General features: G+C 63.5%; 47 protein-coding genes and 3 pseudogenes (1 of these 50 only partly in view). 24 read left to right on the forward strand and 26 right to left on the reverse strand.

Features of this window, described 5'->3' with window-relative positions:
• Nucleotides 1-822: 822 nt before the first annotated feature.
• Nucleotides 823-1,164, forward strand: coding sequence for a hypothetical protein (locus E4J89_RS19590; RefSeq protein ID WP_205754527.1), 342 nt, complete (start codon nucleotides 823-825; stop codon nucleotides 1,162-1,164).
• 227 nt (nucleotides 1,165-1,391) lie between these two features.
• Here the strand turns inward: E4J89_RS19590 and E4J89_RS17355 are convergent, their stop codons facing one another.
• The 4 genes from E4J89_RS17355 to E4J89_RS17370 all read right to left on the reverse strand — a co-directional run bounded on the left by E4J89_RS17355 (nucleotide 1,392) and on the right by E4J89_RS17370 (nucleotide 5,667).
• The gene (locus tag E4J89_RS17355) at nucleotides 1,392-2,063 is read right to left on the reverse strand and encodes a uracil-DNA glycosylase (RefSeq protein WP_136787472.1); all 672 of its coding nucleotides are present in this window, start codon (nucleotides 2,061-2,063) and stop codon (nucleotides 1,392-1,394) included.
• Nucleotides 2,064-2,108: 45 nt separating this feature from the next.
• Nucleotides 2,109-2,687, reverse strand: coding sequence for a recombinase family protein (locus E4J89_RS17360; RefSeq protein WP_136787473.1), 579 nt, complete (start codon nucleotides 2,685-2,687; stop codon nucleotides 2,109-2,111).
• 364 nt (nucleotides 2,688-3,051) lie between these two features.
• Complete coding sequence (locus E4J89_RS17365) at nucleotides 3,052-4,245, reverse strand: MBL fold metallo-hydrolase (protein ID WP_136787474.1); 1,194 nt, start codon at nucleotides 4,243-4,245, stop codon at nucleotides 3,052-3,054.
• A 417-nt stretch (nucleotides 4,246-4,662) separates the two neighbouring features.
• Complete coding sequence (locus E4J89_RS17370) at nucleotides 4,663-5,667, reverse strand: right-handed parallel beta-helix repeat-containing protein (protein WP_136787475.1); 1,005 nt, start codon at nucleotides 5,665-5,667, stop codon at nucleotides 4,663-4,665.
• Between the two features lie 560 nt (nucleotides 5,668-6,227).
• On the opposite strand from E4J89_RS17370, the pseudogene E4J89_RS17375 reads away from it, so the two are divergent.
• Nucleotides 6,228-6,948, forward strand: a pseudogene (locus E4J89_RS17375) (AAA family ATPase).
• Between the two features lie 87 nt (nucleotides 6,949-7,035).
• Here E4J89_RS17375 and dmpG read toward each other — a convergent pair.
• From dmpG to E4J89_RS17410, 7 genes are all read right to left on the reverse strand, one after another.
• Nucleotides 7,036-8,082: a 4-hydroxy-2-oxovalerate aldolase gene (dmpG, locus tag E4J89_RS17380; RefSeq protein ID WP_136787476.1), complete on the reverse strand. Its 1,047-nt coding sequence runs from the start codon at nucleotides 8,080-8,082 to the stop codon at nucleotides 7,036-7,038.
• Nucleotides 8,079-9,023: an acetaldehyde dehydrogenase (acetylating) gene (locus tag E4J89_RS17385; protein ID WP_136787477.1), complete on the reverse strand. Its 945-nt coding sequence runs from the start codon at nucleotides 9,021-9,023 to the stop codon at nucleotides 8,079-8,081. Before E4J89_RS17385 ends, dmpG begins: the two co-directional genes overlap by 4 nt.
• A 62-nt stretch (nucleotides 9,024-9,085) precedes the next feature.
• Nucleotides 9,086-9,880: a fumarylacetoacetate hydrolase family protein gene (locus E4J89_RS17390; protein WP_240691966.1), complete on the reverse strand. Its 795-nt coding sequence runs from the start codon at nucleotides 9,878-9,880 to the stop codon at nucleotides 9,086-9,088.
• A gap of 62 nt (nucleotides 9,881-9,942) precedes the next feature.
• Nucleotides 9,943-10,923 carry an ABC transporter substrate-binding protein gene (locus tag E4J89_RS17395; RefSeq protein WP_136787478.1) on the reverse strand — a complete coding sequence of 327 codons (981 nt, stop codon included), beginning with the start codon at nucleotides 10,921-10,923 and terminating at the stop codon, nucleotides 9,943-9,945.
• 1 nt (nucleotide 10,924) lies between these two features.
• Nucleotides 10,925-11,800, reverse strand: a complete 876-nt coding sequence (locus tag E4J89_RS17400) for an alpha/beta hydrolase (RefSeq protein WP_136787479.1) — start codon at nucleotides 11,798-11,800, stop codon at nucleotides 10,925-10,927.
• 22 nt (nucleotides 11,801-11,822) lie between these two features.
• Nucleotides 11,823-12,080, reverse strand: coding sequence for a hypothetical protein (locus tag E4J89_RS17405; RefSeq protein ID WP_136787480.1), 258 nt, complete (start codon nucleotides 12,078-12,080; stop codon nucleotides 11,823-11,825).
• A complete protein-coding gene (locus E4J89_RS17410; RefSeq protein ID WP_136787481.1) occupies nucleotides 12,077-12,895 on the reverse strand; it encodes a hypothetical protein in 819 nt (272 codons plus the stop codon). Before E4J89_RS17410 ends, E4J89_RS17405 begins: the two co-directional genes overlap by 4 nt.
• A gap of 145 nt (nucleotides 12,896-13,040) precedes the next feature.
• Between E4J89_RS17410 and E4J89_RS17415 the strand changes: the two genes are divergently transcribed.
• The 4 genes from E4J89_RS17415 (at nucleotide 13,041) to E4J89_RS17430 (ending at nucleotide 20,017) form a co-directional block, all read left to right on the forward strand.
• A complete protein-coding gene (locus E4J89_RS17415; RefSeq protein ID WP_240691967.1) occupies nucleotides 13,041-13,673 on the forward strand; it encodes a TetR/AcrR family transcriptional regulator in 633 nt (210 codons plus the stop codon).
• Between the two features lie 291 nt (nucleotides 13,674-13,964).
• The gene (locus E4J89_RS17420) at nucleotides 13,965-16,085 is read left to right on the forward strand and encodes a hydantoinase/oxoprolinase family protein (protein WP_136787482.1); all 2,121 of its coding nucleotides are present in this window, start codon (nucleotides 13,965-13,967) and stop codon (nucleotides 16,083-16,085) included.
• Nucleotides 16,086-16,087: 2 nt separating this feature from the next.
• Nucleotides 16,088-18,286, forward strand: a complete 2,199-nt coding sequence (locus E4J89_RS17425; protein WP_136787483.1) for a hydantoinase B/oxoprolinase family protein — start codon at nucleotides 16,088-16,090, stop codon at nucleotides 18,284-18,286.
• A 102-nt stretch (nucleotides 18,287-18,388) separates the two neighbouring features.
• Nucleotides 18,389-20,017, forward strand: coding sequence for an MFS transporter (locus tag E4J89_RS17430; RefSeq protein ID WP_136787484.1), 1,629 nt, complete (start codon nucleotides 18,389-18,391; stop codon nucleotides 20,015-20,017).
• 429 nt (nucleotides 20,018-20,446) lie between these two features.
• On the opposite strand, the gene E4J89_RS17435 is transcribed toward E4J89_RS17430, so the two are convergent.
• The 4 genes from E4J89_RS17435 to E4J89_RS17450 form a co-directional block, all read right to left on the reverse strand.
• Nucleotides 20,447-21,322 carry a 3-hydroxyacyl-CoA dehydrogenase family protein gene (locus tag E4J89_RS17435; RefSeq protein WP_136787485.1) on the reverse strand — a complete coding sequence of 292 codons (876 nt, stop codon included), beginning with the start codon at nucleotides 21,320-21,322 and terminating at the stop codon, nucleotides 20,447-20,449.
• A gap of 35 nt (nucleotides 21,323-21,357) precedes the next feature.
• Nucleotides 21,358-22,827: an aldehyde dehydrogenase family protein gene (locus tag E4J89_RS17440; RefSeq protein ID WP_136787486.1), complete on the reverse strand. Its 1,470-nt coding sequence runs from the start codon at nucleotides 22,825-22,827 to the stop codon at nucleotides 21,358-21,360.
• 25 nt (nucleotides 22,828-22,852) lie between these two features.
• Nucleotides 22,853-24,025, reverse strand: a complete 1,173-nt coding sequence (locus E4J89_RS17445) for an acyl-CoA dehydrogenase family protein (protein ID WP_136787487.1) — start codon at nucleotides 24,023-24,025, stop codon at nucleotides 22,853-22,855.
• 63 nt (nucleotides 24,026-24,088) lie between these two features.
• Entirely contained in the window at nucleotides 24,089-25,519 is a 1,431-nt protein-coding gene (locus E4J89_RS17450) for an aminotransferase class III-fold pyridoxal phosphate-dependent enzyme (protein ID WP_136787488.1), read from the reverse strand.
• Between the two features lie 80 nt (nucleotides 25,520-25,599).
• Here E4J89_RS17450 and E4J89_RS17455 point away from each other — a divergent pair, with 80 nt between their 5' ends.
• On the forward strand, nucleotides 25,600-27,186 hold the full coding sequence (locus tag E4J89_RS17455; RefSeq protein WP_136787489.1) for a PucR family transcriptional regulator: 1,587 nt from the start codon (nucleotides 25,600-25,602) through the stop codon (nucleotides 27,184-27,186).
• 17 nt (nucleotides 27,187-27,203) lie between these two features.
• Here the strand turns inward: E4J89_RS17455 and E4J89_RS17460 are convergent, their stop codons facing one another.
• Nucleotides 27,204-28,391 carry a CaiB/BaiF CoA-transferase family protein gene (locus tag E4J89_RS17460; RefSeq protein ID WP_136787490.1) on the reverse strand — a complete coding sequence of 396 codons (1,188 nt, stop codon included), beginning with the start codon at nucleotides 28,389-28,391 and terminating at the stop codon, nucleotides 27,204-27,206.
• Between the two features lie 317 nt (nucleotides 28,392-28,708).
• Nucleotides 28,709-29,329: a cupin domain-containing protein gene (locus E4J89_RS17465; RefSeq protein WP_136787491.1), complete on the reverse strand. Its 621-nt coding sequence runs from the start codon at nucleotides 29,327-29,329 to the stop codon at nucleotides 28,709-28,711.
• A gap of 456 nt (nucleotides 29,330-29,785) precedes the next feature.
• On the opposite strand from E4J89_RS17465, the gene E4J89_RS17470 reads away from it, so the two are divergent.
• The 8 genes and pseudogenes from E4J89_RS17470 to E4J89_RS19830 form a co-directional block, all read left to right on the forward strand.
• Nucleotides 29,786-30,892, forward strand: coding sequence for an extracellular solute-binding protein (locus E4J89_RS17470; protein ID WP_136787492.1), 1,107 nt, complete (start codon nucleotides 29,786-29,788; stop codon nucleotides 30,890-30,892).
• 37 nt (nucleotides 30,893-30,929) lie between these two features.
• The gene (locus tag E4J89_RS17475) at nucleotides 30,930-31,832 is read left to right on the forward strand and encodes an ABC transporter permease (RefSeq protein ID WP_136787493.1); all 903 of its coding nucleotides are present in this window, start codon (nucleotides 30,930-30,932) and stop codon (nucleotides 31,830-31,832) included.
• A gap of 269 nt (nucleotides 31,833-32,101) precedes the next feature.
• Nucleotides 32,102-32,644, forward strand: coding sequence for an ABC transporter permease subunit (locus E4J89_RS17480; RefSeq protein ID WP_240691968.1), 543 nt, complete (start codon nucleotides 32,102-32,104; stop codon nucleotides 32,642-32,644).
• The gene (locus tag E4J89_RS17485) at nucleotides 32,641-33,747 is read left to right on the forward strand and encodes an ABC transporter ATP-binding protein (RefSeq protein WP_136787495.1); all 1,107 of its coding nucleotides are present in this window, start codon (nucleotides 32,641-32,643) and stop codon (nucleotides 33,745-33,747) included. Before E4J89_RS17480 ends, E4J89_RS17485 begins: the two co-directional genes overlap by 4 nt.
• A gap of 41 nt (nucleotides 33,748-33,788) precedes the next feature.
• Complete coding sequence (locus E4J89_RS17490) at nucleotides 33,789-34,937, forward strand: FAD-dependent monooxygenase (protein ID WP_136787496.1); 1,149 nt, start codon at nucleotides 33,789-33,791, stop codon at nucleotides 34,935-34,937.
• A gap of 14 nt (nucleotides 34,938-34,951) precedes the next feature.
• Entirely contained in the window at nucleotides 34,952-36,559 is a 1,608-nt protein-coding gene (locus E4J89_RS17495) for an amidohydrolase (protein ID WP_136787497.1), read from the forward strand.
• Nucleotides 36,556-38,145: a thiamine pyrophosphate-binding protein gene (locus E4J89_RS17500; RefSeq protein WP_136787498.1), complete on the forward strand. Its 1,590-nt coding sequence runs from the start codon at nucleotides 36,556-36,558 to the stop codon at nucleotides 38,143-38,145. Before E4J89_RS17495 ends, E4J89_RS17500 begins: the two co-directional genes overlap by 4 nt.
• Before the next feature lie 76 nt (nucleotides 38,146-38,221).
• Nucleotides 38,222-38,648: pseudogene (locus E4J89_RS19830) on the forward strand (leucine zipper domain-containing protein); the annotation flags it as partial.
• Nucleotides 38,649-39,377: 729 nt separating this feature from the next.
• Here E4J89_RS19830 and E4J89_RS17510 read toward each other — a convergent pair.
• From E4J89_RS17510 to E4J89_RS17530, 6 genes are all read right to left on the reverse strand, one after another.
• Entirely contained in the window at nucleotides 39,378-40,772 is a 1,395-nt protein-coding gene (locus E4J89_RS17510) for an NAD-dependent succinate-semialdehyde dehydrogenase (protein WP_136787500.1), read from the reverse strand.
• A gap of 109 nt (nucleotides 40,773-40,881) precedes the next feature.
• Complete coding sequence (locus E4J89_RS17515; RefSeq protein WP_136787501.1) at nucleotides 40,882-42,579, reverse strand: amidohydrolase family protein; 1,698 nt, start codon at nucleotides 42,577-42,579, stop codon at nucleotides 40,882-40,884.
• A complete protein-coding gene (locus tag E4J89_RS17520) occupies nucleotides 42,576-42,878 on the reverse strand; it encodes an EthD family reductase (protein WP_136787502.1) in 303 nt (100 codons plus the stop codon). The genes E4J89_RS17515 and E4J89_RS17520 overlap by 4 nt, the downstream gene beginning before the upstream one ends.
• 23 nt (nucleotides 42,879-42,901) lie before the next feature.
• The gene (locus E4J89_RS17525; protein ID WP_136787503.1) at nucleotides 42,902-44,338 is read right to left on the reverse strand and encodes a cytosine permease; all 1,437 of its coding nucleotides are present in this window, start codon (nucleotides 44,336-44,338) and stop codon (nucleotides 42,902-42,904) included.
• Entirely contained in the window at nucleotides 44,335-44,511 is a 177-nt protein-coding gene (locus E4J89_RS19480; RefSeq protein WP_169304057.1) for a hypothetical protein, read from the reverse strand. Before E4J89_RS19480 ends, E4J89_RS17525 begins: the two co-directional genes overlap by 4 nt.
• Entirely contained in the window at nucleotides 44,508-45,584 is a 1,077-nt protein-coding gene (locus tag E4J89_RS17530; RefSeq protein ID WP_136787504.1) for an LLM class flavin-dependent oxidoreductase, read from the reverse strand. Before E4J89_RS17530 ends, E4J89_RS19480 begins: the two co-directional genes overlap by 4 nt.
• A 122-nt stretch (nucleotides 45,585-45,706) precedes the next feature.
• On the opposite strand from E4J89_RS17530, the gene E4J89_RS17535 reads away from it, so the two are divergent.
• Nucleotides 45,707-46,786 (forward strand): Lrp/AsnC family transcriptional regulator, encoded by a 1,080-nt coding sequence (locus tag E4J89_RS17535; RefSeq protein ID WP_136787505.1) that lies wholly within the window; start codon nucleotides 45,707-45,709, stop codon nucleotides 46,784-46,786.
• Here the strand turns inward: E4J89_RS17535 and E4J89_RS17540 are convergent.
• From E4J89_RS17540 to E4J89_RS17550, 3 genes and pseudogenes are all read right to left on the reverse strand, one after another.
• Complete coding sequence (locus tag E4J89_RS17540; protein ID WP_136787506.1) at nucleotides 46,759-48,243, reverse strand: aldehyde dehydrogenase family protein; 1,485 nt, start codon at nucleotides 48,241-48,243, stop codon at nucleotides 46,759-46,761. The two genes, E4J89_RS17535 and E4J89_RS17540, sit on opposite strands and share 28 nt — an antisense overlap.
• A gap of 116 nt (nucleotides 48,244-48,359) precedes the next feature.
• Nucleotides 48,360-48,872, reverse strand: coding sequence for a flavin reductase family protein (locus E4J89_RS17545; protein WP_136787507.1), 513 nt, complete (start codon nucleotides 48,870-48,872; stop codon nucleotides 48,360-48,362).
• A 313-nt stretch (nucleotides 48,873-49,185) separates the two neighbouring features.
• Nucleotides 49,186-49,585: pseudogene (locus tag E4J89_RS17550) on the reverse strand (transposase); the annotation flags it as partial.
• Nucleotides 49,586-50,115: 530 nt separating this feature from the next.
• On the opposite strand from E4J89_RS17550, the gene uraD reads away from it, so the two are divergent.
• From uraD to E4J89_RS17590, 8 genes are all read left to right on the forward strand, one after another.
• Nucleotides 50,116-50,610, forward strand: a complete 495-nt coding sequence (uraD, locus tag E4J89_RS17555; protein WP_136787508.1) for a 2-oxo-4-hydroxy-4-carboxy-5-ureidoimidazoline decarboxylase — start codon at nucleotides 50,116-50,118, stop codon at nucleotides 50,608-50,610.
• A complete protein-coding gene (gene uraH / locus E4J89_RS17560; protein ID WP_136787509.1) occupies nucleotides 50,607-50,948 on the forward strand; it encodes a hydroxyisourate hydrolase in 342 nt (113 codons plus the stop codon). The genes uraD and uraH overlap by 4 nt, the downstream gene beginning before the upstream one ends.
• Nucleotides 50,949-50,953: 5 nt before the next feature.
• Complete coding sequence (gene pucL, locus E4J89_RS17565) at nucleotides 50,954-51,862, forward strand: factor-independent urate hydroxylase (RefSeq protein WP_136787510.1); 909 nt, start codon at nucleotides 50,954-50,956, stop codon at nucleotides 51,860-51,862.
• A gap of 47 nt (nucleotides 51,863-51,909) precedes the next feature.
• Nucleotides 51,910-53,508 carry a malate synthase A gene (aceB, locus tag E4J89_RS17570; protein WP_136787511.1) on the forward strand — a complete coding sequence of 533 codons (1,599 nt, stop codon included), beginning with the start codon at nucleotides 51,910-51,912 and terminating at the stop codon, nucleotides 53,506-53,508.
• Nucleotides 53,508-54,794: an aldolase/citrate lyase family protein gene (locus E4J89_RS17575; protein WP_136787512.1), complete on the forward strand. Its 1,287-nt coding sequence runs from the start codon at nucleotides 53,508-53,510 to the stop codon at nucleotides 54,792-54,794. Before aceB ends, E4J89_RS17575 begins: the two co-directional genes overlap by 1 nt.
• On the forward strand, nucleotides 54,791-55,606 hold the full coding sequence (locus E4J89_RS17580) for a bifunctional allantoicase/(S)-ureidoglycine aminohydrolase (protein WP_136787513.1): 816 nt from the start codon (nucleotides 54,791-54,793) through the stop codon (nucleotides 55,604-55,606). The genes E4J89_RS17575 and E4J89_RS17580 overlap by 4 nt, the downstream gene beginning before the upstream one ends.
• A gap of 51 nt (nucleotides 55,607-55,657) precedes the next feature.
• Nucleotides 55,658-57,007: an allantoinase AllB gene (gene allB / locus E4J89_RS17585; protein ID WP_136787519.1), complete on the forward strand. Its 1,350-nt coding sequence runs from the start codon at nucleotides 55,658-55,660 to the stop codon at nucleotides 57,005-57,007.
• 192 nt (nucleotides 57,008-57,199) lie between these two features.
• Nucleotides 57,200-57,495: the start of an MFS transporter gene (locus E4J89_RS17590; protein ID WP_136787514.1), read on the forward strand. Its footprint extends 928 nt past the window's final position; 296 of the gene's 1,224 nt are visible here — the first part of the coding sequence; its start codon is at nucleotides 57,200-57,202; its stop codon lies beyond the right edge, outside the window.

Below are 57,495 nucleotides of genomic sequence, written 5' to 3' on the forward strand. Positions count from 1 at the left end.
GGTCGCTTGGAGCACCTTCGCGGCTCAGCCCTCGGATTCCGCAACCTCACCAACTACATCGCCAGATCACTGCTCGAAGCCGGCGGATTCAGACCGCATTTACACTCTCGATTCCGATGAGCCCGTTTACCTCGCCTCCGATCATGGCTCCAGACCGATCCGGTTACGGCCACGCACGAGCATGACGACTACAACCGCGTACAGCAGAGCACCCTCAGTACCGTACCAACGGAAGAGCACACCCTATCGTTCGGTGAAGTGGACCTCCGCCTCGGAACTACATGGACAGCTCGACGGGGATCGACGTACAAGGGGTTTACTACTCACGGCTACATCGTGACAACTTCCAAAGAACCCGTTGAACTCCAGCAACATCTAGGCTTCCACCAACGAGTCCGAAGCCTAATGATTCTTAGTTCTGGCCGTCCTTCCGCCTTTGCACAACATTCGGCCCGGGTCAAAGCCGATGGTCCTAGCTCCCGTCTAACACACTTCACCACTTACGGAGAGCCTGAAGATGGAGACCTGACCAATTCCTGGACGAATGACCACATCTGCGGCTGGGACCATGCTGACACCGCAAAGCTTCGGTCATGGTTGTCAGGCGATCAAGCACTTTACGATGCGGCGCTCCCGGCGGTGGAATTGCTTCACCGCCCAAAGTTCAGCGCGAAGGATCGAGTCATTTACATGGGGATCGTCGCCGAGAGCCTTGGGCAATCCCTCCCAGAGGCGGACGGGGAGAGAGACACTTATGATTTCCGAGGGCGCAGGACTCATACTACGTACGTGATGCGATGCATCGTCCATTCCAAGCTTGACGTGTCCAAGTGGATGGACGACATTGCGAATTGGGCCCGAGGAATCTCCAAGTACTACAACAAGACGAAGCACTTTCAACCGGATCTGACGCCAGATCCATCTGTTGCGGGGATTCTTGGACGGTTCATGGCGATTGCCATCAGACACGTTGCGGTCCGCCAGGCACTTGTTGGACCAGACTCTGAATCGCAGAATTTAATCGTTGACGCAGAGAGCATGCGTGCTCTTGAAGGGCTTGCGTACATCAGACTCGGAGACGACTGTTGGCCGACTTATCACGTCCTCACTGAACGAGCCGACGAGGATGATGCAGACGAGGCGGATGAAGAATCGCTGATGTGATTTCGTTAGCAGATCTAACGAACCCATCGTGCTCATTTTCCGTGCCAGGGCTGCGGCTTTACTGCGTCAGCTAGGTCGGACAGGCCTAAGAGCACCGACAGGCAGAGGGTTGCCGGGATAAGCCGTCGAAATTCCATGCTCCGGACCCCACCGGTGCAATCGAGCCGCCGCTGGAAACACCAGCCTGAAAAACTTTTAGTCTGCAGGAGGTCCAGCAGACACGGCGCTTACCTAGTCGTTTTCGCGGCATTCTTCATGGCGTCGAGGATCTCGGCCCGGTTTTCAGGCCGGGTGTTGAGGTTGGTGGCGCTGGGGTGGGGGACTGCCTGCCAGTCGAGGGAGCGGATCCGGGATGACCGGGTCCGGAGGATCTCCCATCCTGTCCTGGCATGGGCGCCCAGGGTGATGACCAGGTCAAGATGTCGAAACAGGCCCAGGACTGCCTCCAGGTGCTGCGTCGCCTCGAGCACGTCAGTCAGTCGGGTGGTCTGGGTCCGGGTTCCGTCCGGCAGATACCATGGCACGATGTTCCAGAGGGCGAAGGCCTGGCGGGGCAGGTCCGCCTCTTGTGCCAAGGTGAAGCAGCTGGCAGCGGTTGCGTCGTTGTTGTCGGTCGAAATCAGTCCCGAGCCACGGGAGGCTGAGGACCGGCTGCCCGGGGCCTCGAGCAGGAAAAGGATTCGGGCGTATATGCCGCCGCCACTGGGATCGAACCACGGCACCAGCGATTCGGCGGCCGCTTGGCGTCCTATCCGCATCCGGTTCAGGTCTCGGACCTTGTCGTTGAGTTCTTTGACATGCGGTGAGTCCAGCAGCGCCAGCTTCCGGTCCACCTCTGCAGGATGCCGGTGTGCCCGAGGACTGTCGGGCCACGGCGCATGGTCGTCGAAGTGGCTCATGCGGGTGTGGCTTTCATTTGCGGGAGACCTTTCATTGGTGCGGCATCAGGAAGCCGGTGTCCGTTTCACGATGCGGTAGACCGTGCTGCGGGCAACCTTGAACAGCTCGGCGATCTCGGCGGTGGTGTGTTGTCCTCCCTTATATAGGGAGACGAGGTGGGCTTCCTGGCTCTTAGAGAGTTTGGGCTGTTTGCCTCGGAGTCGGCCTTTGGCTTTGGCGACCTGCATGCCTTCGCGGGTGCGGGCTCGGATGAGGTCGGATTCGAATTCAGCAACCATGGCCAGGACGTTGAAGAGAAGCCGACCGACCGGGTCGGTCGGGTCGTGCACCGATCCTCCTATGCTTAACTTCACCTTCTTTTTTGTCAGTTCTTCGACGATGTCGCGGGCATCGGGCAGGGACCGTGCGAGCCGGTCGAGTTTGGTGATGACCAGGGTGTCGCCGGCGCGCACGGCGGCGAGAGCTTCACGCAGTCCGGGCCGGTCCCTGTTCCGGCCAGTTAATCCGTGGTCAACGTAGATCATGTCTTCAGGGACGCCGAGAGCGGCGAGTCCGTTACGTTGCGCGGTGAGGTCCTGTTCATTGGTCGAGACGCGGGCGTAGCCGACGATGTGTGCTGGCATAGGCTCAACTGTAGCGGTTGAGATACCTAAGCGAGACAGTTTTGCGGGCGGGGTATACGCGAATCGAAGAAGTGACTATTTGTATGGATTTTTCGAGGCGGGGAAGTGGCAACTTAGTGTCGCGGTGGAGGACCCGCTACGGGACAGTTGCTCAGGTCCTGTGCAGAAGGTCGGAAGGCTGAACGGCGCAATGGGCGTAAGCAGCCGCTCGCACCTTTGTTCTCTGGAGCGGGTCGTCCTTATGTAATTTCAGGTTGAACGGCCGGCCTCCTGGCTTTTGCACTCTAGGCCGGCGCCGCAGCTGGTCCACGGAAGGACCGGGACCAGCTGCGGCGGCGGCTGTCTGGCCGGATGGGGGGGCTGGCTAGCGCTTCTTGGGGCCGATCCCGAATTCCATGAGGTCCTCGCCGACGGTCAGTTTGCCGGTGTAGCCCTTTTGAGCCTGGCGCCAACGGGCGACCGGATTGTTCGGCGGAACGAGGTGGGAGAGGATCAGGTTTTTGGCTCCGGCAGGTTCGGCGACGTCCCGTCCCACTTCCTCGATGCTCGTGTGCGAGGCGAGCAGATGCTCCTTGAGTGGCCCGCCGATCGCGGGTGGCAGCGAGGCGGCGAGATTCTCGGCGAATTGCGGGTCGATGACTTCATGTACCAGGTAGTCGCAGTCTTGGGCCAGGTCGATCAGGTTCTGGCTTACGCAGGTGTCTCCTGAGATGACAATGGATCCGTCCGGGGTGTCGAAGCGGTAGGCGAAGACCGGGGCCGTCGGACGGTGGTCGACCAGAGTAGCGGTCACGGTGACGTCTCCGTCCTTCCACACCTGGATGGGGGCCTCCAGGCGCGGCGGGATACCTTCCGGCGTCGCCGCCCAATACTGTGAGATATCGATGTCGCGGACCTCAAAGGTCCGGTCTGGGTTCACATTGTTGCTGTCTCTGGCGCGGTCGTTGAAGTCTGCGGCGAAGGCTTGCCGAAGGTATCCGGTCATTGCGGCGATGCCGGGCGTGGGGTCCTCCGGGTTGTACAGTTCGGGTTCGGGGCGGCCGGGCGGGAAGACGCGGACGAGGCTGCCGCGGTCGCCGGGGCCGAAGACGCGGATGGGGTCCTTGGTGGGCCTGCCGGTGATGTTCATGTCCGTGGTGGCGTAGACAGCCGGCCATTCGACGACGTGGTCGCTGTGCAGGTGGGTGAAGAAGATGCCCCGCACGTTGGCCATGGACGTTCCTCCGAGTCCCTCGGCGCCGAGTCCGGCCTGCAGCAGGCGCATCTGCGCGCCATGGCCGAGGTCCACAACATAGACCTTGTCCTCGTAAACAACCGCTGTGCTTACGCCGTAGCGGTCCTCGCTCATGAGCGCCGGGCCACCCGCGGTGCCAAGCAGGACCACGCGCGTACGGTGTTTGGGCCCCTTGTGCCGTCCGGCTGGGGCGGCTACTGCAGTCGGAGCTGCGACCCCGGCCAGCCCTCCGGCGACTGCCGCGACCCCTGCCACCCGCAGGAAACCACGCCTCGACGACGGCGGGACCTGATTGAGGGCCTTTGAAACGGCATCATCACACATTTTGTCTCCTTATCAGCCGGGATCTTCCTCGACGACCGGCGCTGAAACTTACCTATGCTCCTGTCCGCTTCGGACAACAGAATGACAAGTCAGTTAACTATGTGTTTCGATACCCTAGTCTGTAACGCAGGTCATATCAATATGCGGTGAAGCAACGGGAAGGCTGGCATGGTTCCGGTGCGGAATGCGTGGCCGACGGCAGGGCATGACCCAAGCTGGGCTGCCGATGCCCGGTTGGACGCGAAGGTAGTCCTCGGTGTGAACCCCACGCGTTCGTGGCGTCATTAGCCCGCCCTTCGCCCTCAAGGTGCCGGTCGGTAGGTCCGAGAGGACGATGGCTGGCTGCAGTACAAGTCCTCCAGCCTGCCGGTTCCGGTTCTGCGCGGTGGCTGGAGCACTTGGTCTGGCCGGTACCGGTCAGCGATTCCCCTTCGGGGTCGTGCGGTCAATGCATGATGGGTCCATGGACTTTGTGCCCTCGATGCCTTTGAGGGTTCCGCGCGGGCCGGCTATGTAGCCGCCGATATCGCAGCGGACTCCGACGCCCGTGTTCGGCGAAGCGGGGCCGGTGCCGTTGGGGCCGCCGAAGCTGGGGGTTTCCTTGTCTTCGCTCGCCAGGTTGACTCCGGAGTTGTGGGTTGCCCGGACGGCGTCGCCGGTATTCCCTTCGATGGTGTTGCCTGTGACGTCGGCCTGCGAGGCGCGGTCAATCACCACGCCGTGGCTGCCGTTGCCGGAGATCGTGTTTCCGGCGATCCAGGCACTCGACCAGCGCCCCACTTGGATCCCCGGGCCATCGTTGTTCCGGATGATGTTGGGCGTCGCTTGCTGCTGTGTTGGAATGGTAAAGCCGATCCGGGCGTACGAGTTCTCCTGGATGTTGATTCCGTAACCGCGGTTGTTCTCGATGGTGTTGTTGACAATCTGCCCTATGCTGCCCTTGTCCAGGTGGATGGCGCCGCCCGACTCCCGGATGACGTTATTGTTCACGACGACGGTCGCGGGGCCCGACAGGTGGATGCCGTGGCTGCCGCCGGAAATCGTGAATCCCTTGATAGTGATGTCCGTTCCCTCGATGAACACGGCAAACGCGGCTGGGCTGGTGGGCACGATGCTGGCATCGGGCCCTTGGATGGTCGCGCTACCCTGCCCATCCAAGGTCACCTTGGTGAGGCTGCGGGGAATCAAAACGCTTTCCTTGCAGGTTCCGCTCACCGTGAGGGTGTCACCTGACTTCAGGTTCGGGATGGCCCCACTGATGGTCTCACCGCGGTCGCAATTGACGTCGTGGGCGCCCGGGTCTGCCGCGGCGCTGACTGATCCTGCACCGAGTCCGATGACGGTAACCGGAAGGGCGAGGGCCAGGGCAGCCAAAGTGGCTTGTCGGGATCTGCGCCGCATTTTGAATTTGTGGGTTTTCATGGCTTTCGGCCACCTTCCTGCTCAACGAATGGCTGGCGCGGCTGCCTAGGGCGCCTCTGCCCGTGAGAGGCAGCCGCTAGACACAGCCTGCAAGTTGACTTGACATGGTGTCAAGGAAATACGTGCAGTGCGTCACACAGTTCCGTGGCTGCGTCACACAAATGGCGGAAGCGCACTTTAGTAGCCCCGTGCCCGCCGCGGTGACGAACCTACGTTGAGTGCGGCCACTCGAGTCAGGAAGCCGGCTCGGCTCTGTGGTGAGTAGGTCGGGGACGTGCTTGGCTGGAGCATGCCACTAAAAAGATAAGGAGGGTCAGAGGGGTGAGCAAGCCACCGGCTGACCTTTCAGGCGACTGCATAAGTTCTCAAGTCCTAGTGTCGCGGTGGAGGACCGGCTTGTGGGACGGTTAGAACGAGCGCGAGTAAGAGACATGATTCGCTGTATTTCGTGGGGTGGTGGGTGCCCGGAAAGGTAACTTCGATGGATCGGCCGCTTCTTGGTCCGGTTTGGCCCTTCTACGTTAGGGGAGGACATCGAGAGCTGCCTGCAAGAATGGGGCATGCCTCCGCATAACTTTCCGATCAGACGGGTGGGCGAAGACCCAGCGCACCTCCTGGACCGAGGTCGGTGGCCGGGGGTCTTGCCCCCTGTCGCCCAGGTACTAGACCACGGTCGATCTGACGCCGGCGACGATCTTCGTCGGCGACAATGGGTCGGGAAAATCCACTCTCGTGGAAGCCATCGCGCTGGCCTATGGCTTGTCTCCTGAAGGCGGGTCTACAGGAGCCCGCCACAGCACCAGGTCTACGGAGTCCGCACTTGCCGATCACCTGCAGCTTGTTCGCAACGCCGGCGCCACAAGACGCGGCTACTTCCTGCGCGCGGAAACCATGCACGGGTTCTTCACCTACCTCGAGAAGAACCCGAGCACCTCGGGTCCGGACATCTCGTTCCACGACATGTCACACGGCGAATCGTTCTTGGAACTGGCGGTGGACCGCTTCCGAGGACGCGGATTATGGGTCCTCGATGAGCCGGAATCGGCGTTGTCCTTCGCAGGATGCCTCAGCCTCCTCGCGGTCTTGAAAGATCTCCTCGCCGAAGGCTCCTCGCAAGTCATCATGTCCACGCACTCCCCGGTTCTTGCAGCACTTCCCGGCGCGCAGATTCTCGAAGTCGGCCCGTGGGGACTCCGGCAGCAAAAATGGTCCGACCTCGATCTGGTTTCCAACTGGCGATCATTCCTGGACTCACCTGAACGATACCTGCGACACCTCTAGGGGCAGCCCGGTCAGGGCCATCGGCGCCGGCGCAGGGTCCGCCGGGGCCGCCGGGCGTGCGTGGCATGCAGTATTCCTGAAATGGTTCTAGCCGGCGTTCGCCCCGGCGAGTTGGACGGCGACGTCGATGATCATGTCTTCCTGACCGCCGACGTAGCCTGCCCTGCCCACTTCCTCGAGGATCTTCCAGGCCGGGACGCCGTAGCGGGCTTCGGCGCGTTCGGCATGAATGAGGAAGGAGGAGTAGACCCCGGCGTAGCCCTGCATGATTGAGGCCCGGTCCATGACCGGCATACGGGTGATGTAGGGCTTGACTACATCCTCGGCGGCGGCCATCAGGGCCTGCACGTCGACACCGGTGTCGATGTCCAGCCGGTCGAAGGCGGCGGCGAGCACCTCGGTGGGGGAGTTGCCGGCACCGGCACCCAGAGCGACCAAAGTGCCGTCGATCTGCCTGGCCCCGGCGCGCACTGCGAAGACGGAGTTGGCCACGCCAAAGCTCATGTTCTGGTGGCCGTGGAAGCCGACCTGCGCGTCGGACCCGAGCTCGGCCACGAGGGCACCGACGCGGTCGGAGACGTCCTCGAGGATCAGTGCACCGGCGGAGTCGACCACGTAGACGCACTGGCAGCCGGCGTCGGCCATGATCCGGCCCTGGCTGGCCAGTTCCTCGGGGGTGGCGCGGTGGGAGAGCATCAAAAAGCCCACGGTTTCCATGCCCAGGTCCCGGGCATGGCCGAAGTGTTGGATCGACACGTCCGCCTCGGTGCAGTGGGTGGCGATGCGCGCCACGGAGGCCCCTGCCTCGTGCGCCTGGTTCAGGTCGTGGATTGTCCCCAGGCCCGGGAGCATCAACACGGCGATCTTCGCCTGCTTCGCCTCGTCGACCGTGGCGCGGACCAAGTCCAGCTCCGGAGTGAGGGAGAAGCCGTAGTTGAAGGAGGAGCCGCCCAGGCCGTCGCCGTGGGTAACCTCGATGACCTCGACCCCGGCGTCGTCCAGCGCCCGGACCGTGGAGCGGACGTGCTCGACGGTGAACTTGTGGCTCATCGCGTGCGAGCCGTCGCGCAGTGTGGTGTCGGTCAGGCGAACCCGGTACTTCGAATCGGCAGTGGCGGTGTCGGTGGTGCTCATGCGTGTGCTCCTGCGGTGTTTGCGGGGCTGCCGGCCAGCTTGCGTTCGGCCAGCAGGTCGGCGGTACGGGCGGCGGCGGCGGTGATGATGTCCAGGTTGCCGGCGTATTCGGGCAGGTAGTCGGCGGCGCCCTTGACCTGGATCCAGACGCCGACCCGGCCTTGGCTGTTCCAGTCCTCCCGGGCGGGGTCGAACTGCGGGTCCACGCGCAGCGAATAGCCGGGGACGTATGCCTGGACCTGCTCGACGGTGCGGGCGATCGACTCGCGGATCGCGTCCTGAACCGGGCCGGGTTCGGCGGCCTCGGCTGGAATGGCGGCGTAGACGGTGTTGCGCATGATCATGGGAGGTTCGACCGGGTTGATGATAATGATCGCCTTGCCCCGTTTCGCCCCGCCGACAGCCTCGAGGGCCTTGGCGGTGGTTTCCGTGAATTCGTCCACATTGGCGCGGGTGCCCGGTCCGGCGGACTTCGAAGCGATCGAGGCGACGATCTCTGCGTAGGGCACCGGGACCACCGAGGAAACCGCGGCGACGATCGGGGTGGTGGCCTGCCCGCCGCAGGTGATCATGTTGACGTTCTCCGCGGCCGGCACCGAGTCGAGGTTGACCACCGGGCAGACATAGGGGCCGACGGCAGCCGGAGTCAGGTCGATCGCGGTGATCCCTGCCTCCGCGTAGCGGGGCGCGTTGGCGGCGTGCGCCTTGGCCGAGGTGGCCTCGAACACGAAGTCGGGCTTGTCGTCCTGGGCCAGCAGCCAGTCCACGCCCCCGGCGGAGGAGATCAGGCCGAGCCGGGCGGCGCGGGCGAGTCCGTCGGAGGACGGATCAACGCCAATCATGTATTTCGGTTCAATATGCTCGCTGCGGCGCATGAGCTTGAACATCAGGTCAGTGCCGATATTGCCGGAACCGACGATCGCAGCCGTCATTTTGGGCATGGGTATGTCCTTACATGCAATGGATGATGAAGCCTGCCGCCGGCAATCCGGGGCAGCAGGCACTAGATGAAGTGGATGGTCAGGGACCCCAGGTCCCCGAAGTCTGCCGTGGCGGATTCGCCGGCGATCACCGGCAGCGCTTTCGTGAAGGACCCTGGCAGCACCAGTTGCCCGGCATCCAGGGCCACGCCCTGCTCGCCGAGCACGTTGGCCAGCCAGGCCAGCGGGGCCACTGGATCACCCATCACGTCCTCTCCGGTGCCTGACTCGCGCGCCTGGCCATCAATGACCAGCGTGCACCGCACTGAGGCCAGATCGGCAACGTCGACGTTCAATGGGGCGGTACCCACCGCGATCGCACCGCAGGATGCGTTGTCCGCCACGGTGTCCACCAGATGGATGTCCCAGTCGGCGATGCGCGAGTCGATGATCTCGATCGCCGCATAGACCTCCCCGATCGCTGCGCGGGCCTGTTCCAAGCTCACGCCCGGGCCCTGCAAGGGCGATTTGAGGACGAAACCGAACTCCGGCTCAACCCTCGGAGCAATGAACCCGGCAGCCGGGATCCGGGCACTCTCGGAGTAGACCATGTCGTCAAAGAAGAACCCGAAGTCCGGCGAGTCCACGCCCAGCTGGGCCTGCATGGCCGGCGAGGTCAGCCCGACCTTGCGCCCGGCCAGCACCCGGCCCGCGGCCAGATGGGTCTGGAGCTGAAAGAACTGCACTGCATAGGCATCGTCCAGACCCATCCCCTCGATGCGGTCCCGCAGCGGCGGCACCGGTGCCAAGGTTCGGGTAGCAGTTACCAACTCGTCGGCAAACTGCTGGAGACCGCTTGTCGCGATGGAGGGATTCACGTTTGCTCCTGTCCTTTTCTGAGCCGCCGGAGCGGCTGCGTGTCGGCGGCAAGAACCGCCTATTACACCAGCGTTGATTCGAGAGTTTCGGGTGCGAACAGCTCGTGCGGCTCGAGTGGCCGGGCTGCAAGGCCCTGATCGTAGGAGTATCGGAGGAAGGTCCGCAGGGTCTGGTCATTCCGGTCCAATCCGTACGGCCAGAAGTCCTTGCCCATAATGGACCGGGTGCGCTCGACCTCGTCGAAGAGCCACGGCAGCATGTAGCGCATGGTCGCTGTCTCCTCGAAGTTCTGTTCGCAGAGTGCCTTGGCCTCGGCGAACGCGTCGTACAGCGAGCGGGCGAGCCAGCGATTGCGTTCGTAGACGTCGCGCCGGATGACCACTACATGCATAATCGGGAAAATGCCGGTCTGCTCGAAGTACTCGATGTCGGCAGACCCGGACGGATTGAAGAGCCGGCGGACGGAGTCCGAGCCGAAGCTGCGGGGCTCCCGCGGTGTATAGAGGGCATCGATCTCGCCGGTGGCGAGCATTTCGGACAGAGTCTGGTCCGGCCCGATGGGAGTCAGCTTCACATTGGCCGGCAGGTCGACCTTGAGCTTTTCCGGGCGGCCGGGATCGTGCAAACCGCCGGTGCGGTAGTGCACCGATTCGACCGGAAGACCGTGGTGGTCTTCGAGAATGCCGCGGATCCACACGTTCGCCGTGAGCTGGTATTCGGCCAGGCCGACCTGCTTGCCGGCCAGGTCCTCGGGCTTCTCAATTCCTGATGAGGCATTGACGTAGACGCCGCTGTGACGGAAGAACCGCGAAGGGAAAACCGGAATCGCGATGAAGGGTGCGTCCCGCGTCAGGCTGATGACATAGCTGGAAAGTGACATCTCCGCCGCATCGAACTCCCGGAACCGCGCCATTCGGAAGAACGTTTCCTCCACTTGCTGCGGCAGATAGGTGAGGTCGACTCCAGCCGGTTTCACGCGTCCGTCACGGAGCGCCTCCGTCCGGTCGTAGCGCTCACAGGCCAAGGTGATGGGAACGGGCATGCTACCGCCCTCCGGTCAGGAAAGCGCCGACGATGCGGTTGAACTGCTCGGGCTGTTCGAACATCGGCCAGTGGCCGGAGTCCGTGATCATATCGAACGCTGCGTTGGGCATGATTTCCGAGGCGCGGCGTCCGACCTCCGGCGGAGTCGTCGGATTGTGATCCGACCATAGAATCAGCGTTTCGTTCTGGATTGAGCGCAGATCGCTTTCGGTCAGCATGTAGGGCCGGTTCGCTTCGCCGGGTGCTTCCTCGACCAGCCGTGGCATCGCGGCCACGCTGTCCGGAAGCGTATAGATCCGGTAACGCGTCTCGACCAGTTCATCCGTGACGGTGGCGGGATCGTACATCAGCCACTCCAGGCGCTTGCGCACCGACTCCAAAGTGGGCGCGTCCAGCGCCTTCTTGGTGACGGCGCTGACGGTATCGCCCACCTGCTTGCTTTCCTGGGCACGGGCCTCGTCGTCGAGCAGGATGCCGGCGCCGGTGACGTGGACCAGCTTGCCGACCCGCTCGGCATGGATCTTGGCTGTGTAGAGGGCGATCCAACCGCCAAGACTCTGGCCGACGAGGTGCGCCCGCTGGATCCCCAACGAGTCCATGAACGCGATGACATGTTCGGCGAACAACGGAGCAGTGTAGGGGCGGTCGGTCGGTTTGTCCGTGTAGCCGTGTCCGATCGCGTCGATGGCATGAACGTTCAGGCCCTGTTCGGCGAGCTGTGCGACGTTCCGGGACCAGCCTTCAATGTGCCCGGTAATGCCCCCGATCATGATGACGTGGTCGTCGCCGGAGCCCGCCTCTAAAGCCCGGGTGCGCCACGGCCCGGCCAGGTGGTACCGGACTTCGGCGCCGAGGGTGTCTGTCCACAAAGACATGGTGTGATTTCCTTACTTTCGGTTAGCTGCGGAGCGAGAGGGTGTGGGAGTAGATGTCCGGGTTGGCGACGCCGGCAAGGACCAGCAGGGTGCGCATCACCAATGGGTTGACGCCCAGATCGACCAGGGCCGCTGCATCGAGATTCAGCACCGCTTCGCGTTCGTCGTCACTCAGCGGGTACGTCTCCAGCACGGCGGCAGGCTGTTCCAGGAGCCGGTCAACCAGGCCGTCCCGGCGTTCAAGGTCCCGGACCAGCCGGTGGACCCCAACGACGCTCATGCCGCCACCTCCAGGTTGATGATGCCGATGCCGGTCACCCACGCGTGCATCGGCGCTTGAGCAAGGACTTCTCCGCCGGTTGCTCCAGCACAGGCGGCCGCAACAATCCAGGTTCGGATTTCCAAGGCGCCGTTGCCGGCTTGTTCCGCGATATCGTCGTCGGTCATGGCGGTGAGGGCGTCAAGGTCGCCCCGCGAGATCAGCTCCAGGACGCGGCGGTCCCAGTCTTCGTTGATCTCTCCCGTCTGAGGCAGGCCGACCCAGTGCGACAGACCGCCTGTGGCGAGCACGGCGACGGTGAGGTCATCAGGCAACTCCGTCAGCGCTTCCCGCAGCGCGCGTCCCAAGTCCCGGCACCGTTCGAGCGACGGCAAGGGCGGCGTGTTGCAATTGACGAATAGCGGCACGATCCTGCGCTGATCCAGGCCGACCCGCTGGATGGGAACCATGTAGCCGTGGTCCAGCGGCATCTCCAGACTGCGGGAGACGTCAAAACCCCGTTCCAGCAGGGAGCCCACCAGTGAAAGACCCACGCTCTCGTCTCCGAGCACGGTATTGCCTGGTATCCCGTGTTCGTTCCACGCATCGTGCTTCGTTGCGGCCCCGATGCAGAAGGTCGGATAGTTTTCCAGCCCGAACGTCTCGTAATGGTCAGTGCCGATGATCAGGACGACGTCGGGGTTTGCTGACTCAAGGTCGGCCGTCATGCGTTCCCAGCCCTGGTGGAGGCGGGGGCTGAAATCCGGGTGGGCATCTGGGCTTCTCAGGATGCCGCTAACGTGCGACGTAGCGCCTGCATAGACGAGTCTTGCCATGGTGTCCGTTCCTTCCGTTCGAGGAGATAGCGGGGACGATGTGACTGATTGGGATGATCCGGGGCCGCGAGATGCGGCCTAAGAGGTGATGTGACTCACTGGCAATGAAAGCATCGATAGGGGGCTTCATGCAACACCTTGTCGCATGAAGCAGCGGGAACGGCCGGCGCGCATTATGCTCGTGCGTATGAGTCTCCGGCTAGCCCAGAAAAATATGACCAGGAACTTGATCCTGGAATCCGGGCTGCGGCTCTTTCAGGATCAGGGCTATGCAGCCACCAAGGTCGAGGACATTGCGGCTTCCGTCGGCGCCAACCGAACAACGTTCTACCGCCACTTCTCATCCAAAGAACAGCTCATGATTGCTTTGATCGAGAAGATCAATGATCAGGTCGTTTCTTCCGACAAGCCCCGCTTGGCCCAAGTGGCAGAAGTCGGCGACCGGGAGCAGATCCGGACCTGGATCGCACGACGCTTCAACCAGTGGCCGCTGATCATGCCCTACGTTTCCGTTGCACGGCAGGCGGCCGGGATGGATCCAACCATCGCCGCCGCCGTGGAGGCCTGGCTTCAGAGTCCCGTCGATGAGATTCAGGCGGGGCTGGATGCAGCAGGGCGTTTCGAGCCTAAATCCAGGCGCGCCCGTGGCGTCTTGGCGTTCGGGCAGATCGAATTCCTGTCGATGGAATGGGTGCATGAAGGGTGGGGGAACCGCCTCGACCGCGAGAGCTCACTGGAAGCTATGACTGACACGTGGTGCCTGCTGATCGGCCGATGACGCCGCCGCCTGAGCGGCGGTCTTCGCATACGCGCCTAGAGAACACCGGAAGCGCCGCACCGTCCCTGTGGGCGGTGCGGCGCTTCTCTGTTTTCTGAGCGGCCATCTGCGGCATTCCGCGACTTCCGAAAGGAACACGGCGTGATGAAACAGAACGCCGTATTGGAAATGTTGACACGTTGTCGCATCAAGCGTTACGTTGTGGTGCGAAAGATCTGTGGCGCACACCACAAGAGCTGTTCTTCGTGGTCACACCGTCATCCCGCTGCATCCAGTAAGAAGAGGACTTCCATGGCTTACTTCGTGGGCATTGATATTGGCGGCACGTTTACCGATGCCGTCCTGCTTGACGATTCCGGCACAGCCCGCCTGCTCAAGACGCCGACAACTTTGCACGATCCTGCGATCGGCGTGAACAATGCCTTGGCCTTGGCAGAGCAGGAACTGGGCCTCGCCGAAGGCACTGTGTTGAGCCAAGTTGATTACTTCGGACTCGGCACCACTGTGGCAACCAACGCGCTCATCGAGCGCAAAGGCGTGAAAACCGCCATCATTACCACCAAGGGCTTCCGCGACATCGTGCTGATGCAGCGCGGCACCGGCCACTGGTCCGGCAAAGAACTGCACGAGATCATGCATACCTCCCGCCTGAAGCCGCAGGACCCCGTGGTCGAACGGCACCTCATCCGCGAAGTGACCGAACGCGTCGATTACAAAGGCGAAATCATCACGGCGCTCGACGAGGCAGAGGTTAGGGAGCAGGTCCAGGACCTGATTGACCAAGACGTGAAGTCGATCGCCGTGTGCCTGCTGTGGTCATTCCGTAACCCGGCCCACGAGGCGCGGATCAAGGAGATCATCCAGGAGTTGGCCCCGGATGTTTACCTGACCATCTCCAGCGAAATCGCGCCTGTACTTGGCGAATACGAACGCACAGCCACAACAGCGCTGAACGCTTATCTGGGACCGGCAGTGGACGGTTACATGAACAAGCTTGATGCGTCGTTGCGCTCCCGCGGGCTGAAGGGTTCATTGCGGATTCTTGATTCGGGCGGCGGAGTGATCACGCCGGAACAGTGCGGCCAGACCCCGGTTTCGGTTTTGACCTCTGGTCCGACCGGCGGTGTTTTGGCGTCGGCCAAACTGGCCCGACGGATCGGCACCCCGAATGTGCTCACCACTGACATGGGCGGCACGTCGTTCGACGTCGGCATGATCGTTGACTACGAGCCTGTGGTGTCACCGACCCAGGAAGTGAACGGGTACAAGGTCCTCAAACCCGCGGTAAAGGTGACCGCTATCGGTGCCGGCGGCGGTTCCATCGCTCGGGTAGTCGGCGGCCAGTTGCAAGTCGGCCCGGAAAGCGCCGGTTCGATGCCGGGGCCGGTGTGCTACCAGCGTGGCGGCGTGGAGCCGACGGTGACCGACGCGGACGTAGTGTTGGGCATTATCGACCCGGACTATTTCCTGGGCGGCACATTCCCGTTGGACAAGGAAGGCGCCGAGCGCGCGGTCTACGACAGGATTGCCAAACCTCTGGGACTCAGCGTGCATGAGGCTGCGGCCGGAATCAAGGCCATCGCCGACCACCGCATGGCCGACCTGCTCGACACCCTGACGGTCGGGCAAGGCCACGACCCGCGCGATTTCCACATCTTTGCCTATGGCGGCGCCGGCGGGACGCATTGCCACCGCTTCGGAGCAGAGCTGGGTGTGCAGTCGATTATTGTGCCCGCCACGGCCACCGTTCACTCCGCGTTCGGTGCGGTCATGAGCGATCTGCATGTGTCCGCGGAGCTGTCCGACCCAATGCACTCGGCGTCGTGGGAGGGAGCAGCCGAAGCCATTGATCCGGCCAGGTTGACCGCTCACTTCAAGCGGCTGGAAGAGCAGGTCACGCTCGAACTGCTGGCCAGCGGGGCGCAGTCGGAGAGGATCACGCTGCAGCGTCATGTCGAAGTGCGGTTCCGGATGCAGAACAAGGGCCTGTCCGTGCCGATCGGCCCGGGGGACCTGACCACCCGCTCCGTGCAGCGGATGCTTGACACATTCGTGCGTCAGTTCGCCGAGCTTTATGGTGAGGAATCCGTCTTTCTGGGCGCCGGCGTCGAACTCGTTTCGATGCGGGTGCAGGCCAAAGGCGAAATGGACAAGCCGCGCATCCAACGAGTGGTCAGCGCCAATGCGCAGCTGGGCCACGTCTCTGCCTCGCGCAAAATCTACCTCGGACCCGAGCGAGGCTTTGTCACCGCTGACCTGGTCCGCGGCACCGAGCTGCGGCCGGGCGACCGGATCAAGGGTGCGGCCGTGATCGAACACCCCGGCACCACCATCTTTGTGGGGCCGAACCAGTCAGCCGTGATCGACGAGCTTGAGAACACCGTCATCCTTACCAGCGAGAAGGGGGCCTGAGCATGACTGCGCTCACCACCGAACACAACAACCTAGGGAATGCGGACGTCGATCCGATCACCTACGAGGTCATCCGCAACCGCCTCACTGCCGTCGTCGCCCAGCAGTCGCTGGTATTGAAGAACGTCTCCGGTTCACCGCTGGTCACCGAAGCCAACGACTGTAACACCGGCATTTACCTGCCCGATGGCCAGATTGTGGCGATGGGCCCGCACAACCTGTTCCATTCCGGTTCGATGGAACTGGTGGTCGAAAACATCATGGCGTCCGCGGAGGCCGATTCCGGCGTGCAGGAAGGCGATGTTTACATCACCAACGATCCCTACAAGGGTGCACTGCACCTGCCGGATGTGACCATGCTGCAGCCGGTCTTCGTCGACCGCCAGCACATTGGGTGGGTAGGCTCCTGCGCCCATGTGCTCGATCTCGGCGGCATGACGCCGTCATCCTGGTCGCCGCAGGCAACCGAAATCCAGCAGGAGGGCTTGATCCTGCCCCCCACCCGGCTGGTCGCCGGCGGCAAGATCCGGCAGGACGTCTGGAACCTCATCATGGCTGCCTCCCGGCTGCCGGCGAACCTGGGCCTGGACCTGAAGGCGATGATCGCTGCCAACAACCATGCCCGGGACGGTGTGCTGCGCCTGGCCGAGCGGTACAGCGTGGCCACCCTCACCAGTGTCATGACCATGATCCTGGACCGCTCCGAAGAGCGGGTGCGCGAACGGTTGCGGACCCTGCCCGACGGAAAGGCCCGTGCGCGCACCTACTTTGAACACACCGGCCGCATCGCTGGCGTCAGCAGGGTAATCGTTGAGCTCCGCAAGGAGGACGACCAACTGGTCTTCGACTACACCGGGTCCAGTGCTCAAGTGGATGGCTTCTTCAACTGCACCAAGTCAGGTCTCCGCGGCGGCGTTTTTGCCTCCATCCTGCCGGTCCTCTGCCCGGATATTCCGTGGAACAGCGGCGTAATGCGCGCCATCACCGTGACGGCCCCGCTGGGCACCGTGGTCAATGCCCGGCATCCAGCTCCCTGCGGCGCGGCAACTGCCGGCGCCAGCCAAATGGTGCAATCAACGGCCGGTCTTGCACTCTCCCGTCTGGCCTCGACCGACCCCCAGCTGCGTGACGAAGCCCGCGGCGTGACCACGGGATCGCTGGCCGTGCTCCATGTGGCAGGCCTGAACCAGTACGGTGAGCCGTTCGGCGGGGCAATGACCGAGATGCTTGCGGGCGGCGGCGGCGCCACAGCGCACGGGCACGGCATCGACTACCGCGGACCGAACGAGATTCTGACCTGCCAGATCAACAACGTTGAAGGCGAGGAATCGGTCTTCCCGGTCCTTTACCTGCACCGGGGAGCCAATACCGACGGCGGCGGGGCCGGCCGCTTCCACGGCGGCCTATCGCCGTCCTCAGCGTTCACCATCCACGATGCAGACCGGATGTACGGTGTCCTCGTCGGCCACGGAATCTCCACGCCCACCAGCTCCGGAATCCACGGCGGCATGCCAGGCTCCACCAACAGGTTAACGATTGTCCGGGACGCCGATCTGGAGAAGGCAGCCCGCCGTCCGCATGGGCCGGTCGGGATCGAAGACCTGGACGGAGCTGCAGTCGAGGACTTTGAAGTGTCTCCCGGTGAAATTTTTCTGGGAACCAGCGACGTGCTCGTGTGGAGCTTCCATGGTGGCGGCGGCTGGGGCGACGCCCTCGACGCCGACGCAGACATGATCGCCGAAGAACTCCAAAAGGGCCGGGTATCAGCAGATACAGCGGAGAAGCTCTACGGCGTGATCATGCACAACGGCGTCCCTGATGCAGAGGCCACCGAACAATTGCGCGCTGAACGCCGAGGCGAACGGCGCGGCTGGACCCTCAACAGCGACCCCGCCGTGCCCGAAACAGTTGATGTTTCGGCTGCCCGCCGCCTCGCGGACCACCTGGTTCTGGTGACAGCCGACAGCGGACACTACAGTGCCTGCGACTGCGGCCGCGTCCTCGCCAAAGCCGGCGCTAACTGGAAGCTTGGCGCGGCCCGCCGCGAACTCGGCGCCGAAGATTTGGGCCCGAAGGTCCGGCTGAACAGCGAACTGGTTGCCGAATCTTTCGCTTGCCCCGGCTGCGGCACCCTGCTGGCCGTGGACGTCCGCTGGAACCGCGACGAAGTCCTTCACGACCTCGAACTCGCCTTGTCCTGACCCGGATGCCCCGTCATAGCACGGGGCATCCGGTTGCCCTACCGCACCAACTTGTTACCTGCACCAGTTCACTGCTCGACCACATTTTCGAAGGAGAAAATCATGAGCCAGGAGCCCCAAGCCCAGGCAGCAACACCCAAATCAGTCCCGCTCCCGCAAGCACGGGGGACAGCCGTTCTACCCAAGCGGGTCAAAGGGACCCTTGCCGCAGCCTCGCTGGCGGTCTTGGTGGCCCACCTGGCAAATGCCATGCCGGGCGCCCTAAATGGTGTGTTCCAGCAGACCTTCAACGCTGTCGGCTCGCAGCTAACCTGGATCACAGCCGCGTTCATGATCCCGGTGGTGGTGTTCGAGCTGACCTTCGGAGCGCTCGGGGACAAGTTTGGCCACCGCAAACTGGTGGCCGGCGGCGCCGCCCTGGTAATCGTCGGCGCCTTGGCCTGCACGATTTCGCCCAGCATCGAGTGGATGTGGATCGGCTCCGCTCTCAACGGCCTGGGCGCCGGCGCCATCTACCCCTCCAGCCTCGCGCTCGTGGCAGCGGTGGCGCAGACACCCAAGGAACGCGTTCGCGGCATCGCCGTATGGGCTGGCTTTCTGTCCGCCGGTTCAGTGCTGGCTCCTCTGCTGGGCGGCACGTTCGATGGTTTCGGTTGGTGGCGCGGCGCCTACGGCGTCGTGGTCCTGGCCAGCCTTGCGGCACTGCTGCTGACGCTGTTGCGGGCACAGGAGTCGGAGAGGCAGTCCAGCCGCCGGATGGACCTCTGGGGCCAGGCCACCTTCGCGCTGGGACTGATCCTTGTCCTGTTCGGACTGGTCCAGGGGCCCGAGGACGGCTGGAGCGCGCCGCACGTGGTCAGCTCGCTCGCGATCGGTGCGCTGCTGCTGGTCGTGTTCGTTGTGATCGAACTGCGCACCGAATCTCCGCTGCTGGACCTGCGCCTGTTCCGGAACCGCCAGTTCACCATCTCGTCCATCGTCGCTGTCGTCGGCATGTTCGCGTTCCTCGGCGCACTGTTCTCCACCAGCATGTGGCTGGGACCCGTGCAGCATCAAAACGGTCTCTACATCGGACTGCTGTTTGTCCTGCTGCAGGGACCGGCCTTCTTCCTGATCCCGGTCATCCACCGGCTTCAGGCGTGGATCGCGGCCCGTTGGCTGCTAACCGCGGGCTTCCTGCTCATCGGCGCGGGCGCTTTCCTGGCCTCGCAGAACAGCGTCCTGGACCGCAACGTGGGCGTGTTTGTGTTCCCCTCACTGCTCCTCGGTGTCGGCTTTGCCTTGGCGCTGGCACCGATGACGGCTATCGCAGTCACTACGGTGCCGCGCCACCAGACCGGCATGGCAAGCGCCACCACCAACTTGCTGCGCGATCTCGGTTTTGCCCTGGGACCGGTGCTGGTGGGAGCCGTCGCGTTGAGCTCCGCCGCAAGTCAGCTTCTGCCGGCGCTTCAAGCGTCCGGCCTCCCCGCCGACCAGTTGGGCCCGGCCATTGACATTGCCCAGGCCGGTGGCCCGATCGCCCTGAACAGTTTGCCGGAAGGCGTTCCTGGTGCAGCCGCACATGAACTCGCGCTTCAGGCGCTGGGCAGCGGGTTCTCGCTCGCGTACATCGTCTGCGCCCTGGCCGCACTGGCGGCAGCCTTGTTGAGCTTTATCGGCCTCCACGGCATCCGCGAAGAACACGATCACGCCGAGGAACCGGAGACCGGGGCTCTCGAAGCTGCCTAAAGACAGACGAAACCGAAAGGGAGATCCGACCGCCGGTCGAATCTCCCTTTCGGCTGTTGAGCTCAGCTGGAGCAGCAGTTTCCGCGTGCCGATAACCACCGATAGTCGACCGCTCCCTGACTGCCTTTGCAGGTGCTCGCCTCCATTTCCTTCACTCATGAGCCCGCCGGGAAAGTGCCCGCTCAGGGCTGAGCAAATTGGGCGGTTACCAGGCCCATGGGTGCTCCAAGCAATAGCAGCACCTCGTCATGCAATCCCATGCATAACTTTTCGAGTTTCGGTGTCGCGGTAGAGGACCGACTAATGCGACGGTATTCTCGCGAACTAATCCTAAGCTCATGGTTTATCTGTCAGGGGCCGCGAGTTGACGCGCCGTACACGCACTCGTGGAATGGGCCGGAAAACGGTCACTGTGCGTGTCCGGGGCTGTCACTGGGCGTATCGGTACCAGCCGTGGCCTGTCTTGCGGCCGAGCCTGCCCCGGACGACTAACTCCGTGATGGCCGGATGCGGGCGGTCTGCCTCTTCCCCGGTCTGGGCATGCGTTGCCTGCGCGATGAAGTCGATGACGTCCAGGCCCACCATGTCCATCAGCTCGAATGGTCCCATCGGATGGCCGAGCGCGGACTTGGCGGTGGCGTCGATGTCCGCCAAAGTGGCCACGCCTGCCGCATGCAAGGCCAGGGCCTCTTTTTGGACCGCGGCCATCAGCCGGTTGGCGACGAAGCCGGGAACCTCCTGGTTGATCAAGACCGGCTCCTTGCCCAGCCGCCGGGCCAACTCAAGCGTGACCTCGACCGTGGCGTCCGAAGTCTGCCGGTGACGGACCACTTCCACGCACTTCATCACCAAGGCGGGGTTGAAGAAGTGCATATTGCACACCTGCTCCGGCCGGCCGCTGGCGTCGGCGACTTTGGAAGAGCCGAGCGTGGAGGAGTTGGTGGTGAGGATGGCGTGGGCCGGGGCGAGTTCGCCGAGCCGGGTGAAGATCTGTTGCTTGATGTCCAGCCGTTCCGTGGCGGCCTCAATGACGAAATCGGCGTCGGCCGCGGCGGCCAAGTTGGTGGTGAAAGTCAGCCGCCGGAGCGCCGCGTCGGCGTCGTCCGCAGTGGCTTTGCCCTTGGCCACGTTCGCCTTCAGCCGCGAGGCCAGTTGGAACTTCGCCGCCTCCAGCATCTCCTCCGAAATGTCCTGCACGGTGACCCGGTAGCCGGCGAGGGCCGCGACCAGGCCGATCTGCGAGCCCATCGCGCCGGAGCCGACGACGAGGATGTGCCTGATGTTCTCGATAGCGGGTTTGCTCATGGTTCCTTCGGTGGGAGATGTCGACGGCGGGGCCGCTATGCGGCCGGGGTGCCGCCGCGCAGGTAAACGGTGGTGGTGTGGGTGAAGAAGTCCTTGGCCGCGGACCCCTGTTCCTTGGGTCCGTAGCCGGACTTCTTCGCGCCACCGAATGGCACGTGTGGGTCGGCGCCGGCGGTTTCGGAATTCACATGCAGGATGCCGACGTCGAGCTCGTCGACGCTCTCCAGCGCGCGGGTGAGGTCCTGCGTGAACACCGCCGCGGAGAGCCCGTACTCGCCGTCGTTGGCGAGCCCGAACGCCTGATCAACGGTGGCCGCACGCCGCACGGCCAATACCGGACCGAAGAGCTCCTCGCGCCAGACATCCAGGTCTCGTCCGGGCGGCAACTCCAGGATGGTCGGCGGAACGAAGTACCCGTTGGCAAGGTCGCCGTCGTCGTACGCAGCCCCGCCGGTGACCACGGTGGCACCTTGGGATCGGGCTGCGGCGATGCCGTCCAGGATGGATTTGCGGGCGCTCTCGTTGACCACCGGCCCGATCTGCACGGTCGGGTCGGTGGGATCCCCGACCACCAGGGCGTCGGTGCGTTCCTTGAGCATGGCCAGGAAGTCTTCGGCGATCGATTCGGCCACGATCAGTCGGGACGTGGCGGTGCACTTCTGTCCGGTGGAGCGGAAGGCGCCGAGCATCACCTGCTCGGCGGCGAGCTCCAAATCCGCATCTGCGAGGACAATCGCCGGGTTCTTGCCGCCCATCTCCGCCTGCACCGGGACGCCGCGGCCGGCTGCAGCCGACGCAAGCCGTCGGCCGACCGAGGTGGAACCGGTGAAGGTCAGCCCGTCCAGGGCCGGGTGCTCCACGATGGCGTTGCCCATGGAACCGGGGCCGATCAGCAGGTTCAGCACGCCGGCAGGCAGACCCGCGGCTTCCAAGGCCTGGGCCAGCCGCAGAGCCAGCAGCGGCACGGTGCTGGCCGGTTTCCAGACCACCGTGTTGCCGTATGCCAACGCCGGCGCTATCTTCCATGCCGGAATGGCGATCGGAAAGTTGAACGGGGTCACCACGCCGACTACGCCGAGCGGCTTGCGGGTGACCAGGATCTTCTCGCCGCGCCGCGGCGAGGCGTAGATCTGGCCGGCGCCTCGGTCGCCGTCGTTGCCGTAATAGCGGAAGATCTGCGCGGCACGCAGCACCTCGCCTTGGCCCTCGGTCCGCGTCTTGCCCTCCTCGCGGGCCAGCTCCAGCCCCCACGCTTCGGCGTGCTGTTCAATCACGACGGCGGCGCGCAGCAGCACGGCGCCGCGGTCGTGGGCCGGAGTGCGCGCCCACTGGTGTTTGACGGCGACGGCGGCGGCCATAGCCTGCTCAACCTCGGCCGCGCTAGCTTGCAGGCCCTCGGCGACGACTTCGTCCGGATGCGCGGGATTGTAGCTGATGACGGGGGAACCGGAACCAGGGATCCAGTTGCCGTCGATGTAGTGCTGTAGCGGGACAGCTGTGCTCATGGCTTCCTCTCGTCGGACGCTCGGCCTACCGGAAGGCGGGGATGCCGGTGATCTTGTTGCCGAGGACCAGGGTGTGGACCTCGTCGGTGCCTTCGTAGGTGCGCACGGATTCGAGGTTGTTGGCGTGGCGCAGCGGCGAATAGTCCAAGGTGATGCCGTTGCCGCCGAGGATCGTGCGGCACTCGCGGGCAATCTCGATGGCTTCGCGGCAGTTGTTGAGCTTGCCCACGGAGATCTGGTGCGGCTGGAGCTGGCCGGCGTCCTTGAGCCGGCCCAAGTGCAGGGCGAGCAGGAAACCCTTGTTGATTTCCAGCGCCATGTTGACCAGCTTCTCCTGGGTGAGCTGGTAGCCGGCCAGCGGTTTGTCGAACTGCATCCGCTCCTTGGAGTAGTCCACGGCCGCTTGCCAGGCGTCACGGGCGGCGCCCATTGCACCCCAGATGATGCCGTAGCGGGCTTCGTTCAAGCATTCGAACGGCCCGCGCAGGCCCTTCGCGTTCGGCAGGAGCGCGTCGGCGGGAAGCCGGACGTCGGTGAGTTCGATGTCGCATTGGATGGAGGCGCGCATGGAGAGCTTGGGTTCGATCGGGGTGGCCGTGAAGCCCGGAGTGTCGGTGGGGACGAGGAAGCCGCGCACGCCGTCGTCGGTCTGGGCCCAGATGACCGCAACCTGGGCCACCGAGGCGAGGCCGATCCAGCGTTTGGAGCCGTTGAGCACCCAGTCGGCATCGGCCCCGTCCCCGTCGCGGCGGGCGAAGGTTTTCATGTTGGCGGGGTCGGAGCCGGCGGTGGGTTCGGTCAGGCCAAAGCAGCCGATCGCTTCGCCGGCGGCCAGCTGCGGCAGCCACTGCTGTTTCTGTTCCTCCGAGCCGTGCTTGTGGATCGCGGACATCGCCAGCGAGCCCTGCACGGAGACGAAGGTGCGCAGTCCGGAGTCGCCGGCTTCGAGTTCGGCGGCGGCCAAACCGTAGTCGACGGCGGAGCGGCCGGCGCAGCCGTAGCCGTCCAGATGCATGCCAAGCAGCCCGAGTTTCGCCATCTCGGGCACAATCTCCAGCGGGAACACGGCGTCCTCGTACCAGCCTGCGATCTGCGGCTTGATCGCAGTGTCCACAAAGGAACGGACGCTCTTCTGCAGCAGCCGTTCCTCTTCGGTCAGGAGCGAGTCGAGGGAGATGAGGTCATGGTCTAGGGACATGGTGCCTTCCTTTGTGCAGCAGGGGATGTGGTTCAGATGCGGTGCCGGCCCGGTCGCCCGTGCTCAGGCAAGTGCGGGGGCGTCTGCAACGGCATTGTCTTCGGCCGTGACGTCGAGGATGGTCAGGCGCAGCACCTGGAGGCCGTCGGCGAGCAGGTCCGGGCCGATGACCAGCGGCGGCAGCAGCCGGATGACGTTGCCGTAGGTGCCGCAGGTCAGGGTCAGCACTCCCTGCGCGTGGCAGCGGGCGGAGACCTCTTTGGCCAGATCGGCACGCGGGGCGAGGGTGCCACGGTCGGCGAACTCCAGGGCCAGCATGGAGCCGCGCCCGCGGAACTCGGCCACTGAGTCGGTCTCGGCGACCAAGGGCTCGAGCACTTCGCGTGCGGCGGCTTCGATGGCGCGGGCGTTGGCCAGCAGGCTGCCGTCCTCGAATGCTTCGAAAACGGCCAGCGCAGCCTCGCAGGCGAGCGGGTTGCCGGCGTAGGTGCCGCCGAGCCCACCGGCGTGGACGGCGTTCATCAGTTCGGCGCGTCCGGTCACGGCGCTGAGTGGCAGGCCGCCGGCCAGCGCCTTGGCGGTGAGCGTGATGTCGCCGGCGATGCCCTCGTGCTCGCTGGCGAAAAGCGTTCCGGTGCGGCCCATGCCGGCCTGGATCTCGTCGATCACCAGGATGATGCCGTGCCGGTCCGCGATCTCACGCAGCCCGGCGATGAAACCCGGTGCCGGCACCACGAAGCCGCCTTCGCCCTGGATAGGTTCGATCACCATGGCGGCGAAGTTTTCCGTGCCGTGCTCGGCCAAGGTGGCCTCCGTCGAGGCAAGGGCAGCTGCGGTGACATCCTCCGCGGAAGCGGGAGCACCGGCGTCGTGATTTATGGCCCCGGGGCGCAACGGGTTGGCCGAGGCAGCCCGGACCACCTCTGCCGGGAAGGGACCGAAGTTGAGCCGGTACGGGTTGTCCTTGGCTGTCATCGCCATGGTCAGCAGCGAGCGGCCGTGGTAGGCCTCGTCGAAGACCAGCACTTTGCTGCGGCCGGTGGCCGAGCGGGCGATCTTGACGGCGTTCTCCACGGCCTCGGCTCCGGTGGAGAACAGAGCGGTGCGCTTCTCAAAATCCCCGGGGGTGTGCTCGTTCAGCCACTGGGCCACCTTGGTGAAGGACTCGTATTCGGTGACCATGAAGCAGGTGTGGGTGAACCTCTCCAGTTGGGCGGCCACCCGCTCGCGGACGCGGGGATGACTGGCTCCAATGCTGGTCACTGCGATTCCGGAGGCGAAGTCGATCAGCCGGTTGCCATCCACATCCTGCAGGATGCCGCGATCGGCCTGCTCGACGAAGACCGGCAGTACGATGCCGAAGCCGTCGGTCACCTGCGCCTGGCGCTCTTGGTGCAGGGTCTGGGAACGGGGGCCGGGAATGGCTGTGGCGAGGTGGCGGGACTGGGGGAGGGCGGAAGCGGGCGCCGCCTCGGAGGTGAGGGCATCGGTCATACGGCAACGCTAAGCGCGGATCGTCGCCGGGTCATCGGATGTTCTGCCCAGAGCTTCCGGTTGTATTGGATAATCAGTCCATGGTTTCCCTTGCCCAGCTCAGCAATGAACTCGGAGATGCGCTCCGACCGGCGGTTCCCGGGTCTGTACCGGGGATCCAGCTCTCCGGCGTGCATGTCTCCGAGCTTGCCGACCCCGGCGCCTACCTGGAGGGCGGGGAGTTGCTGCTGACGACCGGCATACCCCTGGGCGGAGCCGCCGAAGCGGTGGAGGATTACGTGCAGCGGCTGGCAGCCAAGGGTGTGGCCGCTTTGGGGCTGGGGTTGGGAGAAGGCTTGGACAGCGTGCCGCCGGAGTTGGTCCGGGCATGCTCCGCCCAAGGTGTGGAGTTGCTGGTGGTCCCCGACGGCGTACCGTTCCTGGACGTCTCGCGGACGTTTTGGGAGCTGGCATCGCGAAGTGATCAGGCCGGGGTGATAGCGAACCTGGGAACGCAGACCGCCTTGGCCCGGGCGACCATGCGCGCGGACGCTTTGCCGTCCGTCGTGCAGGGACTGGCCCAGGCCCTGGGCGGCTGGGTGGCCTACCTGCCCGCCGACGATGGGGAAGAGGCCACCGTCTGGCCGGCGAGTGCGCTGTCGCTGCTGCCGCATCTCAAGCTGGAAACCACACGGCTCAACGTTGCCGGTGCTCATTCCGCGGCAACGTTCTGGTTGCACGGCACACCCGTCGTGGAGTACCCGATCCTCGTCGGAGGACGGATCGACGGCTTCCTCGCCATCGGCTCCGGCCGAACCCTGACCAAAGCCGACCGACAGATCATCATGACAGTTTGTGTGCTGCTGGCTTTGAAGGCCCAGCAGCGCGACGAACTCCTGGGCACGACGGCGGTGCTGGGTTCCGTTGTTGCCAAACTGATCGCCCGGGGTCAAGTGGAGGCCGCCCGCTTGGTGGCCAACGACGGAAACCTCGGGCCGCTGCCGGAGCGCGTCCGCGTGCTGGCGGCGCGTATCCCCACGGCGGACGCCGTCCCCACGCTGCCCGGTGCGGTGTCCCGGCTCCAGTTGGCCGACGGCGGCAGCCTGCCCGCGGCGGCGGTGGCCAGCTGCATACTTCGCTATGACGAGGACGCGGTGGCCTACTTCCTGCTGGACGCTGGGCTAACGGAACCGGTGCCGGCCGGCCTGCCTGGGGAAGGGAACGCCGAGGGGGAACTTCTGGCCTGGGCAGGAACCGCCGTGCCCGCCGGGGCTGCCTGGGCCCCGTCTGGGCCTGGCGCTGGGCCTGGCGCCGTGGACGTGGAAACGGCTGCGGCCTGGACCGAGCCGCTCGGCTTGGAGGAGATTAAGGGTGCGATGGCGGCCGTGCACCGTGCCGCGGTCGCCGCTCCCGTGGGCAGGCTGGTGGACATGGCAGCTGACGATGAGGCACGAGCCGACAGGTGGGTCGAGGCGCTTGCGGAGTACTCCCGCGCTGAGCTCCTGGAGACCGTGGCGGCCTACCTGCGTCATCAGGGTCGTTGGGAGGATACCGCCCGCCAGTTGAAGGTTCACCGGAACTCGCTGCGCCATCGCATGGCGGTGGCCGAACGGCTGCTTGGAGTTACCCTCGACGATCCGGACGTCGTCGCGCACCTGTGGCTGGCCTTGCGCCGGCGGGGCCTCTGATGTCAGTCCCTCTGATGTCAGTCCAGAGAGCGCAGCCACTCCAGCACCGAAGCGGTGTGTTCGCCGAGGGCGGGCGGGGCAGCAGCGCGCGGTTCGAATGCCGGCGTCCAGGAGACCGGGTGCCGGACCTGGCGGCCAGCCGGACGGCCGGCGGCATCATGGACTTCGATCGTGGGAGCCAGCCCGAGCGACTCCGCGTAGCTGATGCCTTCCGCGATGGTGGCGACGGGGCCAGCGGGAACACCGACCCCGGTCAGCTTGTCCTGCCACACCGCGGCGGGAGCCGAGGATAGTGCCTGCTCCAACAGCGGAATGAGTTCCCTGCGATGTTGCACCCGCGCGCTGTTGGTGGCGAAGCGCTCGTGGTCCGCGAGCCGTGGCACTCCCAGGATGTTGGCCAATTGGCGGAACTGCCCGTCGTTGCCGCAGGCCACGGCCAGGGGGCCGTCGGCGCATTCCAGCAACTGGTAAGGAACGATGGATGGGTGCTCGTTGCCCATCCGCTGGGGGACATTGCCTGCACCCAAGTAGGCCTGGGCCTGGTTGGCCAGGGCGCCCTGCAGGCTTGAGAGCAGGTTGACCTCCAGCCGGCGGCCGAGGCCGCTGGCGGAGCGGGCCCGCAGCGCCGCCAGAATGCCGATGGTGGCATCCTTGGCGGTGAGTACGTCCACCAGTGCGACTCCGGCCTTATAGGGTGAGCCGTCAGCGTCCCCGGTAATGCTCATCAGGCCGCCCACTGCCTGGACTATGAAGTCATAGCCGGGCAGCGACGCGCCCTCGGCCGAACCGAAGCCGGAGATCGAGGCGTAAACCAGTCCTGGGTTCTCGGCTGAGAGCTGCTCATAGCCCAGCCCGAGCTTGTCCATCCCGCCGGGTTTGAAATTTTCGATGACGACGTCGGCGGCCACCGCCAGTTTGCGGGCCAGCTGCCGGTCTCCGGGCTGCGACAGGTCCAGGCAGATCGATTCCTTATTGCGGTTTACGCTTTCGAAGTAGGTGGCTCCGGTAGCCGAATACGGCGGACCCCAACTGCGGGTGTCGTCCCCGGTGCCCGGGCGCTCCACCTTGATGACCCGCGCGCCGAGATCAGCCAAGGTCATCGTGGCCAGCGGGCCCGCAAGCACCCGCGAGAAGTCAGCGACCAGCAGGCCCTCGAGTGGCCTTTCCGCGGGAGCTGGCGCCTCAAGGCTGGCTGAGTCAGGCACGATCGGTCCTTCCCAAAAGCTTGATGTGCCGCCGAGTTTACGGCAGAGCGCTCCTTATGGGATCAGATGTCTCGCCCAGTCGGTTGGACGATTCGTCTAAAAGCCATATTTCCCGCCTTACCCATACGAAGCAGGGTGTATTCGGCAGCTATGGTTTGATTAACAAGTTGAGTCTCTGCAACATTTTTTGCGTTACAGCTGCAAACCGGTTTGTGAACTTGAACTGAACAGTCCAAGCAGGACAGCCATTCAAGTGCCAGGCTCTGGCGCGATTGACCGTAGAGACCCGAGGCCTCTGTGTTCAGGCCGTCGTCAACTTACATGTCTCCGTTGGCAGGGGAAATGATCCACAACACGGAAGCTGGGACCGTTCCGGGATTCATGAAGCCGTGGCCAACCTTTGGATCCAACAAGAGAGAATCTCCTGGGCTTAAGACACATTCACGAGCCCCTCGACGGACGGCAAGCATGCCTTCGAGGACCAGAATGCACTCCTCTTCGCCAGCGTGTGTGTAAAGCTCTGGGCCGGAACTTCTGCCTGGAGAGATGATGTTGTGGTGGATTTCCAGATGGCGTGATCCACGCGGCGTCACCATGTAGTCTGCGCTGCCGTCGGGCCGGAAAACTCTTCGACGGTCAGCGACTCGGACCAGCGTCTCATCTTGCTCGCTCCCGGTAGAGTCCGCGAAGAGTGAACCCATCGGTTCGTCCAGTGCTTGGCATATACGCCGCAGGGAGGCGACTGAAGGGCTGGCCTTGCCGCGTTCCACTTGTGACAGGAACCCCTCCGAGATCCCGGCACCAGCTGAGACAACGCGCAGTGACAGCCGCTTAGCGGTGCGGATGGCTCGAATGCGCCGCCCGAGTTCCACGTCGTCCTGTGTCTTCTTGGCAAAGTCAGTGTTTTCGTCAGTCAGTTGGGGTGGTCCGGCATCCATCAGGCCATTCTCCTCATGTTAGTCATCATCTGTACCCGACTTTAGTGGCGCTTAAGGAAGAATCATAGGCCTACTTGTCTTCCGAGTCTTTACGGCCACTTCAAATCTGGAGTATCGCGCCCATGGCAAGACCCAGGGGAAACGCCTTCAGTGACTGATGTAGTGACTGAGATGCTCGGAAATGTGCAGTTGTAACCGTTTGCTGAATCGCTTGCCAATGTGGCGATGTGTGAGTACGCTCACTTCAGAATGCTTTGGTATAGCTAAAGACTTCTGAAGTAGTGAGAGCAGCCCGAAGCATTACCAGAGTCTCATCCTGAAGCAGTGGTTCGGGTTGGACCTGCTGCTGATGATGTTCGGCCTGGCTGGAGCATGCGAAGAGAAACTTCCATGCTCTGGGCAAGCCGGACCGCTATGAGCTAGTGAGTACATTCCTACTGAACAGGCAGACGAATCATGAAGCCATTTTTTAAGCGCCGTCCACGGATAAATGCCTTGGGTGCGTCGGCGGCGACAGCAGCAGCACTCCTGACAGTCACCGCATGCGGTGGCGGATCCGGCACTTCGGGGGCGGAAGGAGAGACCCCCTCACTGGTTATCGCGAGCTGGGGGGACCCGTTCACATCAGCGACTCAGGAACACCTGGTTGCCCCGTTCGTCGAAGAGACCGGGTACGACGTGCAGATTGTGGATGCGCCCGGGAAGTTTCTGGCATCGCTGGAATCTCAAAAGCAGGCGGACAACATCGAGTGGGACATCTTGGATTCCACTTCGGGGCCGGACGCCTACATCGCCTACGATCAAGGGCTCATTGAAAGGATGCCGGACGACGTCCGAGACCGCATCCTGAAAGAACTACCTGAAAGCGCGGTAACCGAATTCGGCATCACTTGGTCCGCGCTCGGCTACATCATCGCTTGTCGAACTGAAGCGGTCGAAAAGTGCCCGTCCAAGACCACTGAATTCTTCAACTCCGAGGACTTCCCCGGTTCGCGGACGAGTATCGCCACCTCTCCGATGGTGAACCTCAGTTTGGCCGAAATCGCAAACGGCGTGGCGGTCGAAGATTTGGCGACTCACGAGATCGATCTGGACCGCGCGTTCAAAACCCTTGAATCCATCAAGAGCGAGATGGCAACGTTCTGGTCTTCTGGCGATCAAAACATGCAGGTGTTCGAAACGGGCGAAGCGGACATGGGCATCAGCTACAGCGGCCGCGCTTACCAAGTGGATAAGCAAGGCATACCGATGAACATCACATGGGACGAAGGGCTTTACAACCCCGGTTTCTACAACGTTGTCAAGGGCTCCAGCAACAGCAAAGAAGCTTGGGAGTTCGTCGAGTGGGTAGCCACCCACCCCGAAGCACAGGCGGCGTGGGGCGAGGCCCTGGGGTATTCGGTCCCGCATCCGGAGGCGTTCGATTTCGTCAGTGCCGAGGTCGCAGAGACCCTTGCCGACTTCCCTGCCAATCGGGAACTGCTGGGCCTCATGAACTACGACTGGTACGTCGAAAATTACGAGGAAGTCAATACTCGATGGCAGGAATTCCTCCGCGGGTAGCCCGAGGAGATACGGAAGTGATGAAGAGGAGAGCGGCATGACACACGTTGATTCTCACCCGCAAAGGTTGAAGGTTGGGAGGTCAGGACCATGGAGTGCGGCCTTGCCTATGCTGCCTGCTGTGTTCATGGTGGCTCCGCTGGTCATCGTCGCTCTTCTCTTCATCGTCTATCCGCTGGTGAAGCTTGGCATTGATTCGTTCACTGGAGGCAGCGGCGGGTTCTCCAACTACTCTGCAGTCTTCCAGTCCGCGGCGATACGTAATTCTCTGGTGAGCACGCTGCTGATGTCGGCCGTGGTGACCGTATTGTGCCTCCTCTTAGGAGGAAGTCTCGCTTGGTCCTTGAGTAAACCAGGTAACAAGATCCTCAAAACGTTGCTCTGGACAGCGGTGCTGCTGCCCTTCTGGATGGGCGTGGTGGTTAAGACCTATGCATGGGCCGTACTGCTCGCAAACAACGGTCTGATCAACTCATTTTTCATGCGTATTGGCTTGATCGACGAGCCAATGACTCTCCTCTACACACCTATGGCGGTAGTCCTTGGTATGACCTACACCATGCTTCCCTATGCGGTATTGGCTATGTATCCAACCATGGCCGGGTTTGATAAGGAGCTGCTCAACTCTGCCAGCGTGCTCGGCTCTTCCAACACCGGAGCGATGTATAGGGTTTGGCTGCCACTGGTTAGGCCCGGGCTGGTCGCCGGTGGCGCGATCGTCTTTGCCATCAGTATCGGGTTCTACATCACGCCGGTGCTCCTCGGAGGAGCCCAAACTCCGTTTATGGCGACCGTCATCGGTGACGACATTTTTGCGTACTTCAACTATCCGCGGGCCGCGGCGTCCTCAGTGATTTTGCTCGTCATCGCGCTGACAGTCCTGATCGCGACATTGAAGACGGTCGGCGTAAAAGCACTCAAAGGGGGCCTTGAGAAATGAGCCGCACGATCCATGGGCGGAGGAACCGAACCATCGACCGAGCCTCCAAGATCCTAGGGCGTGTCCTCGTGACTTGTGCCGTCATTTTCCTGTTGGCGCCGGCTCTATTCATCGCGCTCCTGTCCTTTTCCAATGATCGGCGGGTAAGTTTCCCCCCTCAGAGCTGGGGGTTGGACCGGTACATCGCCGTATTCACTTCGGGAAAATGGGGGGCGCCCACCCTGATGTCCCTGGAGATAGGGGCATGGGTCGCTTTCGGCTCACTCCTAGTGGCGCTGCCACTGGTTTTCGCCCTGAAGCGAAGCGTCATGCCCGGCCGCGGATTGCTCGAGGCTACCGCCATCGCGCCTCTCGTCATTCCCATCTCAGCCTATGCCGTCGGACTTTACGCGGTATTTGCCCAATTGGACCTTCTAGGTGAAAAGTTTGGAATCATATTGGCGCACACCGTTCACGCACTTCCCATGGTCGTAATCGTGCTGTCGACGTCGCTTGACCAGATCCGCCCCGACCTTGAGCTATCCGCCATGACAATGGGGGCCAACCGACTCAAGGCATGGACGAGCATTACGCTCCGGCTGCTGGTGCCTGCAATTGCCGCGGCCATGCTGTTCGGGTTCATCAGTAGCTTCGACGAGGCGGTTTTCATAACGTTCCTCGGCGGTGTCGGGCTGGTGACCTTGCCCAAGTATATTTTCGACTCCGTGCAATACGGCGTAGACCCCGCCATCACGGCGATGGCCACCATTCTTATGATCACGACGGCGGGAATCATGCTCTTGGGCTCCGCGCTGAGGAAGGATATCAAATGACCGTCTCAGTCCAACCCCAACCGCGCTCGGGAGCCGGTGCCCCATCGGTGACCGCTAGGTCCGCTGCCCTGCACATCGAAAAGCTGACCAAGAGCTTCGGTGAGTTGGAGGTGCTGCGCTCTATCGACCTGGACGTGCATGCCGGCGAGTTCCTAACGCTCCTGGGGCCGTCCGGATCTGGCAAGACCACCTTGCTGCGCATTATCGCAGGATTTGAAAGTGCGACCAGCGGAAGCCTCATGCTTGGGGACGTCGATCTGGGAAGCCTGCCACCATCGGAACGCAAGCTGGGCATGGTGTTCCAAAACTACGCACTGTTTCCGCACCTCACCGTCGAGCAAAACATAGCGTACGGATTGAAACTGCGGAAATGTCGCGGACCCAAGCTTCAGGCGCGAGTCAACGAAATGCTGGAAATCGTCGGGCTCGAGAAGCACTCACGCCGCAAACCATCGCAGCTCTCTGGCGGCCAACAACAGCGAGTGGCCCTGGCCCGTGCACTGGCCTATGAACCGGAAATCCTCTTGATGGACGAGCCGCTCGGGGCGCTCGACCGCAGCCTAAGGCTCCAAATGGAAGAAGAAATCAAGCGTGTTCATCGCCAAATCGGCACCACCGTAGTCTACGTCACGCACGATCAGGAAGAAGCCTTAGTCCTCTCGGATCGGGTGGCGATCATGAACGAAGGCCAATTCGCCGGGCTCGACACACCAATGTCCCTGTTCCACCGCCCGCCCAACGGCTTTGTAGCGCGATTCTTTTCGGACTCCAATGTCCTTGAGGCACAGGCCGGAGACGGCATAGTCCATGCTTACGGCCAGTCCTTCCCACACGACTCGCCAATAGACGGAGACGTCGAACTCGCAATCCGGCCGCGGTCCTTTGTCATTGGCAACCATCCAGAATCCGGGCCTGGTCTGCGCTTTACCGGGGAGCTGGAGGAACAGCATTTGCTCGGTGAACATGTGCAGCTTCACATCAGCGTCCCCGAGATCGGACGCTTGGTTGCTCGGCGGAACATCGGCGACGACGGGCGGCTCGACGTGGGCGACAGTCTGAAGCTCTTCGTCCCGGCTTCTGCAGTCCACGTAATGAGCGTCTAAGCCCCGGTCCGTATTCAGAACCAAAGATAGGAAAGTGCGTAATGACTAAACGAGTAGCAATCGCGGGTGCTGGGATTGCCGGCCTAGCGGCCGCGGCGGCGCTAAAGTCCTTCGGTTTCGAAGTCGATGTCTACGAACAGTCGAAGGAACCGAGGGAAATCGGGGCCGGTATCTACCTGAAGGAGAATAGCTTCGCTGTCTTGGACAGCCTCGGCCTAACAGAAGGGCTATCGAAACGGGGCGTTCGCATCCAAGCGGCCCGTATCGTGGATGAGGACCAGCGGGTCGTTGTCAATCGAGATGTCAGCCAGGAACGATTAGTCGTGACGCTGCGCTCGGATCTTCACAACTCGCTCCGAGACCGAGCGCTTGAACTCGGAGTCAGGCTACATACCGATCGGAAGGTAGTTGGCGCTGCCTCCGAGGGCACCCTCTACTTCTCCGATGGAACGCAGGAGGACGCTGACCTGGTCATCGGAGCCGACGGCCTACATTCAAGAGTGCGTGACTCCCTCGACCTGGCGCGCTACAAGATAGGCCTCGGCGACGGCGCAACTCGAGTTCTCGTCCCGCGCTTCGACAATGAGGGACTCTTCAGCACAGAGCACTGGTCTGGACAATTGCGCGTGGGTATCGCCCCATGCTCGGATGAGTACACATACATGTTCATAATCGGTCCCGAACGCGAACGTCGTGCCACCCGCGTTCCGCTAGACACGGCTTACTGGAGCCGGCACTTCCCGCACCTAGCCGAATACTTCGAAGCCGTCACCCCGGAACTGTCCGTCCACCACCGCCACCATTTTGTTCACTGCGACACTTGGGTGAAGGGCAATGTAGCGATCATCGGCGACGCCGCACACGCGCAGCCCCCGAACCTCGGCCAAGGTGCGGGCGTGGCCATCGCCGCCGCATGGGAGCTGGCCGAGTGCATGGCTTCCGCTCCCGATACCCCCACGGCCCTCGAAGACTGGGAAACTTCTTCCCGGCCCCGAATCAACATGGTCCAACGACTTACCACCGCATACGACATCCTGAACTACAAGTGGCCGCGGTCGATGGCGCCGCTGCGCAGTAAACTCTTCTCTGCAGTGTCCAAGTCGCCTTCGCTGGGCAGCCGTTGGGAGTTCTATTGGCGTGGCGGGACCGTGGCGCCCCGGCAGCTTGGCAACACCGCCCCGGAGCAGTAGTGGGAGCAACGCCGATGAAGGAAAAGCAGCTTGCGTTGGTCAACGCGACCATCCTGACGATGGACGAGGAAGCGAGCGTCGTCGAGGCAATCGCCATCGACGGAGACCGCATCATCGCCCGAGGTAATCGTGACGACGTAATGTCAGCGTTGGCCACGGATGCACTTGTATATGATCTGGGCGGACGAACCGTCCTTCCTGGTCTTATCGATGTCCACACCCACGTCGAATTCATTGCGCTTTCACGCCACTTTTGGCATGACGTGCGGGGGCTGGACCGGTCAGCCATCCTGGCAGAAGTGCGTTCGCGGTGCGAGCAGTTGGAGAAGGGCCAGTGGCTGGTATTTCAAGGCACCTTCGGCCAGGACCTGCCGTCCAAGGACGAATTGGACGAGGCCGCACCGCACAACCCGGTGGCAGTCCGCTGGACGATGCACAAGTTTGTTTTGAACACTGCTGCACTGACAGCGAGTGGGATCACGGTTAGGACGGTTCCTCCTGTCGGCGTCCGTATCCAGAAGGACGAGACCGGGCGGCTGAACGGCGTTGTCGAAGAAGGCTGGGATCTCGTCGTCGCACCAGAGCCCGAACCTGGAGAGTTCGCGGAGGCGCTGGAAGAGTCCCTGCGATCGCTCTTCCTGAGTAACGGCGTGACCACTGTTCACGAAATCGGACGATCTACCGCTGGAATCGGTGCTCTGCGGAGCCTCGCAGCGCAGGGGTGCATCCCGCGGATCGGACTGTTGCTGACGGCTGCGCCGGGACACCAGCCGCTGATCTCCAGTTCAGACTTCGCCTTCCACGGACTCGGGCCGGGCTTCGGCGATGACCGGATGTGGCTGCAAGGAATTAAGATATTCATGGACGGCGGCAGGGACGGAGCCTACCGCTCCGGCGTCGTTGACCAAAACGCGGAGCAGTGGGGCTTGCTGACCCGTCTCTATCCCACACTTGTGGGGGAGTTGGTGCGTGCAAGTGAAGCAGGAATCCAGGTCTGCACGCACGCCATCGGTGATCTCGCCCAAGAGATCGCTGTTTCAGCAGTTGAGCGTGTACATGAGATGCATCCCCAACTCGAACACCGTCTTCGGATTGAACACTTCTTCAATGAAAGCAGGGATACTTCCCGACTTGAGCGGCTGGTTCGGGCCGGAGGCATCGCGGTCCCCAACCCTGGGTTTGTCTTTGCCGAACCGGATGACCCAGAGCGGCGACAACCTCCTGGGGCCAACAAGTACGCATTGAAGACCCTCCGCGACATTCAAGGGATTGTCCCGGGCAATTCCGACACGGCAGGTGCACAGCCATTTACCACCAACCCGTGGTTCACCATGAAGTGCATGCTCGAACTGAAGAACAAGAACGGGGTACCAATCAATGATGCCGAGCGGCTTGACGTGACCTCAGCGCTCCGCGGATTCACAACAGACGCAGCCTTCGCCACCCGTCAGGAATCCGACAAGGGAAGCCTCGAAATCGGCAAACTGGCCGACTTGATTGTGATCGACAAGAATCCGTTTGACGTCTCGCCAGAGGCGTTCGATACCATCACCACCCTAGCAACCATCATTGGCGGGCAGTTTGTCTATGGCAGCTTGGACGAGTATGAGGAGGCACAATGACCCGGTCAGCCACGGTGGCGGAAGCCGTCCTGCGCCGCCTTAAAGCATTCGGCGTCGACACGGTGTTCGGCATACCGGGAACCCACAATTTAGAGCTGTTTCGCGCCGCGGATCTGGTGGGGATGCAGGTGATAACGGCCCATCATGAGCAGGGACTGGGCTTCGCCGCGGACGCTTACGCGCGAGTAACGGGCAGGCCAGCGGTTTTGTTGACGACCACAGGGCCTGGGATCACAAATGCGACTACGGCCCTCGCAACCTCATTGGCTGCGTCAGTACCCGTCATGGCGATTGCACCCGGACCGCCGGAAACCATCCACCGCCTCAACGTGGGATGGCTCCACGAGCTGCCGAGTCAGATCGACCATCTTGCCACGCTGCTACCGTCCTGCCGTGCCGGAAGCGGAAAGGAAGCAGTTGATTTCATAGACCACACGATGACCAGGTGGGCGGTGGGGCGGCAAGGCCCGGTCTACCTAGAGCTTCCGCTTGATGTCCTCGAAAGCGATGCGGACGTTGACCCGGCCAAACTGCTACCAGACCTCCCCGTTGCCGAGCTGCCAGCAGTAGAAGCGGTAGCCGCCGCAGCCGGGGCGCTGTCCCGCTCGCGCCGTACGGTGGTAGTTGCCGGCCGGGGGACAGCTTCAGACCCAGCAGCGGTTCAATTGTTGGCAGAACGCCTCGGCGCCCCTGTCATCACCACTGCAAACGCCAAAGGCATCATTGACGAGCGCCACGAGCTTTCCCTCGGCGTCGCGCTCCGGCTCGCTGCGGGACGGGATATCCTATGCGAGGCAGAATGTGTGGTCGTAGCTGGCAGCGATCTTGGATCCTCTGAGACCTGGACATCTGAACCGCTGGGCCTCAAAACTGTGATCCGTATTGACATCGACGAACGTCAGCTTCAAAAGAACGCTTCGTCCGAGTACCCGCTGCTTGGCGATTCAGGCCCGTGTCTGCGTGCGCTCTCTGCCCGGATCAGCGAGGGCTTGGAGCAAGACGAGCGATGGTTGGCCTCCTTGCGGCCCCGCTTGAGGGAGCAGATTGTCGCCGAAGGCGGCCCATACGCCGCGTTCCATCAGATAATTTCTGAAACCTTCAGTGGAATCACAATCATCGCTGGCGACAGCTCGCAGGCCACCTACTTCGGCACGGCCTACTTTTGGCCAGCGGCAGGGGCAAATCGCTTCCTCTATCCGGCAGGATACGGAACGTTGGGCTACGCGCTTCCGGGAGCGATCGGTGCCAGCGTAGCAGAAGTCGCCGATCACGTCCTCGCCGTGACTGGCGAAGGCGGGCTGATGTTCAGTATCCAAGAGTTCGCTACAGCAGCGCGCATGAACCTGTGTATTCCGGTTGTGGTCTTCTCCAATGGCGGCTTCAACGAGATCCGGGAAGGAATGGTTGCGCGCGGTATCCCTCCAATGGCAGTCGAGTTCTCACCGCCGGATTTCGTGCAGTTGGCTCGTGGATTCGGCGGCGAAGGTGTGGAAGTCGACAGTCTAGAGGCGTTCAGAGAGGCTCTTCAGAAGGCCTCGATATTCGACGGCCCCACGCTGATTCATGTACCACTAGGGAAATTTTGAGCAGCCCTAGGCGTAGTTCCTTCTGAGGTTCTGAACAGCGTGGCGTGATGTAAGGGCGGGCACCTCCGGTATCGATATGGGTCACTACACTCATCTCGATGCCAGGAGGCCCTCGTGTCTTACTCATGCCAACGCCGACCTGATAAACAAGGCTCGGGATAACTCGCCCACCCTAGTCATCGAGCAGGGTTGGGCGCTGCGCCGGCCGCTGAACGTTTCCAGTTCTCGCCAGCCACCGCGAAGAAATGGGTGTGTCCGGTACCGACCCCGCGGGGAGGACGGCATAGCCGATGTGTCGTCCCGGCCGCGCCGGAGCCCGAACCGCACACCAATCCGACCCGAACGGCGGATCCCGGCGAAGCGATTCAACCGTCGTTGGGGACGCACCGCATCGCTGACACGGCCCACTGCATCTGGCCCGATCGACACTGAGAAAAGTCCTGGCCAGATACCGGATACCCCAACTCGCCTGCCTGGACCAGGGGACCGGCCTGCCAATGAAAACCATGCCTTGACCTGCACAAACAGCACATTCGCTGGCAGTCGGGAGTTTTTGCATCTTCTGCAAATCCTCTTGCTCGCCCATAACCGTGAGTATGTCCGGACAGGTGTCTCGAGGGAGCAGCCTCTAACGGGACATTCACGTGCCTTGGTGCAACATGGATTCCATTGCGCTCGGCCATTCAAAGCCATGCATAAGTCCTCGCTCATCCATGTCGCGGTGGCGGACCGGCTTACGCGACAGAGTTTGAAACATGCACGAGCGCCAGTGCTTCCGGATGCCGGATGCCGAGTCCGGTCCGGGCTCGGCTGCCGGTGGTATCGGACGGAGCACCGGGGAGCACCGACAGGATAGTGCCGGTGTTTTTGGTGGACGCAGCCGCCTCCTACGGCGCTGTCAGGCGCCTTTCGAAGCGCCGCCAAGTCTTTTGGGGAGGGGAAGGGCGCGTGCCTTCCTTAGGCGGTTCTCGGGTCTTCCGCTCGTACGTCATTCCGTATGGGACTTCGGGGCTCACGGCGACGGTATAGGCATGGTGGCCGTGTCGGGTGATCAGTACTCCGTGTATTCCGCCTGACATGGCGAAGGATCGGACTTCCTCATGGGCGGTGTCCAGCTGCTCTTGGAGAGCGCTCCAGCATGTTTCGGCAGCAGGTTCGAGGGTGATTACGTGCACTCCGTGGGCCATGGAACGTCTTTCCGTTTCTATGATCCCGAGGCGACCGTCCCGGTTTTAACGGGGCTGATGTGTCTGGTCCCAGACCGCTTGGATGTTGGTGAACTCGTGCACGCCCAGGTAGGAAAGTTCGCGCCCGAAACCGCTCTTCTTAACACCTCCAATAGGGATGCGCGGGTCTGAGACAGAGGGGCCGTTGATGAATACGCCGCCGGCATCGATCTGGCGGGCCATTTGCCTTGCCTTGGTGTTGTCTTTCGTCCAGATGGCTGCGCTGAGGCCGAATTCGGAGTTGTTTGCCTTAGCCAGTGCGTCCTCGGTGTCTTCGGCGAGGATGACTGTGGCAACGGGACCAAAGACCTCTTCCTGGAAGACTGCCATGGACTCTGTGACGCCGGCTAAGACGGTGGGTGCGTAGAAGGAGCCGGGGCGGGGAAGCCTGTGACCGCCGGTGAGGAGTTCGGCGCCTTCCTCGACGGCGCGTCTGACCTGGTTGTCGACCTCGAGCAGGGCTTCCTCTTTAGCCATCGGCCCGATGAAAGTGTCCGGATCCCTAGGGTCGCCGATTTTGAAGCTTTCGACGTGGCGGGTGAGTTTTGCGGTGAACTCGGCGTAGACGGCGCGTTCAACGATGATCCTCTTGGCAGAGATACAGACTTGACCGGCGTTCGTCATGCGGCCTGTGGCTGCAGCCTGGGCAGCGCTGTCCAGGTCGGCGTCTGCCAGAACGATGAACGGATCGGAGCCGCCGAGTTCGAGGATGACTTTCTTCAGCGCCCGGCCGGCCTCGGCGGCGACGCTCTGTCCGGCCAAGGTGCCCCCGGTTAGGGCGACTCCGGTGATGGCTGGATGGTGGATGATGCCGGGTATCTGGTCTCGGTCGCAGTTCAACACCGCGAAGGCGCCTTCCGGTAGGCCGGCCTCTTCCCAGAGTGCTTCGAGTTTCAGCGCGCAGCCGACGACGTTGGTGGCTGGTTTGAGGAGGTAACCGTTGCCGCCCAGCATGATCGGCACGGCACCCCGAAGTATCTGCCAGAGCGGGAAGTTCCACGGCATGATGGCCAGCACGGTTCCGGTCGGCAGGTACGAGATGTAGGCCTCGGGACCGATGGTCGTGGACTGGTCACCGAGCATGGCGGGTCCGTTTTCGGCGTACCAGTCGAGCATGTCGGCACATTTGTTCACCTCTGCCCGTGCCTGCGTCACCGGCTTTCCCATCTCGGCGGTGATAACTCCGGCAAGGTTGTCTGTGTCGCGGCGCAGGAACTGCGCAAGTCGACGGAAAACTGCAACTCGCTTTGTCGGAGTCGTGTTCCTCCATACTGTGAAACCCTGTACCGCCGACTTCACTACATCCGAAATACCCGGTGCGTCCAAGTACGGGTAAGTGGCGATGTTTTCCCCGGTGGCGGGGTTGGTCGACTTCGCAACCGCAATGTCGATGGTGCTCAATGTTTTCCTCTTTTTCGTGAGCAACGGAAGGCCTCCTGGCGCAGGAGCCACCGGTCGCTACTTCTTAGGGGGCTCGAGCCCCGCGGGGCCCGGTATCAGTGCGGGTGTTTCAATCCGTGCCTGCGGCCGCCTCAGCGACTGTATTGCCGCGGGTATAAACGTGCTCGCCTCCGAGGAAGACTTCTTCAACGCTGATGCTGGTCAGGTCTTCCGGGTCGGTGCTGAGCGGGTCCCGGTCAAGGGCGATGAGGTCGGCCAGTTTGCCCGGTTCCAACGAGCCTCGGGTGTTTTCCTCCCCGAGTGCTTGGGCACCGCCCAAGGTGTGCATGCGCAGAGCCTCATGGATGGAAAGGGCCTGCTCGGAAGTGAGGGTGTGGCCATGGAACGTCCGGCGCATAACCGCGCTGGCGATGCTGAGGAAGGGGTTGGTTTGTCCGATTTCCGAACCGACCCATACATCGGAACTGCCCGAAATCGGCCAGCCGTCGTTGAGCATTGTTCGGAAGGGGAACTGCAGGTCGCGGGCATAAGCGCCCACATAGGCGGGGACGAATTCTCCGAAGTTGTAGATGAACACCGGTTGCGGCACGGGCACGATCCTGGCGTCGGACCAGGCGCGGGAGAGCGTGGGGTAGTCGGGGACGAAGTTGCCGGCGTGTTCGATCCTGATGCGGGGCCCGTCCGGATGTTCATCAGCGATTCCGGCCAGCGCCTGACAGACCTCCATTTGGGCGCGGTCGCCGTTGGCGTGGATGGCCAACTGCAGTCCGGCGGCTTGGGTGCGGCGGGCGAGTTCGATGATCTGGTCCGTGGACAGGGCCAACTCCCCGCAGTTGTGGCCGTCCAGGGCGTAGGGCCGGGTCAGGGCCGCACGGGCTGCGGAGTAGCCGCCGTCGGAAAATGCTTTGACTCCCTGGATCTTCAGCACCGATGCGTCTGAACGAAAGTTTGTCCAGGTGTGGTGTGTGCAGGCTTCGTCTAGGGAGACCGTGCCCGGGGTCCACAAGTAGACATGGATCCGCGCGGCTATGCGACCTTCGGCCAAGGCATCGTCGTAGATTTCGAGGCCTTCGCGGGACTCGGAAATTTCTCCGATGGTGGTCACGCCATGGGCGGTGAACAGATCCCGGATGCCTGATTCGATTGCCTCGCGGGACTGTGCGGCTGAAAGGGCGGGGAAGGGCAGCAGTTTGTCCATTTCGGTGACGATGCCGTTGGGTCGGCCGTCAGCATAGCGCAGGACGGAGGGCTTTCCGGTGATGCTGTATTCGACGGCTTCATAGGAATCGTCGATGCCGCTCAGTTCCAGGGCTCGGCTGTTGAGAATGCTCAGGTGACCTCCGGCACGGACGGCAATTGCGATGTCAGTGCTGACGCTGTCGAGTTCGTCCCGGGTGGGAAAACGGCGCTCGGCCAGTTTCTGGTCGAAGAACAGGTTTGCCTGGGCCACCAGCCAGCCCTCGCGTGCCTGGGGGAGGCTGTCCCGCAGGGTCTGCAGCACCGCGTCGATATCCGGGCAGCCGGGTGCGCGGACATCGACCATCTGGTAGCTGGCCTTGGCTGCCACCTCCGCGTGGGCATGTGGGTCGACGAAGCCGGGCATGAGGGTGCGCTCGGGCATGTCCAGGACAGTAGTGCGGTCCCCGATCCAGGTACCGGCTTCGGCGGCCGGGATGACCGCTTGGATAAGGCCGTCGCGGATGCATACTGCGGCCGGGCCGTCGGGTTCGCCGGTGCCGAGGGTGATGACACGGCCGGCCCGGATGACCGTGTCTGCCGGTCCGGTTGGCCCTGTTCCGCGGTTCACTGCTGTCCTGCCCGCGGGACGCTAAGCACGGTGGCTCCGGCGTGCGCGAAGTTGGCCAGGTCGGCAACCGATGCTTGTCCTGCCTCCGAGGCCATCGAAGCGTCGGCCTCCTCCTTTGACGCGTAGGTCAGGCGGGCGATGACGTAGTATCCGTTGGCTTCCTTTTCCGCCACCTTGCCCCAAGTGAAATCCTGCAGCAGGGGCAGTTGCCGGACCAGCGGAATGTGCGTGGTGGTGTAGTGCCGGTCAAAAATGTCCAGGTCCTCGGGCCGGTTGTAGAGGACAAACAGGTCATACATAGGGATGCGCTCCTTGGGAGAGATTAGTTCCGGATGTGGGCCGCATAGCCGCCCTTGCCCAGCGGGCGCAAGATGAAGCGTGCGCCCAGCCAGTAGATAAGTCCGGAGATGACGACGGCAGGTATGGTCGCGGTGGTGAACTGGAACGGTGCCCTGGATATGTAGGTGACGGGGTCCAGCAGGTAAAGATAGGTCGCGACTCCTGCGGCAAACGCGATGAAGGCTGCCGGGTTGACCCCGCCCCAGTAGTAGTAGCGTGAAGTCGCCGTTGTATCGAACAGCGACTTGACGTCGTAGTGCTGGCGGCGCAGGAAGAAATAGTCCGCGATCTGGATGCCGCAGATCGGTGCGAAGCCGATCCCCAGAAAGGCAAGGAACGTGCCGAAGCTGTTGAAGACGCTGTCGGCGAAGAACCCGGCCAGGATCAGGGCGGGGAGGGCACTGACCCAGGTGGAAAAAACCCATGAGCTGTTGCGGATGACCGGCAGTTGCCGGACGGCGACGGTCGCTGCGTAGACGCCGACAACAGCGGTGCCGATGTTGGCAAGCACGATGAAGGCCAGCGCGAGGATGCCGAAGACCGGGCCGCCGATTTCGACCAGGAATTGGGTGGGGTCGCCTCCGGAGTCAGGGAGCAGCAGTCCGCCGTACAGTCCGGTGAGCGAGCCGACCCCGACGGCCAGGCCGAGGCCGAACACGACCGGCCAGAGAGACTTCCGTGCGCTGGGGGAGTTTCGGACCATCGCCCCCGTGTAGGCCCACCAGGACAGGTTGGAAGCGATCAGCACTTCCATTGCGCTGGCCCAGTTGACTTTGGGGTCTTCGGCGGGGGCGACCGCGGGTGCGGCCAGCAGGGTGTCCAGACCGGCGCTGTTGATCAGAAGGCCCATGATGACGAAGGCGAGGATAAGCACGGCGATGGCGATGAACTGGCTGAAGTTTCGAACAGCTGCTGATCCCTTGCGCAGCAGGAGCAGTACCACCAGAACGGCGATGGCGCCGGAGGCTCCGACCGACCAGCCCGGCAGATGCAGACCGAAAGCGCCGCCGATGGACACCATCGCCCGTCCGAGCAGCACGAAGAGGTATACGTTCCAACCAAGGGTGGCCAGGTAGATCAGTACGACGGCCAGCAGGGAGCCTCGGGTGCCCAGTTGCGGCACCGACCCGGAAACGGCGTCGATGCCGTACTTGGCGCTGATTGGCAGGCAAGCCAGGACGATGAACAGGATGCCGATCAGGGATCCTGCCAGTACCGCAAGGGTGCCCTGGCCGGCGGGCAGATAATAGGCGGCAAAGCCGCCGATGATGAAACACCAGGTGGCGATGGCCGTGGACACTGAGGTCGAGAAGACGGCGAAAGGCCCCCAGGTACGCTGGGACTTCAACTGGGGCCAACCGTTTTCGACGGCTTGGGAATCAACGGCGGACGGCACGCTGGTGGTGTTCTTCAGGCTCATAGCAGGCCTCCGATGAGGATCAGGACAACGGGCATGGCGACGGTAGCCAGCAGCAGCAGGACGTAGTCCCGGACCAGCAGCGGATCCCCTTGGTTTTCGGGCTGTTCGATGGCCTCGATGAGTTCGGCCAGCTCAAGGCTGCCTGCATCTGCCGGGCTTGGGGTGGCCGTCACCGGAGGACTTCCTGGCGGGCGCGGTCGACCTGCGGGATGACCTGGGAGCCAATGAGTTCCAGAGACTTCATGATGTTCTCGTGTCCCATGCCGTCGATACGCAGCAGGACCTCGTCCACGCCCATGGCCTCGAGGCGCTCGATACGCTCGATGAAGTCCTGCGGGGTGCCGATCATGACCGAGGGCGTGTAGTCGCATAGCCAGTCCAGGTCGTCGCCGTGCTCGATCAGTTGATCCAGCGTGTCCAGGTATTCGTAGGCGGGGTTCTTCGACAGTGGGATGTAGAGGTCCAGGATGAACTTGAAGTACCGCAATGCGATGTCGCGGGCAATGGCGCGGGCTTCTTCGCGGGTTTCGGCACAGTATGCGGTGGCCACATAGAGTCCGCGGTAGTCGTTCGGCGCCTTGACCGATGAGTGGTCGGCCGTGTCAAAGGCGGTGCGGTAAGCGTCAAGGCATTCCTGGAGGTAGTCGAATCCGAAGTAGTTCTCGAACGAGATGGCCCCGATACCCCTCCGGCCGGCGTTGGTGTGGGTTTGGACGCTGGAAGCTGCGACGGACATGGGCGGGTGCGGGCCCGTGATGGGCTTGGGCACCACTTCAACCGGTGGGATCTGCCAAACGGGACCGTTGTGTTCGAGTTTGTCGTCGGTCATGGCCTTGATGAGCACGTCCATGGAGTCTTCCCATTGCGCGCGGGTGTCCTTGGGGTCAACGCCGAAAGCGCCGAGAGTGGTCAGGTTGTTCGAACGCGCGGTACAGATCTCCGCCCGCCCGCCCGAGACGATGTCCAGGGTTGCCAGCCGTTCGGCTACGAGGATGGGATGGTTCCATTTGAGCATTACCGAAGCCATGGTCCGCAGCTTGATGTTGTTGGTCCGCATGGCGATGGCGGAGTAGAGCACTTCCGGTGCCGCTACCGAAAAGTTTGGCGGGCTGAAGTGCTGTTCGGATGTGCCCCAGGTCGAAAAGCCGAGTCGGTCGGCCAAAGATACCTCCTCGATCAGCTGGTGATACCGCTCGGAGACGGTTGTGCCTGCCAGGTCGCCTTCCTGCAAAAGACCGATACGCATAGTTCCTCCTATTTAGGAAATGGGTGGGTGGGACAAAACGGGGACAAAACGGGTGGGAAGCTGTGAAGACGCCGCGGCGGCCGGCGGCTTCAGTGACGGTGCTGTCTTGTAGTGTGACTCTTATGCAACTGCTCGCCGATCCTGTCAGCTCTGAGGGAACAGTGGACTCCGGCCGTGCTGCTTCCGGGCATTCTGAAGCGCCGCGGATCCTGCGCTCCGATCAGGAAGCCGGCGAACTGTCCCGCTTGGACCTGGACCTGATTGAGCAGCTTCAGCTCGACGGCCGGGTGCCTTATGCTGCGTTGGCCCGCCAAGTTGGGGTCACGGAGAAGACGGTCCGCCGACGGGTGTCGCATCTGCTGGAGGAAAACTACATCCAGATCTCGGCCGTGACGGACCCGGCACTGCTTGGTTTTAGGGCGATGGCCATTGTGCTGCTGAGCGTCGATGGTACCCGCAGCCCCGCGGAACTGGCCGGTCAACTCGCGCTCCTGCCGGAGGTTGACTACGTCACGGTGACGACCGGGCCCTTCGCGGTGCAGGCCGAAGTCATTTGCGTGGACGGCAAGGAACTGCATGATGTCGTCTCTGACAAAATCCGCAGGCTGTCGGGAGTACGCGAAGTCGAGGTCCTTCCCTATCTGCGCCTGCATTACCAAGAAGCCAGGTTTTCCGGAGTCCGGGTCGACGACGGCCGCACCGGAGTCCGGCCCCGCGCTCTGGACGACACGGACCGGGTGATCATCGCCCGCTTGGCGGGGAACGGACGCGCGTCCTTCCGTCAGCTGTCGGCCGAACTGGACGTGTCCGAGACTATGGTCCGCCAGCGTTACGCGCGGCTCGTGGATTCCGGTGCCGTGCGTGTGATGTGCATTGTCAATCCATTGCGGCTCGGCTTCCGGTCCACCTGTTGGGTTGGTCTGAAGCTGGATCAAGGCGCTAAAGCCGTGGAAGTAGCCGAATCGCTCACGCAACTGCCCGTGGTCTCGTACGTGGCGATCACTGCGGGCCGGTTCGACGTTCTCGCCGAAGTGGTTACCTCGGACGGGGAAGCACTGCTCAAGGTGTTGGACGACCAGATCCGGTCTCTGGACGGTGTGCGAAGCTTGGACACGTGGCTGTATCTGGACCTGCATTACAAGGCGCTTCAGCCGCGCCAAGGGCCGGGGCCAGCTCATGCCAGGGACATCCAGACAGTCTGAGTTTCCAGATACTTTTCCAGCCCCTCCGGGCCACAGTCCTTGCCGAACCCTGAGCTCTTGAATCCACCGAATGGCGCCGCGGCGTTGTAATCGGCGTAAGTGTTGACCCAGACCGTTCCTGCCTGCAGCCGCTGCGCCACAGTGTGAGCCTTGCGGACATCATTGGTCCAGACTCCGGCGGTCAGCCCGTACTTACCGGAGTTGGCACGCGGCATCAGCTCCTCGACGGAGTCGAAAGGCTGGATCACCAGAACCGGACCGAAGATCTCCTCTGCCACTACTGCGTCGCTGTCGGCGGGGCCGACAACGGCAGTGGGCTCCAGAAAATAGCCGCCGTCCTTGGGCCGGGAACCGCCGAAGGCGACCTTAGCTCCCGTGCCGGATACCGTATTCAAGTAGCCTTCGACCTTCTCCCGATGCACGGCCGAGGACAGCGGGCCCATAGTAGTGGTCCTGTCCAGTCCGTGGCCGAGAACCAGTGCATCAGCGTGTTCCTTCACCGCGGCGAGCACATCATCCACAGCGCTCCGCTCGACCATGAGACGGGATCCACTGAAGCAAACCTGCCCGGAATAGAAGTACGCCGTGGTGGCCGCATACGTCGCCGCCTTGGCGATGTCGGCGTCCGCGAAGATGATGTGCGGGTTCTTTCCACCGAGTTCCAGTGAGATGTGCTTTAAGGACCGGCCGGCCTCAGCGCCCAAGTGGCGGCCCGTTGCCTCCGAACCGGTGAATGAGATCTTGGAAACCTGAGGGTGGGAGACCAGCGCCTGCCCGGTCGCCGCACCCGTGCCAGTGACGACATTGACGGTTCCCGCCGGCAGCCCGGCCTCGACGGCGAGTTGGGCCAGGCGCAGCGAAGACAGGGAAGTGAGTTCGGAAGGTTTGAGCACGACGGTATTGCCGGCGGCCAAGGCCGGGGCGAGCTTGATTGCAGCCTGACAAAGGGGAAAATTCCAAGGGGTAATTGCCGCTACCACACCCAGCGGGATTTTACGTGTATAGACATGTGAATTTGGGGTGGAGACGGGCACTGTAGCGCCTTGTATTTTGGTAGGCCAGCCGGCGTAGTAGCGGAACTGTTCCACCGCTAGCGGGACATCCACGCTCTCTACATAGGTAACTGGTTTGCCCCCTTCAAGCGCGTCGTACTGGGCTAGTTCGAGGGCGTTTTCTTCGATCAGGTCTGCTAAACGGTGCAGCAGTTCTTCGCGGCGCGCCGGCAGCATGCTGCCCCATTCTCCTTCGAAGGCTGTTGCAGCCGATTCAACAGCCCGGTCAACAGTTTTCGCATCAGTCTCGGCGATCTTGGTGATAACCCGGCCCGTGGCCGGGTCCACGGTATCGATCGTTGATCCATCGGTGGAAATTTCCGTTCCGCCGATGAAAGCACCGTGTTCGGCGGAGGCGAACGAAGCCGCCTGGGGCAGCATCAGGGATTCAGCTACTGCAGTCATGGGTGTGTACTCCTATCGAAAAGAATCTCCGGGATTTGAGGCGAGGCAAACAGAGGGCGCAGACGGCAGGAACGCCTCAGGGAAGGTATCGGCACCGGCAGGGCCGCTTGGGGTTTTCAGACAGCGGGTGAAGCGAGCATCTGGCGACGGTGGTACACGATCGGACGTCGGTCCTCTGCGTGCTCTATGCCGCAGATGCGGCCGACGACAATGGTGTGGTCCCCGCCCGGCAAAAGGTCCGAGACCACGCAGTCCAAAACTATGGCGGCACCGGCAAGCAGGGGCTGCCCTGATTCGCTGAACGTCCAATCGGTGTCATCGAACTTTTGCGGTCCCTTCTTTGCGAAAGCCAAAGCCGTCTCCTGTTGCCCCTCAGCGGTGATGTGGATCAGGAAGCTTCGACCCAGGCTGAGGGCTGAAAGGGTGTCCGATGCTGCGTCCAGACAGACAAGGACCAGCGGCGGCGTCATGGAAAGCGAACTCACTGCGGACACCGTGGCCCCGTGGGGAGTCCCGTCCCAAGCGACAGTGGTCACGATCGACACGGCCGCGGGCAAGTCCGCCATAGCTGCGCGGAACGCGTCCTGATCCACCAGATTCTCGTGAGGTACGTCACTGTTGATAGTCATGAGAGGTACAGTATCCTCACTCTTGGGGGGGGTTCAAGACCGGAATTCAAATATTTCAGAATCTTTGAGACCGTAATTCGCACAGTGAGGATGGATGACTGCCCGTCGAAGGGTCTACCGGTCAGGATTCAGTGTGGCTTCGTTTTTCCGAATCGACGTCATCGAGACGGATGCCGGCGAGCAGCGTGCTGTCCGGTTCGTCGCTGAGCATCCCGCCGTGCAGTTGATAATCATCCACCGGGCCTTGCGAGACTTCTCTGCCCCGGGGTCCGGATTCAGTACGGGGGGTGTCCCTATTCTGTTCGTCAAGGGGTCAGGCTGCCTTGAGCTGGGGTGTTTCGTGGAGGGTCATGTCGCGGAGCTGAGAAGAGGACATCGCAGCGGCGTCTGGCTAGAGCGATCAGGGCTTGGTTGTGGTGTTTCCCCTCGGCGCCTTTCCGGTCGTAGTAGGCGCGTGAAGCCGGGTCCTTTAGCGCCGCGGCAGCGGAGAGGAACAAGTCGCGTTTGAGGACTTTGTTTCCCTTCTTCGACGGCTGGTTGCCGCGGATCGAGGTGCCCGATCTCCAGGTCACCGGCGCGAGTCCAGAGTAGGAGGCCAAATGTTCTGCCGAGGCGAATTCCTTGCCGACGATATCGGTGATGATCCGTGCTTCCGTCCTGACGCCGACCGCCGGCATGGATGTCAGGACGAGGTGAAGAGGGTGGGCCTTCACGAATTCTTCCACCCGGGCTAACATCTGGGTGCGCGAAGTACGCAGCTGCACCAGTTGAACCATCAACTGTTGGCTGGATGGTTCACACGGCACCCTGGGCCAGGACTTGAGGAAGCCTCCGCGCGAATCCGACGACTCAAGCGTAGAGGCTCCCGACTCTCCACGTTGGTGAGCCGGTCATGCCACCGGCTCTCGTTCGCTGCTTCCCTCAGCCGTCCTCGCTCGTTCGGCGGGATCGTTCACCCGGATCGCGCGTCCGCTGGCGCGGCCGGCTGTTGGGACCAGCGCCTTCTTCGCGGGCCCGCGCCGATAACCGTGAATATGTCACCGGAAGCAGAGCTAGGACAAGTTCCCAGTCGGCGCAGAGGCAAGCCCAGTACTAGGGATATTCACAAGGGTGGCGGGTTGGCCTAGACTGAGGCGCACCTGACGAGTTCCACCATTTAGACATCGAATCAAGTCGCCTTCTGGGCGATGGTCAAGGGTGTTCAGCGCTGAGGTGGAAACTGACGAAAGAGCTGACACCTGCCATGAAGTTATCGTCCTTCAACTCCCTTCCGGCTAACGAGGCGGCCGCAGTGCTGCGCCCGTGCGTGGACAATTCCCGATGGGTGGCGGAGCTGGTTGATGCCCGCCCATTCGGCGATAAGGAGCAGCTGCTGGCCGCGGCCGAAGCGGCGGCGGAGCCTTGGAGCGAAGCCGAGATCGACGCGGCGCTGGCCCGGCATCCGCGCATCGGCGAACGGGCTGAGGGGAACAGCGCCGAAGCCGGCCTGTCCCGCGGTGAACAGGCCGGGGTGTCACGTGATGCCGTCGCTCAGGCGGAATTGCGCCGGCTGAACCTCGCCTATGAAGAAAAGTTCGGGCGCGTCTTCCTGATCCGCGCGGCAGGGCGCAGCACCGAAGACATCCTCAAGCAGCTCACCAGCCGGCTGGACAATACGCCGGAGGAGGAGATCGCCGTCGTGGGACAACAACTGCGCGAGATCGCCCTGCTGCGGCTGGACGGAGCGATCGAGCCGTGAACACCAGCCACATCACCACCCACATTCTGGACACCGGCACCGGGAAGCCAGCGTCCGGCGTCAAAGCCGTGCTGAAGGCTCAGACGGCGTCCGGCTGGCAGGAAGTCGCCGCCGGCCGTACCGACAGTGACGGCCGGATCAGGAACCTCGGCCCGGAGGCAGCCGGCCCCGGCGTCTATCGGATCAGGTTCGAGACAGGCCCCTACTTCGCGGCGGCAGGAGTGGAGACGTTTTTTCCGTCCGTCGACGTGACCTTCGAGGTCAAGGATCCGGCCCAGCACTACCACGTACCGCTTCTGATCAGTCCATTTGCTTACTCAACCTACCGAGGGAGCTAGCCAGGATGAGCACAGCCGCCAACGCCAGAGCGTCCACCCGCGTGGTCCTGGGGCCGAACCAGTACGGCAAGGCGGAAGTCCGGCTGGTCAAAGTCACCCGGGACATCGACCGGCACCACATCCAGGACCTCAACATCACGTCCCAGCTGCACGGCGACTTCGAGCAGACCCACGTCGCCGGCGACAACTCGCACGTGGTCGCCACGGACACCCAAAAGAACACCGTCTACGCCCTGGCTCGGAGCGGGGTAGGAGCCCCCGAGGAATTCCTGCTCCGGCTGGGCCGCTATTTCACCGGCCGGTTCGACTGGGTCACCGGAGGACGTTGGGAAGCAGAGCAGTACTTGTGGGACCGGATTAACAACCATGACCACGCCTTCGTCCGCAATAAGAGCGAGGTGCGCACCGCCGTCGTCGGCCTCTCCCAGACCGGGACCACGGTGCTTGCCGGTCTCCAGGGCCTGACGGTGCTCAAGTCCACCGGCAGCGAGTTCCGCGGTTTCCCGCGGGACAGATACACCACGCTGCAGGAAACCACCGACCGGATCCTGGCCACCGACGTCACCGCGCGCTGGCGATACCGGACCACGGAGGCGGACTTCGACGCGGTCTACGCCAGTGTCCGGTCGCTGCTGCTGAAGGGCTTCGCCGAGACTCATTCGCTGGCCCTGCAGCAGACCATGTTCCAGATGGGGCGGCTGGTGTTGGAGGCGCATCCGGAGATCGAGGAGATCAGGATGTCGCTGCCCAACAAGCACAACTTCGCGGTGGATCTGCAGCCGTTCGGCATGGAGAACCCGAACGAGGTGTTCTTCGCCGCGGACCGGCCCTACGGGCTGATCGAAGCAGCGATCCAGCGCGAAGGGAGCCCGGCTAACCACGAGATATGGGCCAACCTGCCCGGATTCTGCTAGCCGACGGCGGCCGGCAGCCCAGGACCGATCCCTCAGGGAGGAGCACGATGACCATCGAGATAACGGACCAGCCGCCCGTGGCCGGCGCCGAGAAGATCCTCACGCCGGAGGCCTTGGACTTCATCGAGGAGCTGCACCGCAGGTTCGCCAGCACCCGGAACAAGCTGCTGGCCGACCGCGCCGAGCACCGCCGCGCCGCATCCCAGACGGGCAAGCTGGATTTCCTGCCGGAGACCGAACACATCCGCACCGGCGACTGGAGCGTGGCGCCGGCACCGGCGGCCTTGCAGGACCGCAGGGTGGAGATGACCGGGCCGGCGACGCCGGCCAAGATGGCGATCAACGCGCTGAACTCGGGGGCCAAGGTCTGGCTGGCGGATCTGGAAGATGCCTGCGCGCCGACCTGGCCCAACGTGATTGATGCCCAGCTCAACCTTTACGGCGACGCCCGGGGCGAGCTGTCGCACACCTCCGCCGAGGGCAAGGAGTACAGGCTGCGCACCGACGCGCCGCAGGCCACCGTGGTGGTCCGACCGCGCGGCTGGCACCTGCCGGAAAAGCACCTCATGCTCGACGGCGGCCCCGCCATCGGCGCGCTGGTGGACTTCGGTCTGCACTTCTTCCACAACGCGGCCCACCTGGCTTCCACCGGCCAGGGCCCGTTCTACTACCTGCCCAAGATGGAGAGCCATCTGGAGGCGCGGCTCTGGAACGAGGTGTTCAACGTGGCGCAGGACGCCCTGGGCATCCCGCGCGGGACGGTGCGGGCCACGGTGCTGATCGAGACCATCCCTGCGGCGTTCCAAATGGAGGAAATCCTCTTTGAGCTGCGCGAGCATGCCTCTGGCCTGAACGCCGGCCGCTGGGACTACCTGTTCAGCATCATCAAGTACTTCCGCGACGCGGGCGCGGACTTTGTGCTGCCGGACCGCGCGAGTGTGTCGATGACGGCGCCGTTCATGCGCGCCTACACCGAGCTGCTGGTCAAGACCTGCCACCGGCGGGGCGCCTTCGCGATGGGCGGGATGGCCGCGTTCATCCCCAACCGGCGCGAACCGGAGATCACGGCCCGGGCGGTGGAGAAGGTCCGCGCGGACAAGACCCGCGAGGCCCGCGACGGCTTCGACGGCTCCTGGGTGGCCCATCCGGACCTGGTGCCGATTTGCCAGGAAGTGTTCGACGACGTGCTGGGGGACAGGCCGAACCAGCTGGACCGGCTGCGCGACGACGTGCAGGTCACCCCGAAGCAGCTGCTGGACATTCCGTCGGCCGGCGGCGAGGTCACCGAGGCCGGCCTGCGGCTGAACCTGTACGTGGCGGTGGCCTACACCGCCGTTTGGCTTTCCGGCAACGGCGCGGTGGCCATCCACAACCTGATGGAGGACGCCGCCACCGCCGAGATCTCGCGCTCGCAGATCTGGCAGCAGCTGCACAACAAGGTGCTGCTGGCCGATACCGGAAACACGGTCACCGCCGAACTGGTGGACCAGATCCTGGCCGAGGAAACCGAACGCCTGCGCGGGGAAGTGGATCCGGTGGAGTTTGAACGCCACTACCTGCCGGCCAGTAGGCTGATCGGCGAACTGGCCACCGGTGCGCAGTTCGTGGACTTCCTGACCCTGCCGGCCTATGAGCTGGTGACCTGATGGCCCGCCGCCTGGCCTTGGAAGCCGATGCCCTGGCCTGGATCGACGCTGAGCTCGCTGCGACCGATAACCTTCTCGCGACGCATTATCCGGGCGAAGCCGTGGGCCGCCAGCCCGTTCACACCGTGTATATTCCGGCTGGCGCATACGTCCCGGAGCTGCCGGCCCGCTGGAGTGCCGAGGCGCTCGCGGTGGCGAAGGCCCACGGTGGGCTGGAGCAGCTGGCGGTCTTTCTGGACCTGGCCGACCCGGCACAGCTGGCCGAGCTCGTCCGGCGCAAGCTGGAGACGGAACCGATCGAAGACCTGCGGGTGGATTTCGAGGACGGCTACCGCAAGCACGACGACGACGAAGAAGACGCCGCGGCGGAACGCGCCGGCGAACTGGTGGCTGAGACGGTTGCAGCGGGGACGGCGCCCCCGTTCATAGGCGTCCGGTTCAAGAGTCTGGAGGCGGCTTCCCGCGCCCGCGGACTGCGCACGCTGGATCTGTTCCTCGGGTCGTTGACCGAACACGCCGGCGGACGAGGCCTACCCGACGGACTGGTGCTCACGCTGCCCAAGGTCAGCACCGTGGACCAGGTCCGGGCCATGGTTTACGTGTGCGAGAAGCTGGAGCGGGCGCACGGCCTCGCATCCGGGCGGCTGCGCTTCGAAGTCCAGGTGGAGATGCCGCAGCTAATCCTCGCCGCCAACGGAACCGCGCCGGTGGCCCGGCTGATCCACGAGGGTTCTGGGCGGGTGGCCGGCCTGCACTACGGAACCTACGACTACAGCGCCTCACTGGGCATCGCTGCCGGCTACCAGTCGATGGAGCACCCGGCGGCCGACCATGCCAAGAACGTAATGCAGGTTGCCGCGGCGGGCACCGGCGTGCGCCTGTCCGACGGCTCGGCGAACATCCTGCCGGTTGGCGACCCCGGAAACGTCAGGGCGGCCTGGGCGCTCCACGCCAGGCTGGTCCGCCGGCACCTGGAACGCGGCATCTACCAAGGCTGGGACCTGCACCCGGCGCAGCTGCCCACCCGATTCCTGGCCACCTATGCCTTCTACCGGGACGGATTGGAGGCCGCTGCCACCCGGCTGAGGAACTATGTGCACGGGACGGCGGGCACCGTCCTTGATGAACCCGCCACCGCTCGCGCCCTCGCCCGTTTCATCGACCGCGCGTTGACCTGTGGCGCGGTGGAGGAAGCCGAGTTCATCCAACTGGCGGGCGTTCCGGTGGTGCAGCTCCGCTCGCTGGCCTATCCGCCCAGATCCGCCGGGGCGGAGGGAACACCATGAACACCCCGCACTACTACGCGAATCCGGCCGGGCTGCCGCCGCAAACCGACCTGCTCACCGACCGGGCCATCGTGACCGAGGCCTACACGGTGATTCCGCGCGGCGTGCTCCGCGACATTGTCACCAGCGTGCTGCCCGGCTGGGCCGGCACACGCTGCTGGGTGCTCAACCGGCCGGTTCCGGGAGGCGCCAGCACGTTCGCGCAGTACCTGATGGAGGTGGACCCCGGCGGAGGAGCGGAGCGGCCGGAAGAGCAGCCGACCGTGCAAGGTTTCATCTTCACGGTCCGCGGCGAACTGTCCGTGACCATCGACGGCGACCAGCGCCAGCTGCTCCCGGGCGGATTTGCCTATGCGCCGGCGGGCGCCCGTTGGACGGTCAGGAACGACGGCGATGCGCCCGCGCAATTCCACTGGATCCGCAAGGCCTACCAGCCGCTGGAGGACCACAGCGCCAAGCCGGTGTTCGGCAACGAGCAGGACATCGAGCCCGTGCCGATGCCGGATACGCAGAACCGGTGGCGCACTACCCGGATGCTGCCCGTCGACGACCTGGCCTACGACATGCACGTCAACGTGGTCACGTTCGAGCCGGGCGCGTCGATCCCGTTCGCGGAAACGCACGTGATGGAACACGGCCTGTACGTGCTCGAAGGCAAGGGCGTGTACCGGCTGAACAGCGACTGGGTGGAGGTGCAGGAGGGCGACTACCTGTCGCTGCGGGCCTTCTGCCCGCAGGCTTGCTACGCAGGCGGACCGTCCAATTTCCGCTACCTGCTGTACAAGGACGTCAACCGGCAGATCATGCTCTAGGCCGGAGTGCGGACGGAATTCGAGACAGGAGCAGGCCAGTTGACCGACAAGCTGACCGACGCCGAGGAAGCCTACGACCTGGTGGTGCGGGGCGACCGGGTGATGACGCCGGACGGGACCGGGCCGCGGGAAATCGGCGTCCGCGACGGCACGGTGGCGGCCGTTGCGCCCTTAGGTGCCGGGCTGCGGGGCGCCAAAATCCTTGAACTGGAAGCCGACGAGGTGCTGATCCCGGGCCTGGTGGACACACACGTCCACGTCAACGAGCCGGGGCGTACAGAGTGGGAGGGGTTCGCGTCCGCCACCCGGGCCGCGGCGGCCGGGGGAGTGACCACGATCGTGGACATGCCGCTGAACAGCATTCCGCCCACCGTGAGCGTGCCGGCCTTGGAGGAGAAGCGGGCGGTCGCCCTGAACCAGGCCTTTGTGGATGTGGGCTTCTGGGGCGGTGCGGTGCCGGGCAACACCAAGAACCTGCGGCCGCTGCACGAGGCGGGGGTCTTCGGCTTCAAGTGCTTTCTGGTGCACTCCGGCGTGGATGAGTTCCCGCCGTTGAGCCCGGCGGAGCTGGAAAAGGATCTGGCCGAATTGGCAGCCTTCGGCGCGCTGATGCTGGTGCACGCCGAGGACGCCGGGACCATCGACCGGGCCCCGCATCCTGCCGGCAAGACATATGCATCCTTCCTGGCCTCGCGACCGGACAACGCGGAAACCGCGGCGATTGCGGACGTGATCGAACCGGCCCGCAGCACCGGCGCCCGCGTGCACATCCTGCACCTGTCCTCCGCGGACGCGCTGACGGAGATCGCCGAGGCCAAGGCTACAGGTGTCCGGCTGACCGCGGAGACCTGCCCGCACTACCTGACGCTGGCCGCCGAGGACATTCCGGACGGAGCCACCGCCTTCAAATGCTGTCCGCCCGTCCGCGGGGAAGCCAACCGTGAGCTGCTCTGGGACGGCCTGGCCAACGGGACCATCGACTGCATCGTCTCCGACCACTCGCCCAGCACACAGGACCTGAAGGATCTGGCGCACGGCGACTTCGGCACCGCTTGGGGCGGGATCGCTTCGCTGCAGCTGGGCCTGCCGCTGGTCTGGACGGAAGCGCGCCGGCGCGGGATTGCCCTGGAACGGGTGGTGGACTGGATGTCCGCCCGCCCGGCCGCCATCGCGGGCTTGCAGCGCAAGGGCCGTATTGAAGTAGGTGCGGAGGCCGATTTCGCCGTCTTTGCCGACGGGGAGGACTTTGTGGTGGACGCGGCCGCGCTGAAGCACAAGAATCCGGTCTGCCCGTACGACGGCGCAGCCCTCGCCGGGGTCGTCCGGCGCACCTACCTGCGCGGCGTCCCGGTCAACGATGATGTGCCGGGTGGGCGACTGCTGCGGCGCAGCCCAGACTGAGTACCCTGGGACGTCCCGAAGCGACGTGCCCCGCGGGCAGCTGCTGTGGCGCAGCCCGGACTGAGGAGCTCCGCCGCCGAGGACCGGCAGCGCTAGCGGTCGCCACCCAACGCCGGCCACCCAACACCGACAGCCACTCACGGGCCCGCCATCCGCCGCCCGATTCCGGCCAGCGCTGGCTTCCGGCATAGCATCGGATCCGTGAGTAGTGCGGAGCAACCTTGGGCGGGCCACCCGAAAGGCAGCCGAGGTTACCGCAACATGCTGCTGGCCCTGCTGTTCGCCGGCTTCGCCACCTTCGCCCAGCTGTACTCCGTGCAGGCAGTACTGCCCGGCATCGCCCGCAGCTTCACCGTCGGCCCGGCCGATGCAGCGCTCAGCGTCTCCGCCGCCACCATCGGCCTAGCGCTCGCGGTGATTCCCTGGTCGGCGGTAGCGGACCGTGCCGGCCGAAAGCGCACCATGGCATGGGCGATCAGCGCCGCCGT

Source organism: Arthrobacter sp. CAU 1506 (assembly GCF_005047635.1).
Classification (GTDB): domain Bacteria; phylum Actinomycetota; class Actinomycetes; order Actinomycetales; family Micrococcaceae; genus Crystallibacter.

What these genes read in the sequence shown, in the direction of transcription:
- E4J89_RS17540 (WP_136787506.1), bottom strand. Translation starts at nt 48,243, where the DNA reads ATGACTGCAGTAGCTGAATCCCTGATGCTGCCCCAGGCGGCTTCGTTC.
- E4J89_RS17365 (WP_136787474.1), bottom strand. Translation starts at nt 4,245, where the DNA reads ATGTGTGATGATGCCGTTTCAAAGGCCCTCAATCAGGTCCCGCCGTCG.
- E4J89_RS17370 (WP_136787475.1), bottom strand. Translation starts at nt 5,667, where the DNA reads ATGAAAACCCACAAATTCAAAATGCGGCGCAGATCCCGACAAGCCACT.
- E4J89_RS17545 (WP_136787507.1), bottom strand. Translation starts at nt 48,872, where the DNA reads ATGACTATCAACAGTGACGTACCTCACGAGAATCTGGTGGATCAGGAC.
- E4J89_RS17450 (WP_136787488.1), bottom strand. Translation starts at nt 25,519, where the DNA reads ATGACCGATGCCCTCACCTCCGAGGCGGCGCCCGCTTCCGCCCTCCCC.
- E4J89_RS17495 (WP_136787497.1), top strand. Translation starts at nt 34,952, where the DNA reads ATGAAGGAAAAGCAGCTTGCGTTGGTCAACGCGACCATCCTGACGATG.
- E4J89_RS17360 (WP_136787473.1), bottom strand. Translation starts at nt 2,687, where the DNA reads ATGCCAGCACACATCGTCGGCTACGCCCGCGTCTCGACCAATGAACAG.
- E4J89_RS17400 (WP_136787479.1), bottom strand. Translation starts at nt 11,800, where the DNA reads ATGTCTTTGTGGACAGACACCCTCGGCGCCGAAGTCCGGTACCACCTG.
- E4J89_RS17500 (WP_136787498.1), top strand. Translation starts at nt 36,556, where the DNA reads ATGACCCGGTCAGCCACGGTGGCGGAAGCCGTCCTGCGCCGCCTTAAA.
- E4J89_RS17530 (WP_136787504.1), bottom strand. Translation starts at nt 45,584, where the DNA reads ATGCGTATCGGTCTTTTGCAGGAAGGCGACCTGGCAGGCACAACCGTC.
- E4J89_RS17420 (WP_136787482.1), top strand. Translation starts at nt 13,965, where the DNA reads ATGGCTTACTTCGTGGGCATTGATATTGGCGGCACGTTTACCGATGCC.
- E4J89_RS17490 (WP_136787496.1), top strand. Translation starts at nt 33,789, where the DNA reads ATGACTAAACGAGTAGCAATCGCGGGTGCTGGGATTGCCGGCCTAGCG.
- E4J89_RS17430 (WP_136787484.1), top strand. Translation starts at nt 18,389, where the DNA reads ATGAGCCAGGAGCCCCAAGCCCAGGCAGCAACACCCAAATCAGTCCCG.
- E4J89_RS17525 (WP_136787503.1), bottom strand. Translation starts at nt 44,338, where the DNA reads ATGAGCCTGAAGAACACCACCAGCGTGCCGTCCGCCGTTGATTCCCAA.
- E4J89_RS17475 (WP_136787493.1), top strand. Translation starts at nt 30,930, where the DNA reads ATGACACACGTTGATTCTCACCCGCAAAGGTTGAAGGTTGGGAGGTCA.
- E4J89_RS17405 (WP_136787480.1), bottom strand. Translation starts at nt 12,080, where the DNA reads ATGAGCGTCGTTGGGGTCCACCGGCTGGTCCGGGACCTTGAACGCCGG.
- E4J89_RS17395 (WP_136787478.1), bottom strand. Translation starts at nt 10,923, where the DNA reads ATGCCCGTTCCCATCACCTTGGCCTGTGAGCGCTACGACCGGACGGAG.
- pucL (WP_136787510.1), top strand. Translation starts at nt 50,954, where the DNA reads ATGAGCACAGCCGCCAACGCCAGAGCGTCCACCCGCGTGGTCCTGGGG.
- E4J89_RS17535 (WP_136787505.1), top strand. Translation starts at nt 45,707, where the DNA reads ATGCAACTGCTCGCCGATCCTGTCAGCTCTGAGGGAACAGTGGACTCC.
- dmpG (WP_136787476.1), bottom strand. Translation starts at nt 8,082, where the DNA reads ATGAGCACCACCGACACCGCCACTGCCGATTCGAAGTACCGGGTTCGC.
- uraD (WP_136787508.1), top strand. Translation starts at nt 50,116, where the DNA reads ATGAAGTTATCGTCCTTCAACTCCCTTCCGGCTAACGAGGCGGCCGCA.
- E4J89_RS17465 (WP_136787491.1), bottom strand. Translation starts at nt 29,329, where the DNA reads ATGGATGCCGGACCACCCCAACTGACTGACGAAAACACTGACTTTGCC.
- E4J89_RS17520 (WP_136787502.1), bottom strand. Translation starts at nt 42,878, where the DNA reads ATGTATGACCTGTTTGTCCTCTACAACCGGCCCGAGGACCTGGACATT.
- E4J89_RS17410 (WP_136787481.1), bottom strand. Translation starts at nt 12,895, where the DNA reads ATGGCAAGACTCGTCTATGCAGGCGCTACGTCGCACGTTAGCGGCATC.
- E4J89_RS17385 (WP_136787477.1), bottom strand. Translation starts at nt 9,023, where the DNA reads ATGCCCAAAATGACGGCTGCGATCGTCGGTTCCGGCAATATCGGCACT.
- aceB (WP_136787511.1), top strand. Translation starts at nt 51,910, where the DNA reads ATGACCATCGAGATAACGGACCAGCCGCCCGTGGCCGGCGCCGAGAAG.
- E4J89_RS17470 (WP_136787492.1), top strand. Translation starts at nt 29,786, where the DNA reads ATGAAGCCATTTTTTAAGCGCCGTCCACGGATAAATGCCTTGGGTGCG.
- E4J89_RS17580 (WP_136787513.1), top strand. Translation starts at nt 54,791, where the DNA reads ATGAACACCCCGCACTACTACGCGAATCCGGCCGGGCTGCCGCCGCAA.
- E4J89_RS17355 (WP_136787472.1), bottom strand. Translation starts at nt 2,063, where the DNA reads ATGAGCCACTTCGACGACCATGCGCCGTGGCCCGACAGTCCTCGGGCA.
- E4J89_RS17435 (WP_136787485.1), bottom strand. Translation starts at nt 21,322, where the DNA reads ATGAGCAAACCCGCTATCGAGAACATCAGGCACATCCTCGTCGTCGGC.
- E4J89_RS17425 (WP_136787483.1), top strand. Translation starts at nt 16,088, where the DNA reads ATGACTGCGCTCACCACCGAACACAACAACCTAGGGAATGCGGACGTC.
- E4J89_RS17440 (WP_136787486.1), bottom strand. Translation starts at nt 22,827, where the DNA reads ATGAGCACAGCTGTCCCGCTACAGCACTACATCGACGGCAACTGGATC.
- E4J89_RS17575 (WP_136787512.1), top strand. Translation starts at nt 53,508, where the DNA reads ATGGCCCGCCGCCTGGCCTTGGAAGCCGATGCCCTGGCCTGGATCGAC.
- E4J89_RS17415 (WP_240691967.1), top strand. Translation starts at nt 13,041, where the DNA reads ATGAAGCAGCGGGAACGGCCGGCGCGCATTATGCTCGTGCGTATGAGT.
- E4J89_RS17455 (WP_136787489.1), top strand. Translation starts at nt 25,600, where the DNA reads ATGGTTTCCCTTGCCCAGCTCAGCAATGAACTCGGAGATGCGCTCCGA.
- E4J89_RS17445 (WP_136787487.1), bottom strand. Translation starts at nt 24,025, where the DNA reads ATGTCCCTAGACCATGACCTCATCTCCCTCGACTCGCTCCTGACCGAA.
- E4J89_RS17485 (WP_136787495.1), top strand. Translation starts at nt 32,641, where the DNA reads ATGACCGTCTCAGTCCAACCCCAACCGCGCTCGGGAGCCGGTGCCCCA.